The sequence below is a fragment of the Microbacterium sp. T2.11-28 genome, from assembly GCF_950097975.1.
Classification (GTDB): domain Bacteria; phylum Actinomycetota; class Actinomycetes; order Actinomycetales; family Microbacteriaceae; genus Microbacterium.
Genome location: NZ_CATNHF010000029.1, coordinates 1 through 55,777, shown reverse-complemented (window position 1 = coordinate 55,777; position 55,777 = coordinate 1). Strand labels below are relative to the sequence as shown.

The window sequence follows — 55,777 nt, the reverse complement described above, 5'->3', positions numbered from 1 at the left end:
GAAGTTCTGGTAGGTGCCGGCGTTGCCCGAGGGCCCGGTCTGGACCTCGACCTGGATGTCGGGGTTGGCCTCGTTCCAGATCTCGACGGCATCCTCGATGCCGGGGATCCAGGACGTGAACGTGAGCGTGACGTCGCCCCCGGACGGCTCGCAGGCGCCGGCGGCGTCGCCGGTGTCGCCTTCGCCGCCCGAGGAGCAGGCCGCGAGCGTGAGGGCCAGGGTGGCGGCAGCCGCCACACCGGCGGCTCTCTTCATGTGTCGCATGATCTCTCTTTCTTGGTGGGACGTGCAGGGTTTCCGGCTGGTACCGGCCGGGTCAGGACTTCAGCGCGCCGGCGCCCAGACCCGAGCGCCAGTACCGCTGAAGAAGCAGGAAGGTGATGATGAGCGGGACGATCGACAGCAGCGCGCCGATCAGCACGAAGGTGCGCAGCTCGGGGAACTGGTTGATGGTCGAGTTCCACGCGTAGAGCCCGTACGTCACCGGGAACAGCTCGTCGCTGCGCAGCATGATGAGCGGCAGGAAGAAGTTGTTCCAGATGCCGACGAACTGGAAGAGGAACACCGTGATGAGGGCGGGGACCATCAGGCGGATCGAGACGGTGAAGAAGGTGCGGATCTCGCCCGAGCCGTCGATCCGGCTCGCCTCGAGCAGCTCGTCCGGCACGCTGGCCTCGGCGAACACGCGGGCGAGGTAGACGCCGAAGGGACTCACGACGCTCGGGAGGAACACCGCCCAGAAGGTGTTGGTGAGCTGCACCTGGCTGAAGAGCAGGAACAGCGGGAGGGCCAGGGCGGTCGCCGGCACGAGCACGCCGCCGAGCACGACGTTGAAGATCAGCTCCCGGCCCGGGAAGCGGTACTTCGCCAGCGCGTAACCGCACATGCCGGCCAGGAGGGTGGCCACCAGCGCCCCGCCGCCGGCGTAGCCGAGGCTGTTGAGGATCCAGCGCAGGTAGACACCGTCGTCGTACGAGAGCAGCGCCGTCAGGTTCTCGCCGAAGGCGAGATCGGCGAACCACAGCGGATTGGTCGAGAACAGGTCTCCCCGGCTCTTGGTGGAGGCCACCAGGAGCCACCAGACGGGCACCAGGAAGTAGAGGGTGAAGACCCCCATGATGAGCATCGCGGCCGTGCGCGAGACCGGGTTCTCCTTCGGTCGGCGGGGGCGCGCGGCACGCGGGGCACGCCGTGCGGGGACGGTGAGTTCGGCTGTGCGGCTCATGCGTCTGCCTTCCGTCGGGTGATGCGCAGGAACGTGAACGACAGCGCGAAGGTCGCCAGGGCGAGCACGACCGAGAACGCCGCCGCGAGGCTGACGTTCGGGATCGCCGAGGTCGCGTAGATCGTCATGTTGGGCGTGTACGTGCTGGTGACGGCCGAGCTGAAGGAGCGGAAGACCTGCGGCTCGGCGAGGAGCTGGAGGGTCCCGATGATCGACAGGATGGCGGTGAGCACGAGCGAGGAGCGCACCATCGGGATCTTGATCGACCACGCGATCCGGAACTGACCGGCGCCGTCGAGCCGCGCGGCCTCGTACATGTCCGTGGGGATCGCCAGCAGCGCCGAGTAGATGATCAGCATGTTGTAGCCGACGAACACCCACGTGACGACGTTGGCGATCGCCCACAGCACGAGGTCGGCGGAGAGGAAGTCGACCGAGCCGGTGAGCACCGCGAACGGCGAGAGGTTCGGCGAGTACAGGAAGCCCCACATGATGGCCGCGATGACGCCGGGAACGGCGTAGGGGACGAAGAACGCCAGCCGGAAGAACCGCTTGCCGCGCAGGAGCGGGGAGTCCAGCAGCAGGGCGAACACCAGTGCGAGGCCCAGCATGACCGGCACCTGCACGATGCCGAAGAGCAGGACCCGGCCCACGGACGACCAGAAGGGCTCGCTCTGGAAGACGAGGGCGTACTGGGCGAGTCCGCCGAACACCTCGCGCGCCTCGCCGAAGGTGCCCTCGCGCTCGACGACCATCAGCGACTTGCCGATCGCGTAGCCGATCGGGATCAGGTAGAAGATCACGAACAGCGCCGCGAAGGGGACGACGAAGAACGCGATCGCGGACTTGTGGTGCACCCGCGCGCGTCGCGACGCCCGTCGCGTGCGCTCGGTCGTGAGCAGTGCCTCGGTGGCGGTCATCGCACGGCATCCTCTCGGATCACTCGGACGGCGCCGGCGGGAACGCGCAGCTCCCCCGTCGCCGCGGCGCCCGTGAGGAGTTCACGGCCGCGGACAGGGACCACCGCGTCGGCGGCGGTGTGGTTGATGATGAAGCGGTAGCTGCGGTCCCCGCCGACCCGCCGGATGACGTCGACGCCCGGTCGGGCACCGTCCAGCCGCGCGGCGCCGGCGCCGGCGAGGACCTCGTCGACGATGCGGGCCAGCCCGGACGCATCGGGGAAGGTCGCGAGGTACCAGGCATCGCCCGCGCCCGCGGCACCGGGGCGCCGGGTGAGGGCCGGCGCGCCGTCGGCGGGGCCGCCGTCGAACCGGTCGCGCACCTCGCAGTCGACCGCGACGACGCGCTCCGTCCACAGCGAGGCGAGCGCTCCCGACGCGAGGCGCACCGCGTCGCCGGGCAGGACCGGTGCGAACTCCTCGACGCGCAGACCGAGCAGGTCGCGCCAGACGCCCGGGTACCCGCCCGGACGGACGCGGTCCTGCTCGTCGACGATGCCGCTGTAGAAGGTGACGAGGACGTGGGAGCCCGCGCGGACCGCGTCGTCGACGAGAGCCGCGTGAGCGTCGCGCACCAGATGGAGGCCGGGCACGACGACGAGCCGGTATCCGTCGAGCGGCGTCCCCGGCGCGAGCACGTCGACCGTGGCGCCGGCCTCGCGGAGCGCCCGGTGCGTCGCCCACACCTGGTCGAGGTAGGCGACCGACTCGCTCGGGCGGTTCTCGGCGTCGAAGGCCCACCAGGCCTCCCAGCTGAACAGGAGCGCGACGTCGCCGCGCACGCGCGTTCCCGCGACCTCGCCCAGCCGGCCCAGAGCGTCGCCGAGCTCCTGCACCTCGCGCCAGAGACGGGAGTCGGTGCCGGCGTGCGGGACGAGCGCCGAGTGGAACTTCTCGGATCCCTGGAGCGAGGCGCGCCACTGGAAGAAGCACACCGAGTCGGCGCCGCGGGCCACGTGCGCCAGCGAGTCGCGGAGCATCTGGCCGGGGAGCTTCGCCAGGTTGTGGGGCTGCCAGTTGACGGAGCCGGTGGCGTGCTCCATCAGCATCCAGGGGTCGCCGCCGGCGAGACCGCGCGTGAGGTCGGCGGCGAAGGCGAGCTCGGAGGTCGGGTCGTCGAGGCGGTGATCGAGGTAGTGGTCGTTGGCGATCACGTCGACCTCGGGCGCCCACTGCCAGTAGTCGAGCTCGCGGATGTGCGCGGTGACCATGAAGTTCGTGGTCACCGGCACCTCGCTGTGCCGACGGATGATCTCGCGCTCGGCGACGAGGTGGGACCTCAGCTCGTCGGAGCTGAACCGCGAGAAGTCGAGCACCTGCGAGGGGTTGCGGGTGGAGAGGGTACGGCGGGGCGTGCCGATCTCGTCCCAGGCGGTGTAGCGCTGCGACCAGAAGCTCGTGCCCCAGGCCCGGTTCAGCTCGTCGATCGAGCCGTAGCGACGGCGCAGCCAGCCGCGGAACGCCGCAGCGCTCTCCTCGCAGTAGCAGTGCGCGTTGTGGCAGCCCAGTTCGTTCGACACGTGCCAGAGCGCGAGCGCCGGATGCCTGCCGTAGCGCTCGGCGACGGCGCGGGTGAGCTCCAGCGCGGCCGCGCGGAACACCGGCGAGCTCGGGCACCAGGCCTGCCTGCCGCCGGGGAAGCGCCGGGTGCCGTCGTCGGCCATGGGCAGGATCTCGGGGTGACGCGTCGTGAGCCACGGCGGCGGCGAGGCCGTGCCCGTCCCGAGGTTCACGCGGATGCCGTTCTCGTGGAGCAGCGTGATGATCTCGTCGAGGCGCGAGAAGTCGAAGGAGCCGTCGGGCCCCTGCAGATCCGACCAGCCGAAGACGTTGATCGCGACCAGCGAGATCCCGGTCTGCCGCATGAGGGCGACGTCCTCGCGCCAGACGGCGCTGTCCCACTGCTCGGGGTTGTAGTCGCAGCCGAAGTCGACCCCGCGGTGCTCGTAGCGCGGCTTCGACGAGGAGCGCTCGAGATCGACCACAGCGATGTTCACGACATTCCCCCATCGGCGTCTTCGGCGATATGTGCACGTGCACAGATTCGGAGAGCGAAGTTCGGCTCTGAGCTTCTGTGAACGTACACAGAATGACAGCGACGAACGGCCGTGTCAACCCCCGCGAGCGCTAAGGTGGGGGCGTGTCGGCCAACGGACCGCGACCGCGGCGAGCAACAGTCCACGACGTGGCTGTCGTCGCGGGCGTCTCGCGCGGCACGATCAGCCGCTACGTGAACGGCGACCCGTACGTCTCGGCGAGTGCGCGCGAAGCGATCGAGGCGGCGATCGCCCAGGTGGGCTACGTGCCGAACACCGCCGCCCGGCATCTCGTGATGCAGCGCACCGAGTCGATCGCCTTCATCGTCCACGAACCGCACTCCCTGTTCGTCGACGACCCCAACATCGGCGGCATCCTCCTGGGCGCCAACGCCGCGCTCTCCGACGCCGATCACCAGATGGCGGTGCTCATCGTCGACTCCGAGCGCGACACCGACCGCGTCGCGCGCTACCTGTCGGGCGGCGCGGTCGACGGCGCGATCATCGTGTCGGCACGCGCCAACGACCCCGTCGGACGCGTGGTGGAGCGGCTGAAGCTCCCGGCGGCGTTCGTCGGGCATCCCCCCGGCGCGACCTCGGCGGCCTTCGTCGTCATCGACAACCGCGGGTCGGCCCGCACGATCACCGAGCGGCTGCTGGCCACCGGGCGCCGGCGGGTGGGCATGATCGCCGCCGCCCTCGACCGCGACTCCGGGTCCGAGCGGCTGGCCGGGTTCACCGATGCCCTCGGCGCGCGCTTCGATCCCGATCTGGTCGAGCCCGTGCCGCTCTACTCCTACTCCTCCGGCCGCACGGCGATGGAAGCCCTCCTCCGCCGCCACCCCGAGATCGACGGCGTCTTCGCCGCCTCCGACGCGGTCGCCGCGGGGGCGATGGAAGCCCTGCGCGCGGCCGGCCGGAGCGTGCCGGGCGATGTCGGGGTGGTCGGCTTCGACGACAGCGCCTGGGCGGGACGCACCCTCCCCCCGCTGTCGACGGTGCGTCAGCCCGCCGAGGACCTCGGGCGTCACGCCGCGGCGCTCGTGCTCGGTCAGCTGCGCGGGGAGAGCCCTCCCCGCGAGGTGCTCCTCGAGTGCGAGGTCATCTGGCGCGAGTCGGCGTGAGGGCGCCCGTGCGCGCCTCGCCGAGGCCGGCGGGCCCCGCCTCGCGCAGTCGCCGGCGGTAGGCCCCCGGCGACTCGCCGCACATCCGCCCGAAGCGGTCGTAGAACTGGCTCAGCGAGCGGAACCCCGCGGCGAAGCCGACGTCGGGCACCGGGAGCTCGGTCGACAGCAGCAGCTGCTGCGCGTGCGCGACGCGGCACTGGGCCAGGTACTCGCCCACGGTGATGCCCACCGCGCGCCGGAAGAGGGTCATCGCGTACTGCGGATGCAGGTGGACGTGCGCCGCGACGTCGGCGACGGTGACGTCGTGGCGGGCGTGCTCCGAGAGGTAGGCGATCATCGCGCCGGCGTGACCGGTCGCCGGTCGGGGCGCGTCGCCGACCGCGTCGCCGTCCTCGCCGTCCACCGTCCAGGCCCACCGCGAGGCCGCCGCCTCGATCTCCATGAGGGCGACGCGCCGCGAGACCTCGGCGTGCGGACCGGCGTCGTGCAGCTCCCGCTGCCAGCGCCCCACGCGCTCGGCCCACTCCTCGGCGGCGCCGGCCGAGAGGGGGAGGTCGGTGCGCGTCGTGAGCACCTCTCCGTGCACGAGGCGCCGGACCACCTCGCCCGGCAGCCCCCACGCCAGAGCGCGGGCGAGCGGGATCGTCACCCACGCCTGCCGGCCGGCCCCCGACGACGCGTCCAGCCGGTGCGGCCGCGCCGCCCAGAACAGCGACACCGATCCGGCAGGGAGCACGTGCGTCCGCCCGTCGATGACGTAGGTGAGGTCCACGTCGGCGACGTTCACCTCGATGTCGTCGTGACGGTGCGCGCGGACCATCGGCTGGACGGCCCCGCGCCAGCAGTCGATCCCGAAGGTGTGCCGGTCGACGTCGTGCGCACTCATGATCCCGGAATTCTTGCACGTATGGGCGGAAGAATCACGGGATACGCGTCCGTAGCGTGAGAGGACACCCGCCATCCGACCTCTGGAGCATCATGGCCGCCTCGACCCTCACCGCACCCCCGACCCGCGACTACCACCTCACCGCCGCGCAGATCGAGCAGTTCGACCGCGACGGATACCTCGTCCTCAAGAACCGGATCCCCGCCGAGCTGCTCGCACGCCTGCAGGACGCCGCCGACGCGTGGATCCGCGACGGACGCGCGGTCGCCGCCGACGATCCCGCCCGCGCCGACTACCAGTTCGCGCACCGCGGCGGCGCCTCCCGCCTGTTCCGGGTCGACTACCTGCACGGCAAGGGGCAGCCCGCGTCGCTGGAACTGCTCGGGAGCCCGGCGGTGCTCGGCATCGCCGAGAGCCTCGCCGGCGCCGACGCGGTCCCCACGTATGAGTCACTCGTCTTCAAGGACGCCGGCGACGGGGCGCCGATCGACTGGCACCAGGACGCCGTGCACCCTCGCACGCGGCGGATCTTCAACGTCGACGTCTACCTCGACGCCTCGCGCATCGGCGAGGGCGCCCTGCGGGTCGCTCCCGGATCCCACCGGGCGCCGGTGGACGTCTGCCAGCTCCAGGACGAGTACGGCTGGGACGCGCCGGGGGTGGTGCAGGTCGAGCTCGACCCGGGCGACGTCCTCGTCCACGACGTGATGATCGTCCACGGGAGTGAAGCCGTCCAGGGCAACCGCCTGCGCCGCACGATCTACTACGAGTTCCGCTCGGCCGCGCAGATCCTCGCCGAGGGCCCGTGGGATGCGGAGTGGATCGATCGCCGGCTGCGCCTGATCCCGGTCGCCCTCCGCGAGCACGCCCGCCGCAACCCCGCTGCGGAGGCCTTCGCCTGGAACATCCCGGCCGACCTCGCTCCGCGCGCGGCGGGCGACGACGAGGCGGAGCTGCGGATCGCGCACGGCGTGCACTCCCCCGGCTCATACTGCAGCGCCGGCAGCGTCCCCTTCTCGTCCTGACGATCGGGGCCCGTCGAGGTCCTGGCGGCCCGGGGAATGAAACGTCCCGTCGCGCGTTGAGTAAGCTCGGAAGCAGAAGTGCTCCGGGGTCGGTGGGAATCCGAACCGGCGGTGACAGTCCGCGAGCCCGCGTTTCGGCGGGGGTTGATCCGGTGGAAATCCGGGACCGACGGTGATGCGACGGTGTTCTGAGAAGAGCATCTGCGCTAGTCCGGATGGGAGGAGGCACAGGCGGTGTCGCGCACGCGCGCATCCGCCCGGGCGTCGCCCGTCCCCGGAGTCCGAACGATGGACCCGACGAAGGACGCAGGATGGCCGCCACCGACCGCGAGATCGCCGCGATGCGGCGCGCTCTGGCGCTCGCGCTCCACGGTCCCCGCGGGCTGAACCCGCAGGTGGGCGCCGTCCTCCTCTCCCCCGACGGCGAGGTGATCGCCGAGGGCTGGCATCGCGGCGCCGGGACCCCCCACGCCGAGGTCGACGCCCTGTCGAAGCTCGCTCCGGGCGGAGCCCGCGGGGCGACCGCTGTCGTGACGCTCGAGCCCTGCAACCACACCGGACGCACCGGGCCGTGCTCCGAGGCCCTCATCGCGGCGGGCGTCGCGCGGGTCGTCTACGCGGTCGACGACCCGGGCGCGCACTCCTCGGGAGGCGGCCGGCGTCTGCGCGAGGCCGGCGTCGACGTCGAAGCGGGAGTGCTCGCCGCAGAGGGGCAGGCCCTGCTCGACAGCTGGCTCACCGTCCAGCGTCTGGGACGCCCGCTCGTCACGCTGAAGTGGGCGCAGTCCCTCGACGGCCGCGCCGCCGCCGACGACGGCACCAGCCAGTGGATCACGGGCCCCGAGGCGCGCGCCGACGTCCACCGCCGCCGCAGCGAGGCGGACGCCATCCTCGTGGGCACCGGCACGCTGCTGGCCGACGACCCCGCCCTCACGGCGCGCCGGCCCGACGGGTCGCTCTTCGACGCGCAGCCGCGTCCCGTGGTCGTCGGCACCCGCGCCGTGCCGCAGGACGCGCAGGTGCGGCGTCACCCGCGCCCGTTCATGCAGGACGAGGGGGACGATCTCCCCGACCTCCTGAGCCGCCTCCGCGAGCTCGGTGCGCACCGCGTGTTCGTCGAGGGAGGCCCGACGCTGGCCAGCGCCTTCCTCCGCGAGGGCCTCGTCGACGAGGTCCTCGTCTACCTCGCCCCGACGCTGATCGGCGGCAGCAGGCTCGCCGTCGGCGACATCGGCGTCGGCACGATCGACGCCCAGCGGCGACTGGACCTCTCATCCGTCGAACGGCTCGGCCGCGATCTCCTCATGATCGCGCGCCCTCTCACCACCTCCGAGGAGATCTCCTGATGTTCACCGGCATCATCGAAGAACGCGGCACGATCACCGCCGTCGAGCCGTCGGGCGACGGCGTGCGACTCACGGTCCACGCTCCGCTGGCGGTCTCCGACGCGCAGCGCGGCGACTCGATCTCGGTCAGCGGCGTGTGCCTGACGGTGACCGAGCAGGGCCCGGACTGGTTCACCGCCGACGTGATGAAGCAGACCCTCGACATGTCCTCGCTGGGCGGCTTCGCCGTCGGCACCGAGGTCAACCTCGAGCGCGCGCTGGCCGCTCACGCCCGTCTGGGCGGCCACATCGTCCAGGGCCACGTCGACGGCACGGGCGAGGTGCAGGAGGTGCGCCCGGGAGACCAGTGGCGGGTCATCCGCGTCTCGCTGCCCGCGGACCTCGCGCCGCTCGTCGTCGACAAGGGATCGATCAGCCTCGAGGGCGTCTCGCTCACCGTGTCGGCCGTGTCGTCCGCCGATGGCGCGGACACCGGGCACTGGTTCGAGGTGTCGCTGATCCCCGAGACGCTCGACAAGACCACGCTCGGCGCCCTCGCCCCCGGCGCGCGCGTGAACCTCGAGACCGACATCCTGGCGCGCCACGTGCAGCGCCTCCTCGCCTTCCACCCCGACCAGATCGAAGAAGGAGGCTCCCGATGAGCCTTGCCACCATCCCCGACGCGCTGGACGCCCTGCGCGCGGGACGCCCCGTCATCGTCGCCGACGATGAGAACCGCGAGAACGAGGGCGACATCATCCTGTCGGCCGAGCTGGCCACGCCCGAGTGGCTCGCGTGGACGATCCGCTGGTCCAGCGGCTTCCTCTGCGCCCCCATGCCGGCCGACTGGGCCGACCGCCTCGACCTCCCGCCGATGGTCGCGGTCAACGAGGACAGCCGCGGCACCGCCTACACGGTCAGCGTGGACGCGGCCGACCGCGTCTCGACGGGCATCAGCGCCGCCGACCGCTCGCACACCCTGAACGTGCTCGCCGATCCCGCATCGACGCCGGCATCGGTGATCCGCCCCGGGCACATCCTGCCGCTGCGCGCCGTCGACGGCGGCGTCCGCGAGCGCGCCGGACACACCGAGGCCGCGGTCGAGCTCATGAGGCTCGCCGGGCTGCAGCCGGTCGGCGCGATCGGCGAGGTCGTCGCCGAGGACGGCAGCATGATGCGTCTTCCCGGTCTTCTCGAGCTCGGCGAGCGCGAGGGCGTCCCGGTCATCACGATCGAGCAGCTCATCGCCCACCTCGACGGCACCAGCACCGCGGGGGCCGCGGCGGAGAAGGGCCCCCGTCGCCGCGTGAGCCTGCGCGCCGAGGCGAAGGTGCCCACCTCGCACGGCTCGTTCCGCTTCCTCGCCTACAAGGACCGCGTCACGGGGACCGACCACATCGCCGTCGTGTCGGGCGACCTGTCCGACGGCGCGGCGCTCGTGCGCGTGCACTCCGAGTGCCTGACGGGTGAGGCGTTCGGCTCGCTGAAGTGCGAGTGCGGACCGCAGCTGGACGCCGCGCTCGACGCGATCGAGCAGGACGGCGGCGTCGTCATCTACATGCGCGGCCACGAGGGCCGGGGCATCGGACTCATCAACAAGCTGCGCGCCTACAGCCTGCAGGAGCGCGGACTCGACACCGTCGACGCCAACCTGGCCCTCGGCCTGCCCGCCGACGCGCGCGACTACGCGGCCGCCGCCGGCATCCTCGCCGACCTCGGCATCGAGCGCGTGCGCCTGCTGACCAACAACACCGACAAGGTCAACCAGCTGCGCGGACTCGGGCTCGACATCGTCGAGCAGGTGCCGCTGCTGGTCGGCGTCGGCCCGAACAACCACCAGTACCTGGCCACGAAGGCCGAGCGCATGGGGCACATCATCGACGGCACCGCCCTCGACAACGCCCTGGCAGGATCCCAGGAGGAGCACGCATGAGCGGACACGGCGCACCCCGGGTCGACCGCATCGACGGCACGGGCCTGCGGGTCGTGGTCGTCGCCGGCACCTGGCACGACACGATCACCGACGGCCTCATCGCCGGCGCCGAGCGCGTGCTGGACGCCGCCGGGGCATCCTGGCGTCTCGTGCGGGTGCCCGGCTCGTTCGAGCTGCCGGTCGCGAGCAAGGTCGCGCTGGACGCCGGCGCCGATGCGGTCGTCGCGCTCGGCGTGATCATCCGCGGCGGTACGCCCCACTTCGAGTACGTCTCGTCGGCGGCGACCGACGGGCTGACGCGGGTCGCGCTCGAGACGGGCAAGCCCGTCGGCTTCGGGGTGCTCACCCTCGACGACGAGCAGCAGGGCCTGGATCGTGCAGGCCTGGCGGGCTCGAAGGAGGACAAGGGCGCCGAGGCGGCCGACGCCGCCCTGCGCACCGCGCTGCTGCTGCGGGAGCTGCGCGGCTGACGCCCGCCCGCCCGCGTGCGAAGCTCCGGCCTCAGCTCGCGGGACGCGCGGGGGGCTCCTCCCAGCCGCGCACGGCGTGGAAGACCGCCGACTTGGGATACCGCCCCGCGGGCGGCGCGACCTCGAACACGTCGAGCATCAGGAACAGCGGGTAGTCCGGCGCCTGCGGCACGACCCGCACCACGACCCCCTCGCAGCCGACGATCGTCTCGCCGTCGCCCCAGATGACGGTCCAGGTGTGCCTGCGGCCCGCGTCGACGGGCACGGAGACGGCGGCCATGTCCGTCGTGAGCCCGCTGTCGCCGTGCGCCTTGATCCCGACGCGGGCGCGCGTGCTCCCGACACGGTCGCCCGCGCCGATCGCCTCGGCGTCGATCTCGAAGACGCAGATCTCCCCCGCCTCGGCAGGCGTGCGGTGCTCGGTGCCGATGAGCCACGCCGCCGTCATGCACCCGAGGTCGCGGCTCGCGCTGACGTCGATCTCCACCCGCCCGGCCGACGGGGCGAACAGGAGCCGCGTCGGGACCGGCGTGCGCACCGTCACGCCGTCCGGGCGATGGCGGTGCGTGCCGACGTCCGAGCCGAGCGGGCCGGAGAACATGCCCGTCTGCAGGTTCGACACCCGCAGCGGCGCATCCTCGGGCCGCCAGTCCGGCTGATCCGCCTCGATGCGCAGCTCGATCCCCCGGGCCACCGCTCGGCAGCGCGCCGCCGAGCGCTCCGGAGTGGTCCACTGCGGCAGGTAGTGCGCGACCCACCGGTCCTCCGACAGCGGCCCCGCGAAGTCGTCGGCGAAGTCCGCCGCGCGGTCGGGCGGGGGCGGGAGCGGATCACCGGGAGCGAGCATCACCCCAGTGTGACGGCCCCGTCCGACATGTTCGCCGCAACCTTCAGTTAGACTGAGAGCATGGAGATCCTGCGCCACGCCGTCGTCCTCGTCCACCTCGTCGGATTCGCCGTGCTCTTCGGCGCCTGGGTGGTGGAGGCCGCCGGCCAGCGGCGCATCACCCGCCTGCAGCACCTCGGCCTCGCGATCGCCGCCGTCGCCGGGCTCGCGCTGGCCGCGCCGTGGGGCATCGAGTACGACCTCAACTACATCAAGATCGGCACCAAGCTCGTCGTGCTCCTCGTGATCGGCGCGCTCCTGGGCATCGGCGCGGGGCGTCAGCGCAAGGCGGGGAGCGTGCCCCCGGCGATCTTCTGGGGCATCGGCCTGCTGACGCTCCTCAACGCCGGCATCGCCGTGCTCTGGCGCTGACCGTCCGTCGCACAGACACCACCGCCCGTCGCATCAGCGGCGGGCGGTTCGTCGTGTGCGCCGCCGCGGGACGGGCACCCGCTTAGGCTGACCCGTTGTCCGTCGGCGATCCGCCGGCCGTCACCGACATCCCGAGCCGCCCCGCGCATCACCCCGCGCGCCGCGCGACCCGCCCCCGGCTCGTCCCACGAGGACCGCGCATCTCGTTCCGCGTCAGTTCAGGTTCCTCATGTCACACACCGCCTCCCCGACCGCTCCCGCCAACCCCCGCTCGCGCGTCATCACCGCGAGCCTCGTCGGCACCACGATCGAGTTCTACGACTTCTACGTCTACGCGACCGCGGCCGTCCTCGTCTTCCCGATCCTCTTCTTCCCGACCGGCGACGACACGACAGCCCTCCTCTCCTCCTTCGCCGTCTTCGGTGCGGCCATGGTCGCCCGACCGATCGGCGCGGTGGTCTTCGGCCACTTCGGCGACCGCTTCGGCCGCAAGGCGACGCTCGTGGCGTCGCTTCTCACCATGGGCATCGCCACCTTCCTCATCGGGTGCCTCCCCACCTACGACAACATCGGGTGGTGGGCGGCCCTGCTGCTGCTGATCCTGCGTCTCTTCCAGGGCTTCGCGCTCGGCGGCGAATGGTCCGGGGCCGCCCTCGTGGCCACCGAGAACGCTCCGAAGGGCAAGCGGGCCTGGTACGGCACCTTCCCGCAGCTCGGCGCACCGATCGGCTTCATCATCGCCAACACGGTCTTCCTCGTCATCAACTTCGCCCTGCCGCACCCCGACGGTCCGGCGCAGCGCTCCGAGGCGTTCCTGGAGTGGGGCTGGCGCGTGCCGTTCCTGTTCTCGGCGGTCATGGTGATCGTCGGCCTGTGGGTGCGCCTGAAGCTCGTCGAGTCCGAGACGTTCGCGCGGGCCGAGCAGAGCGGCGCGATCCGCAAGTTCCCGCTCGGCGAGGTCATCCGGGGCCACTGGCGCCAGCTCATCCTCGGCACGTTCATCATGCTCGCCACCTACGTGCTCTTCTACCTCATGACGAGCTTCACGCTGTCGTACGGCACGAAGGCGACCCTCGAGGGAGCCGAGGCCGCCGCCGAGGCGGCCGGCACGCCGTTCGACGCCGCGACCTACGTCGCCGGCCTCGGGTTCGGATACACCGACTTCGTGATCATGCAGATCATCGGCGTCGTGTTCTTCGGCATCTTCACGCTGCTGTCGGGCCCGGTCGCCGACGCGATCGGCCGCCGGAAGCTCCTTCTGTGGATCACCGCCGGCATCGGCGTCTTCGGCCTGCTCTTCAACGTCTTCCTGCTCCCGCAGCTCGACCCGAAGTTCAGCGGCGCGCTCGTGCAGGCGTTCCTCATCTTCGGCTTCATGCTCATGGGCGCGACCTTCGGCCCGATGGGCGCCATCCTCCCCGAGCTGTTCCCGACGAACGTCCGCTACACCGGCTCGGCGATCTCGTACAACGTCTCGTCGATCCTCGGCGCGGCGCTCGCGCCGATCGTCGCGGTGGCGCTGTGGGCGGCGGCCGACGGGCAGCCCTGGCTGGTGGGCGTCTACCTCTCGGGCTCCGCCGTGCTGACCTTCGTCGCCCTGTGGCTGTCGAAGGAGACGAAGGACGTCGAGTACGAGACCAACATCGGCCTCGGCGAGACCGCGTCGCTCTGACGACGCGCCTGCTGCGCGAAGAGCCCCGGGACCTCGCGGTTCCGGGGCTCTTCGCGATCCTCAGTCGAGGAAGAGGGCGCGCAGCCGCTTCGTCGTGAAGACGAGGCCGACCGCGATCATGACGACGTAGTAGAGCACGTGCCAGAGCATGCCCGCGCTCAGGATGCCGGTCGTGAGCCCGCGGATGAGCTCCACGCCGTGCCACAGCGGCAGGGCCATCACGATCTGCTGCACCCAGCCCGGATACACCGAGATGGGGTAGAACGTGGCCGAGAAGAGGAACATCGGCAGCAGCACGAAGTTGATCCAGTCCATGTGCTGGAAGGTCTTCATGTAGCTCGTGATCGCCATGCCGACGCTGGCGAAGCCGAAGGCGATGAGCAGCACCGTCGGCAGCGCCAGCACCGCCGTCCAGGCGAGGTTCAGCCCCATCACCTGCATGACGATCATGAACCCCGTCGCGTAGAGCAGGCCGCGCAGGAGCGCGTAGAGGATCTCTCCGAGGGCGACGTCGAGCGGGCCGAGCGAGGTCGAGAGCATGCCCTCGTAGAGCTTGCCGTAGTTGAGCTTGAAGAAGACGTTCCACGTCGAGTCGTAGATCGCGCCGTTCATCGCCGACACGGCCAGCAGCGCCGGGGCGATGAAGGCCGCGTACTCGACCGTGACGCCCTGCGAGGTCTGCACGTCGCCGATGAGAGCGCCGAGACCGATGCCCATCGACAGCAGGTAGAATACCGGCTCGAAGAAGCCCGACAGCACGATGATCCAGCTCGAGGACCGCGCGGCGATGAGCCCGCGCTGCACCACCGCGCCGGGGTTGCCCGCCCACAGGGCGCGGACCCCGCCGCGGCGGACGGAGGTGTCGACGACGGCCGTCATTTCGCGAGCCTCTCGATGAAGATGCGGCGACCCCAGAGGTACCCGAGGACCGTCAGCACGACCAGGTAGCCGACATGGAACACGACCTCGCCCGCGCCGACCGCCTCGCCGTAGGTCGCGATGCGGCCGAGCTCGGCGCCGTGCCACAGCGGCGAGATCCAGCCGATCCACTGGAGCCACACCGGCAGCGTGTCGAGCGGGTAGAACGTGCCCGAGAACAGGAACATCGGCATGAAGAGGAAGCGCTGCACCAGCGCGAACTGGCCCTTGTCGTCTTCGATCGACCCCGCGTAGGCCATGAGGGGCACGCCGAACGCGAGGCCCGCGGCGACGCCCGCGGGGATGGCGAGCCAGCCCGTGGCCGGGGAGGGCACCGTCTCCACGAAGAGGTCGAAGATCCACAGGAACAGGTAGTAGGCGCCCACGGCGACGAACATGCGCGCCGCAGCGCCGGCGATCACGCCGTGCGCGATCTGCGGGCTCGCCAGCGGCGAGGCGTTGAAGCCGTAGAAGTACCGCCGCCACTTGAACCCCGCCATGACCGGGTAGGTCATCTCCTCCGACGCCACGGCGATCGCCGCGGTCACCAGCAGCGCCGGGGCGACGAAGACGAGGTAGTCCACCTCGTGCCCGCGGTCGATGACCGGGACCTGGATGAGTGCCGCGAGCCCCACGGCCAGGCCGAGGAGGTACATGATCGGCTGCCCGAGGGCGCCGACGATGATCGTCCAGCCGTACGCGCGCATCGCGCGGACCATGTGCTCGGTGACGTACCAGCTGCCGAACCGCCGGGGCCTGCTGCCCCACTCCATCGCCTCGGCGCGCAGCTCGTCGAGGGTGGGATGCGTCGTGGTGCTCATTCGATCAGCGACCGTCCGGTGAGGCGCAGGAAGACGTCCTCCAGGCTGGAGCGGCGCACGAGGCTCGTGATCGGGTGGAGGCCGGCGGCGGTCACGCGCTCGAGCGCCGCCTCACCGTCGCCCGCGTAGATCAGCACCCGGTCGGGCAGCACCTCGACCCGGTCGCCGATCCCCTGCAGCTGCGCGGCGACCTGCTCGTTGCGGTCGGAGCCGAAGCGCACCTCGAGCACCTCGCGGCTGGAGTGCTCGCGGATGAGGGAGGACGGGGTTCCCTCCGCCATGATGCGGCCCTTGTCGACGACGATGAGACGATCGCACAGCTGCTCGGCCTCGTCCATGTAGTGCGTGGTCAGCACGAGCGTCGTGCCGCGCTCCTTGAGGCGGAAGAGGCGGTCCCACAGGACGTGCCGCGCCTGCGGGTCGAGACCGGTCGTCGGCTCGTCCAGGAGCAGGATGCGCGGGTCGTTGATGAGCCCGCGCGCGATCGTGAGCCGGCGCTTCATGCCGCCGGAGAGCTGGTCGACCTTGTTCTTGGCCTTGTCCTCGAGCTGGGCGAACGCCAGCAGCTCGTCGGCCTTCTGATGGCAGACCTTTCCGGGCAGTCCGAAGTAGCGACCGTAGATGTACAGGTTCTCGCGCGCGTTGAGCTCGCCGTCGAGGTTGTCCTGCTGCGGGACGACACCGAGCCGCGAGCGGATCTCGGGACCGTAGCGGTCGGGGTCCAGGCCCAGGATCTCGAGGTCGCCGGAGGTGCGGGTCGACACGGCGCCGATCATCTTCATGGTCGTGGACTTGCCGGCGCCGTTGGGCCCGAGGAGGCCGAACGACTCCCCCGGCGCCACCTCGAAGCTCAGTCCGTCGACGGCGAGGAAGTCGGGCTTGCCTTTGACCTTATAGGCCTTGACGAGGTTCTGGGCGGAGATCACGGGCTGGGGCACCGCACCACACTATCCGTCGCCTCGGACACCGCCGGACGTCGAGGATCCGCCGCAGTCCGTCAGCGTGTGTTGACGGCGGTCGGTTCGTCAACTATCGTTGACACCCCGCGCAGACGAGAGGCTTCCGCATGAGCAGCGACGACATCCGCACCCTGATCGGATCGGCGCCCGACCGCGAGCCCATCGCCGAGCTGCACCGCCTCGCCGAGGTGCGTCGCGAGGTCGCCCGCTCCGAGGAGGCGCAGGTGCGCCGGGCGCGCAACCTCGGCTACTCCTGGCAGGCGATCGCCGGCGCGCTCGGGGTGAGCAAGCAGGCCGCGCACCGCCGCTTCGGACGACGCTGACCCGCGCGGCGCGGACACCCGCCGAACGGAGGGAAGATAGAACACACGGGCAGCGTCGCCCCGGATCACCCGCATCTCCTCTGAGGACGCACCTCCATGTCATCTGCCACGCGTGGCCGCCGCCGCCCCTCCGCCGACGACGGCCCCCGGGCGAGCCTCCGCCAGCTCCTGCCCTTCCTCCTCGAGCACACGCGCGTCCTCGTCGTCGTCGCGGTGCTGAGCATCGTCGGCGCCGTCGTCACCCTGGCCCAGCCGCTGCTGGTGGGACAGGTCATCGAGCGCGTGCAGGCCGGCGAGACCCTCGGCATCCTGGTCTGGGTCATCGTCGCCCTCGTCGTCGTCGCCTCGGTCGTCGCCGGATACCAGCACTACCTGCTGCAGCGCACCGGCACCGCGGTCGTGTACTCCAGCCGCCGCAAGCTCATCTCCCGCATCCTGCACCTGCCGATCGGCGAGTTCGACGCCCGTCGCACCGGGGACCTCGTCTCGCGCGTGGGCACCGACACGACGCTCCTCTACGCCGTGCTGACGCAGGGACTCGCGGATGCGGTGGGGAACGCGCTCATCTTCGTCGGGGCCATCGTGGCGATGGCGCTCATCGACCCGGTGCTGCTCATCGCGATCGCGGTCGTCCTCGGGCTGGCGCTGACGGCCGTGGTCCTTCTGAGCGGACGCATCCGCTCCGCCACGCGCCAGCAGCAGGAGAAGGTCGGCGAGCTCGCCTCGGGCGTGGAGCGCGCGATCGGGTCGATCCGCACCGTGCGCGCCGCGGGCGCGACGGCCCGCGAGTCCGCCGACGTGACCGCCCGCGCCACCGAGGTGTACGGCATCGGCGTGCGCATCGCGAAGGTGTCGGCGCTCGTCGTGCCCGTGGCGGGGGTGGCGCTGCAGGCGTCGCTGCTGGTCGTGCTCGGCTTCGGGGGCTTCCGTGTCGCCGACGGGGCGATCACGATCGCGCAGCTGGTGACCTTCGTCATGTTCCTCTTCCTGCTGATCGGTCCCCTCGGCACCCTGTTCGGGGCGATCACGTCGGTGAACCAGGCGCTCGGAGCCTTGGGGCGCATCCAGGAGGTGCTCGACCTGCCGCGCGAGACCGACGACGACGAGCGCGTCGCGGCCGCCCTCACCGCCGACACCGGCGCGATCGGCGCCGGCGCCGACACCGACGCGGGAGCGGTGCCCGCGATCGAGTTCCGGGACGTGCGCTTCGCCTATCCCGCCGCGGTCGTCGCCGCGCGCCGGACGGCGGAGGACGCCGCGCGACGCGCCCTCACGGATGCCCACGTCGACCCGGCGACGGTGGAGGTCGCGCCGGTGGCCGAGGGTGAGGTGCTGCGCGGGGTGTCCTTCTCGGTGCCGCGCGGGGCCCGCGTCGCCCTCGTCGGACCCTCCGGCGCGGGGAAGTCCACGACGCTCGCGCTCATCGAGCGGTTCTACGACCCCACCGCCGGCGCGATCCTGCTCGACGGCGTGGACGTCCGCGCGATCGACCGCGACCGCCTGCGCGCCCAGCTCGGCTACGTCGAGCAGGACGCGCCCACGCTCGCCGGGACGATCGCCGACAATCTGCGGCTGGCCTCGCCGGGCGCGAGCGACGAGGACTGCGAGCGGGTGCTGCGCGCCGTGAACCTCGGCGGCGTGCTGGAGCGCGATCCGCTCGGACTGGACGCCCCGGTCGGCGAGGCCGGGGTGATGCTCTCCGGCGGCGAGCGTCAGCGCCTGGCGATCGCCCGGGCGCTGCTGGCCGCCCCTCCCATCCTTCTCCTCGACGAGTCCACGTCGTCGCTGGACGGACTCAACGAGCAGCGCATGCGCGAGGCGATCGACGCGGTCGCGAGCGGGCGGACGCTCGTCGTGATCGCGCACCGGGTGTCGACGGTGGTCGACAGCGACCTCATCGTCGTCCTCGACGGCGGCGAGGTGGTCGGGCAGGGCACCCACGCGGAGCTCGTGGCGACCGTGCCGCTGTACCGGGACCTGGCCGCCCACCAGCTGCTGACCTGACCGCCGCTCCCGCGCCCCATGCGCGAGCCGACACGATTCCGACGAGCCGACACGCTCTTGCACGCACGCCGCGTGTCGGCTCGTCGCAACCTTGTCGGCTCGGCGGAGGTGGAGGGGGACGCGCGGACGCGGCGCACCCGGGGGATGCGCCGCGTCCGGGCCGGTCACTTGCCGTCGAGCGCGTCCTTCGCGTCCTTCGCGGCGTCCTTGACGTCGGAGGCCGCGTCCTTCGCGTGGGCCTTGACCTGGTCGGCCTTGCCCTCGGCGACGAGCTTGTCGTTGTCGGTGGCCTTGCCGACCGCCTCCTTCGCCTTGCCGGCGAGGTTCTCAGCGGTGTTCTTGATGTCGTCTGCGAAGCCCATGAGGCTCTCCTTTCGTTGTGTTTCCCACATCCCGCGCGGTGGCGGGAGGTCTCAGTCGACGCGCCGGCCCCGCGCCAGCGCGGTCCGGATGCCGGTGGTCAGGTGGACGACGGCGGGGAGCGGGATCCCCAGCGCGGCGTCGAGATCGGCCAGGGCGCCGCGCACGCGCCCGGCCGCGTCGGCGAGGTCGGCACGCGGCCGCAGCTGCACCTTCAGACGCAGCAACCGCTGCCCGCGCCGGGCGTAGGTGGTCGCCTGGACCGCGAGGACGTCGGGGGCCGCGGCGAGCGAGGAGCGGACGATGCCCTCCACGACCGCGGTGTCGACGACGATGCCGTCGGCGTCCACGGCGCTCCGGCTGCGACCCCGGCGGGACCCGACCGCCCAGAGGACGGCGAGCAGCACGACGAGGGAGGCCACCGCGGCGAGGATCCACGCGACGGCGACGACGCCGAGACCTGTGGCCGTCACCGCGTCTGCGACGGTGTCGTCGACCGGGAGCGGCGCACCGCCGAGGGTCGGTGCGATCAGCGGCCAGATCGCGATCGCGGCGACCCCGAGGCCGACGATCCCGAGCGCGGCCAGGACCAGGCGGTTCGCCGTCCGGCGCCCTGCCCCGGTCACGACAGCGCCCCCTGCCCCGTGACGCGCGCGCGGGTGCGCACCCGCGGCGTGAGCTCCAGCGACGCGATCCCGGCGCTGCCGGCGCGGGCGACCTCGTCCGCCGCGACGGGGAAGCCGGAGGAGGGCGTGACCTCGATGTCCGCCCGACGGCGGGCGACATGCGTCCGCACCTGGTCGGGGGCGACGCCGGCGGTCCGCGCCGCGCTCCGCGAGAGCGAGCCGGCGAGCACGGCGTCGTCGACGACGAGCGGCGCGCGCTCGTCGCCCGACAGGCGTCGTCCGGCCCGGCCCGGGCTGACGGCGCCCCACAGGCAGACGACGCCGAACACGAGGGCCACGGCGCCGATCGCGACGCCGACGGGCGTGCCGCCGGCGACCGTGTCGATGATCGTCCGCGGGCCGGCGACCCATGCCGGGAGTCCGAGCGCGAACCGGACGGTCTCGAAGACCACGAACCCGGTGGCCACGGCGGCGACCAGCACGGCTGCCGCCGCCCAGACGCTGCGGGATCGCCGCAGCATACGACGCGCGGACCGCTGGGTGAGCGGGGTGGTCACGATGTCCTCCTGTCGTCGTCGATGTGATGTGTGAGATGGATCCGCACGTCCGAGACGGACGCGCCGGTGAGATCGGTCAGTCGCGCGGCGACGACCTCGCGCGTGCGCGCGGCGCGGGCGAGGATGGACTCGCCGCCGACCCGCGCACCCGCAGAGACCTCCGCCGCGATGCGGCCAGCGTCGTCCCGTACGCGCGCGGAGGCCGCGCGCCGCGGGACGCCCAGCGCCTCCGCCGAGACCGCGGCCGCGATCCGCTCGTAGGCACGGGAGGTCACGACCACCCGGCCGGGGATCTGCGCGCGGTCCACGGTCAGCCCGCCCGCCGTCCGCGGGCCGCCGCGACGGCGGCGCGGAGGTCGAGCGTCCCGGAGAGCGAGGCGCCGACGAGCCAGCCCACGAGGGCGAGCACCGCGACGAGCACCATGCCCCAGAAGCCGAAGGCGAGGGCGGCGAACGCCAGGACGGCGCCCGCCGCCGCGCCGAGGACCGAGGCCCCGTGTACCGTCGTCACTGCACCCGCTCCTCGACCGGGGCGTCGTCGCCCGGGATGTGGACGTCGACGACGGTCACGTTGATCTCGGCGACCTCCATGCCGGCGAGCTGCGTGATGGCGTCGGCGACGGCGTTGCGGACGTCGGTGGCGACGCGCTGCAGCTGCTCGGGGTACTCGGCGACGATGGAGATGTCGGCGGCCACCTGGGTCTCGCCGACCTCCACGCTCACGCCCTGGCTGAGGTCCTTCGCGCCGACGGCCTCACGGATGGTGCCGATCACGCGGGCGGCCCCGCCGCCGAGGGCGTGGACGCCCGGGACCGAGGACGCCGCGATGCCGGCGATCTTCGCGATCACCGGGTCGACGATCACGGTCTTGCCGGCGCCCGGGGTGGGGACGACGTTCGCGGTGCTGTTGCCGGTGGTGTTGGTGGCCATGCTGATTCCTTTCGTCCGGCCCCGATCGGGGGCCTCTGCGGGTGTGACGGGTGCCGCGGTGTATTCGTCACGATGTATTTCCTGGCAGTTGCCTGAGTGCCGCGGCGGACCATCCATCCGGGCGCTGACACGCGCGGGCAGGTGTGGCAGGGTCGAATCCGACGCGGCGGTGGCCGCACGGATCACGCCAGGGGGAACGTGGATCGACTGGTCTCCGTCGAGGACGGCATCCTCGCCCAGCGCGCCGCCGACGGCGACGAGCGCGCGTTCGGGGTGCTCGTGCGCCGGCACGGCCCGTTCCTCGTGGCATTCGCGACGAGGATCCTCCGCTCGCGGGCCGACGCCGACGACTGCGTGCAGGAGGCCCTGATCGTCGCATGGCGCCGGCTGCCGGAGCTGCGCGAGCCCGACCGGGTGCGGGCGTGGTTCTCGACGATCGTCGCGCGGAAGGCCACCGACCGCCTGCGGTCCCGCCGACCGTCGACCCCGATCGAGGACGCGGAGCCGCTGTCGACCCTTCCCAGCCCCGACGAGTCGGCGCTGACGTCGTCGCAGCTCGATGCGCTCCGCGCGGTCCTCGACGAGCTGCCCGCCGAGCAGCGCACCGCGTGGCTGCTGCGCGAGGTGAGCGGCTACAGCTACGACGAGATCGCTCGGGAACTGGGGATCTCGGCCACGGCCGTGCGGGGGCGTCTCGCCCGCGCACGTGCCACCGTGTTCGAACGCATGCAGGAGTGGAGGTGAACGGCATGGCCACGGAGACGATCGGAGAGTCGGGCTACACGCTCGAGGAGCTGTCGGAGTACCACGACCGCGGACGACTCCCCGCGATCGCCGCGATCGACGGCGACCCGCAGTGCCGAGCTGTCCTGGACTCGATGGACAGGCTCGGAGCACTCTCCCGCGAGCTCATCGAGAGCGACGCGGCGCAGGGCCTCGAGGAGTCGTGGTTCGAGCAGATCATCGGGGAGGTGGCCCGCGAGTCCCGCGCGGGGCGCGACCTCCCGCTCGAGACGGGCGACGACGTGACCCTCGTCGTGACCGAGGGCGCGGTGCGCGGCCTCGTCCGCGACGCCGGCGACGGCGTGGACGGCGTGCTCGTGGAGCGTGTCGACGTCACCGTCGAGGACGGACAAGTCGATGTCGCGCTGACGGTCAGCGTGCTGTACGGGCTTGCCCTGGCGGAGGTCGCCGCGCAGGTGCGCGCGGAGGTCCATGCGGCCATCGCCGGAAGCGCCGCGTGGGACGTCGGCGAGATCGACGTGACGATCGACTCGCTGCGGATGCGGGAGGAGCGGTCATGAGCGGGACGAGCGAACTGGCCCTGCGTGTGGACGCCGCCATCCGGGAGGTCCCCGGCGTCGCCGAGCTGTACTTCGCGGCGCCCCTGCCCGCCCGGCTGTGGCGGGTCGCCGTGGAGCGGACCGAGGCCTACTCGGTCGTCACGGAGCGCGACGGCGCCTACGAGGTCACCGCGAGCATCGGGGTGGAGCACGCGCGCGCCGACACCGTCGCCTCGGCGGTCGCCGCGCGGGTGCGCGACGCACTCGGCCAGCCCGAGGCGACGGTGACGGTGCGCGTGAGCCGCCTCAGTCCCGCGCGGCCAGAGTGAGCCGGTAGCGCAGCGCGGCCAGCTCGGCGTACAGCGCCGCCGGCACCCTGCCGCCGAACGTCGAGAAGAACTGCTCGGTGAGGTCGGCCTCCTGCAGCCACAGCGCGGGGTCGACCTCGAACAGCTCGTCGAGGTCGGCCTGCGGCACGTCGATCCCGTCCACGTCGATGTCGTCGGTGTGCGGGAGCCGGCCGATCGGGCTGTCCTCGGCGCCCACCGACCCGTCGATGCGGCGGATGATCCACTCGATCACGCGGGCGTTGTCGCCGAAGCCGGGCCAGAGGAAGCGTCCGTCTGCGCCCTTGCGGAACCAGTTCACCTGGAAGATGCGCGGAGCGCGGTCGAACCGCAGCGACTGGCCCACCTTCAGCCAGTGACCGAAGTAGTCGGCCATGTTGTAGCCGCAGAAGGGCAGCATCGCGAACGGGTCGCGCCGGAGCTCCCCCACGGTGCCCTCGGCGGCGGCGGTGCGCTCGGAGGAGATGTTCGCCCCGAGGAAGACCCCGTGCGTCCAGTCGGTCGCCTCGAGCACGAGCGGCACGTTGGTCGCCCGACGTCCGCCGAAGAGGATCGCGTCCAGGGGCACGCCCTCGGCGGCATCCCAGTCCGGCGCGATCTGCGGGCACTGGCCGGCGCTGACCGTGAAGCGGGAGTTGGGATGAGCGGCCGGGCGGCCCGACGCGGGCGTCCAGGGCTTCCCCTCCCAGTCGGTGAGCTCGGCGGGGACGTCGTCGGTGAGCCCCTCCCACCACACGTCGCCGTCGGGACGGAGGGCGACGTTGGTGAAGATCGTGTTGCCCCACAGGGTCTCGACGGCCGTCACGTTGGTGGATTGCCCGGTGCCCGGCGCGACTCCGAAGAATCCCGCCTCGGGGTTGATGGCCCAGAGCCGTCCGTCCTCGCCCGGGCGCAGCCAGGCGATGTCGTCGCCGAGCGTCTCCACGCGCCAGCCGGGGATGGTGGGGCGCAGCATGGCGAGGTTCGTCTTGCCGCACGCCGACGGGAACGCGGCGGCGAGGTGGTAGGCGCGACCCTCGGGACTGATGACGCGGATGAGCAGCATGTGCTCGGCGAGCCAGCCCTCGTCGCGCCCGATCACCGACGCGATGCGCAGCGCGAAGCACTTCTTCGCGAGGATCGCGTTGCCGCCGTAGCCGGATCCGAACGACCAGACCTCCAGCGTCTCGGGGAAGTGCACGATGTACTTCTCGTCGTTGCAGGGCCAGGCGGCGTCCTTCTCCCCCGGTGCCAGCGGCGCGCCGACCGAGTGGACCGTCTTGACCCACGGCTTGCCGGCGGCGATCTGGTCGAGGACCGACGTGCCGACCCGCGTCATGATGCCGATCGACGTCACGGCGTAGGCGGAGTCGGTGACCTGCACGCCGATGTGGGACAGGGGGCCGCCGACGGCGCCCATGGAGAACGGCACGACGTACATCGTGCGTCCGCGCATGGAGCCCGCGAACAGCGGCGTCAGGGTCGCGCGGATCTCGTCGGGCGCGATCCAGTTGTTGGTCGGACCGGCGTCCTCCTCGCGCTCGGAGGCGATGAAGGTGCGACCCTCGGTGCGTGCGACGTCGCTCGGGTGCGAGCGGGCGAGGTAGGAGCCCGGCCGCCACTCCGGGTTCAGCCGGATCAGCTTGCCCTCGTCGACCTGCTGGCGCAGCAGCGCGTCGTTCTCGGCGCGCGAGCCGTCGACCCAGTGGATGCGCGCCGGCTGGGTGAGCGCGGCGATCTCGTCGACCCAGGCGCGCAGCTCCGCCAGCCCGTCGCTGTCGGCCGGCGCGCGACCGAAGGCGGAGGCGTCGTAGCCTGCGGAGCGCGTGCCGCCCTCGATGCGCGCGTCGGTGCGGGGGGCGACGGGGCGGGTGAAGAGGTCCGCGAGGGCCATGTCGATCTCCTTCGATGAAGCGTCCTACGGCTGGGTCGTGCCCCCACTATCCCTCTGGTTCGAGCGCATTTTCCGATCCTGTTCGTGTCAAGAATGTCGATTCTTTCGATATGCTCAAGGAATGCCCACCGCGCTGGAACTGTCGACCCTCGGCCACCGCATCCGTCACCAGCGGGTCTCCCACGGCTACACCCTGGACGAGCTCGGCGCGCTCGTCGGCGTGGCCGGCAGCCAGCTGAGCCTCATCGAGAACGGCAAGCGCGAGCCCAAGCTCTCGCTGCTGCAGGCGATCGCCACCGCCACCGGGACCGACGTGACCGACCTGCTGTCGACCGAGCCGCCCAACCGGCGGGCGGCCCTGGAGCTGGAACTGGAGCGCGCGCAGACGAGCCCCGTGTTCCGCCGCCTGGGCATCCCGCCGCTGCGGGTCACCCGCACCATGACCGACGAGACGATCGAGTCCGTGCTCGCGCTGCACCGCGAGCTGCACCGTCGCGAGCGCGAGGCGATCGCGACGCCCGAGGAGGCGCGGCGGGCCAACACCGAGCTGAGGCTGAAGCTCCGCGAGCGCGACAACTACCTCGCCGACATCGAGCGGCTCGCCGAGAAGCAGCTGAAGGCGGCGGGGCACACCTCCGGCGCGCTCACCCACCGCACCGTCAGCATCATGGCCGAGCAGCTCGGTTTCGAGCTCATCTACGCCAACGACCTGCCGCACTCGGCGCGCTCGGTCACCGACCTCGAGAACGGCCGCATCTACCTGCCCCCGGCGTCGATCCCGGGCGGGCACGGGCTGCGCTCGATGGCGCTGCAGGCGATGGCGCACCGGCTGCTCGGGCACGCGCCGCCCACCGACTACGCCGACTTCCTGCAGCAGCGGCTCGAGATCAACTACTTCGCGGCGTGCTGCCTCATGCCCGAGACGGCGTCGGTCGCCTTCCTCGCGCAGGCCAAGAAGGATCGCAACCTCGCCGTCGAGGACTTCCGCGACGCGTTCGGCGTGACCCACGAGGCGGCAGGCATGCGGCTGACGAACCTCCTCACCCAGCACTTCGGCATCCGCCTGCACTTCCTGCGCGTCGACGGCTCGGGCGCCATCAGCCGCGTCTACGAGAACGACGAGCTCCCGCTGCCGATGGACGTCACCGGCTCCGTCGAGGGGCAGATCGTCTGCCGGAAGTTCGCGGCGCGGTCGTCCTTCGGGGAGCAGAACCGCACGACCGAGCAGTACCAGTACACCGACACCCCCGCGGGCACCTTCTGGTGCTCCAGCCAGACCGGGACGACCTCCGACGGGGAGTTCTCGATCACCGTCGGCGTGCCGTTCGACGATGCACGGTGGTTCCGCGGCCGCGAGACCCAGAAGCGAGCCGTCTCCACCTGCCCCGACGAGAGCTGCTGCCGCCGCCCCGACGCCGAGCTCACGCGGCGCTGGGAAGGCAAGGCCTGGCCGAGCGCGCGCGTGCACATGCAGATGTTCTCGCCGCTCCCCCGCGGCGCCTTCCCGGGCGTCGACGACGGCGAGGTGTACGCGTTCCTCGACCGTCACGCGCAGGGCTGACCCGCGCTCCGTGCCGCGGGCATGTCCCACTCCCGCGGGGCGTGTCCCACTTCCGGCGGGGCGTGTCCCACATTCGGTCGGTTCCGGGCTGCCGCTGCGACCGAAAGTGGGACATGCTCGCGTGCTCGCCGGACCCGACACCCCCCTTCCAGGGTTGGAAACGGCGACGGCGCGGGTGTACTCTCTCGCAAGTGAGGTTCGCCTAACCTAACGTCGCTCGCCGGACGGCGCTCGACCGAGGGCTGCAACGGGGCAGCGGCACCGGCCTCGCTTCCGCTCACCGAAACAGACCCCGTGCTCGCCACTTTCCTGATCGGCCTCCGCGAAGGCCTCGAAGCCGCCCTCGTCGTCGGCATCCTCGTCGCCTACCTCACGCGCATCGGCCGCCGCGACGTGCTCCCCCGGCTCTGGGCGGGGGTCGCCCTGGCGATCGCGCTGGCCCTCGGCATCGGCGCCGTGCTCACCTTCGGCTCCTATGCGCTCACCTTCGAGGCGCAGGAGCTCATCGGCGGGCTCCTGTCGCTGCTCGCGGTCGGCATGGTCACGTGGATGATCTTCTGGATGCAGCGCACCGCCCGCACCATGAAGGCCACGCTCGAAGGCGGGATCGATCGCGCCCTCGCGACCAGCGGCTTGTGGGGCATCGTCGTCATCGGATTCGTATCGGTCGCGCGAGAGGGCATCGAGACCACCCTGCTGCTGTGGTCGATGGTGCAGTCGTTCGGCGATGCGCCGACGGCGCTCCTCGGCGCCGTGCTCGGGCTCGCCGCCGCGGTGCTCCTGGGCTGGCTGCTCGCCCGCGGCATGGTGCGCCTGGACCTCCGCCGCTTCTTCGCGTGGACGGGCGCCTTCCTCGTCGTCGTCGCGGCCGGCGTGCTCGCCTACGCGATCCACGATCTGCAGGAGGCAGGCGTCCTGCCGGGCCCCTTCTCGGCGTCCGCTCCGCTCGACCCCGTCACCGGCGCGGTCGCCGTGGGGCCCGCCGGCTTCCCGTTCGGCTGGGCCTTCGACCTCAGCGCCACCATCGCCCCGGGCGGATGGGCGGCCGCCGTCCTCCAGGCCACGGTCGGCTTCATGCCGCAGATGACCTGGCTGCAGGTGATCGCCTGGGCCGTCTACATCGCCGCCGTCGGCTCATTCTTCGTCCGTGGTCTGCGCCCTCGCCCGACACCCGTCGCGGACGCCTCGGCGCCGGCGACCCCCTCCGTCCCTTCCGCCCCTTCCCGCGCACCTCAAGGAGCATCATGACCCGCACCCTTCCGCTGCAGACGACCGGCGCCGCGAGGAGCCTCGGCGCCCTCGCCGTCGTCGGAGTCGCCGCCCTGGCCCTGGCCGGCTGCGTCGCGAAGGCCGACGTGGCGGCCGCCGACACGCTGACCGTCACCTCGACCGACACCGCGTGCGAGGTCTCGACCGGAGCCGCGACCAGCGGCACCCTGACCTTCGACGTCGCCAACGACAGCTCGCAGGTGACGGAGTTCTATCTGCTCGCGGAGGACGGCCTGCGGATCGTCGGCGAAGTGGAGAACATCGCCCCGGGCGCCTCCCGCACCCTCACCGTCGTGGCCCAGCCCGGCGAGTACTTCACGCTGTGCAAGCCCGGCATGGTCGGCGAGGGCGTCGGCCGCGCCGGGTTCTCGGTCTCCGGCGACGCGGTCGCCGCGACCGGCGACGATGCCGAGCAGAAGCAGCAGGCGGTCGACCTCTACGCGGCGTTCGTGAAGGATCAGGTCGAGCAGCTCGTGCCCGCCGTCGACGACTTCGTCGCGGCGTACGAAACCGGCGACGACGAGGCGGCCCGCGCGCAGTTCCCGCAGGTGCGCGCCTTCTACGAGCGCATCGAGCCGGTGGCCGAGTCGCTCGGCGACCTCGACCCGCGCATCGACTACCGCGAGGTCGACGCCGTCGCCGAGGGCCTGGACTGGACCGGGTTCCACCGCATCGAGAAGGACCTCTGGGTGCCCGCCCGCGACGCGCTGAACGCCGACGGCGAGACGCCCGCCTGGCAGGACTGGGCGCCGTCGACCGACGCCGAGCGCGCCGCGTTCGGCGACCAGCTCATCGCCGATGTGGCAGAGCTCAACGACTACGTGCACTCCGCCGACTTCCAGACGGCGCTCGACGCGCAGGGCGTCGCCGGCATCTCCAACGGCGCGATCTCGCTGCTGGACGAAGTCGCGACCGGCAAGATCACCGGCGAGGAGGACTGGTGGTCGGGCACCGACCTCTGGGACTTCGCCGCCAACGTCGAGGGCTCGAAGATGGCGTTCTCGCTCGCCCGCGACTTCGCCGTCGCGAAGGGCGACCAGGGCGCGGCGCTCGCCGAGCAGATCGATGAGGGCTATGCGGCCCTCGACGCGGCGCTCTCCGCGCACGGCTCGCTCGCCGAGGGATTCGTCGCGTACGGCGAACTGACCGACGACGACAAGCGCGAGCTCACCGACCTGCTGAACGCCCTGGCCGAGCCGCTGTCGCAGCTCACGTCGACCGTCCTGGCGTGAGCGCGGACGTGGAGGCCGGCGCCGACGGCGGTGCCGCGGAGCGGTCCGGATCGCCCTCCGGCCTGAGCCGCCGCGGCCTGTTCGGACTCGCCGCCGGTGTCGGGGCGGCCGGGCTCGCCCTCGGGGCCGGCGCGGGATCGGCGGCCGGCGTCGCCGTCGGCCGGGCGCGTGAGCAGGGCGGGGCGTCGCCCGTCCACGACTTCTTCGGCGCGCACCAGGCGGGGATCACGACGCCCGTGCAGGACCACCTGCACTTCGCGTCCTTCGACATGATGGCCCGCACCGATCGGGCCGACCTCGTCTCGCTCCTGCAGGACTGGAGCTACGCCGCCGCGCGGATGACGCAGGGCCTCGACGTCAGTGCGACCGGCGCGATCGGCGGCTCGCCGGAGGCCCCGCCGGATGACACCGGCGAGGCGCTGGGGCTGCCGGCATCGGGTCTCACGATCACCTTCGGGTTCGGTCCCACCCTGTTCGAGACCGCCGAGGGAGACGACCGGTACGGGCTGGCGGCGCGGCGGCCGGCGCTGCTGGAGAGGCTGCCGGCGTTCCTCGGCGACGACCTCGACCCCGCCAGATCCCACGGCGACCTGTGCATCCAGGCGTGCGCCGACGACCCGCAGGTCGCCGTCCATGCGGTGCGCAACCTCAGCCGCATCGCGTTCGGCCGGGCGCGGCTGCGGTGGTCGCAGCTCGGCTTCGGCAAGACGTCGCGGACGACGTCCGCGCAGGCCACGCCCCGGAACCTCTTCGGCTTCAAGGACGGCACCGCGAACATCCTCGCCGACGACCACGAGGCCCTGGCCGAGCACGTGTGGGTGGGCGAGGGCGACGAACCGGCCTGGCTGGCGGGAGGCTCGTACCTCGTGGCACGGCGGATCGCGATGCTCATCGAGACCTGGGACCGGGTGCGCCTGTCGGAGCAGCAGCGGATCATCGGGCGCGACAAGGGCGAGGGCGCCCCCCTCTCGGGCGGCCGCGAGGGCTCCGCCCCCGACTTCGCGGCGGCGGACGCCACCGGCGCTCCCGCGATCGACGCCGCCTCGCACGTGCGCCTGGCCCACCCCGAGACCAACGGGGGCATCCGGATCCTGCGGCGCGGCTACAACTTCGTCGACGGCAACACCGAGCTCGGCCGCCTCGATGCGGGCCTGTTCTTCCTGTCGTACCAGCGCTCCCCCGCGCAGTTCGTCGCGCTCCAGCGCTCGCTGTCGACAGACCTCATGAACGAGTATCTGCGGCACGTCGGCTCCGGGATCTGGGCGATCCCGCGCGGCGCGGCGCCCGGGTCGTACGTCGGCGCCGAGCTGTTCGCCTGACGGCGGCCGGCTCCGCATCCGCACCGCGGGCAGGCCTCAGCCGGTGATGAATCGCGCGAAGCGACCGAGCGCCGCCTCGACGGCAACGGCGTCCGCATCGCCGAACAGCTCCGGCACGGGGGCGAGGTGGTGCTTTCCGACGGCCACCGAATGCGACCACACGCCGACGATCTCGCCGTCCGCGACGAGGACGGGCTGGACGATCCCGTTCATGCTCGGCCCGATCCGCCGGGTGAACTCCGGTGCGCAGGGCGTCGTGCGGTCGACGTACGACAGGTAGTACTCCTCGAAAGGCGGCAGCGCCTGCACCTGGTCGACGCGGGCTCGGCGCGGCGCCGGTCCAGCGGCGACGAACAGCCCCTCCTCGACCTCGACGACCCGGTCGCCCGCACCGTCCCGCGCCTGTTGCGACAGTCCCTTCGGCAGGCCCGCCCACCATCCGAAGTCGCCGATTCCGGCGGGACCGTGGCTGCGGATGTACCGCACGAACAGCTCCGCGAGCGGGTCCGCCGGCTCGGCGGTCTCAGGGATCCAGTCCTCGGGCGCGACGACGTACTGGTCGCGCGTCGGACCGCTCTCGCGGGGCACGACGGGTCCGAGCACGACGACCAGCCGCAGCGCCAGCGCCGAGAAGATGTGGTTGCCGCGCATCCCGGACGGGTCGATGCCGACGCCCGACAGGACGGCGGCGAACTCCGGGCGGGTGATCCGGTTGCCGTTCGCGAGCACCGGGCGCACCGCCGCGTCGGCGCGCGCCAGCATGTCCGCGTCGATGCCGAGGCTCCGGTGGATCCCGGCGTACTGCTTGGTCTGCCGCTCGGCGGTGACCCGGAGGATCCAGGGGAGGTCCCGCGCCGGCAGGATGTGCAGCGTCCCCCGCTGGGTCCACGAGCGGACGAGCCCATCCGGTTCCGCGAACGCGGCGTCGACGTCGCTGAGCGTCGGGGCGCCGCGGGTACGGGCGGCGAGCGCCCACCGTCCGCCCCAGAACTCCTGCCCCTGGGTCGCCGTCATGTGGGTCGCCGCCTCGGTGACGGATGCGGCGGGAGCGCTCAGCCGGTGGTGGCGCAGCCGCTCGCTGCGCAGCCGGTCGAGTTCCATGCGCTCATCCTGCCGTGGATGTCCCACTTTCGGTCACGCATGTCCCGCTTTCGGTCGCCCGAGGGCGCTCGATCCAGCCGAATCAGGGACATGCGGCCCGGCGGCAGCCCTCACCGGATCGTATACACTCGCACTGTCCGGCGGCCACGGCCGCCGGTGCTCGGAAAAGGGGCACGCAGCCGCGCGACGTCGATGTCCGCGAGCGAGACACATACGGCCTCGCATCCGTCCCGTCTTCGCTGGAGCTCCCATGCCCACGGTTTCCGCGCACGTCGCGCACACCCTCGCCCACCACATCGACCACGTGTTCGGGGTGATGGGCAACGGCAACGCGTACTTCCTCGACGCCCTGGAGCGCTCGACGGCGGTGTCCTTCACCGCCGTCCGGCACGAAGCGGGCGGCGTCGTGGCCGCCGACGCGTATCACCGCGCCGGCGGCGGGCTGGCGGCGGCCACCGCCACCTACGGCGCCGGCTTCACGAACACTCTCACCGCCCTCGCCGAGGCGGTGCAGGCGCACGTGCCGCTGATCCTGGTGGTCGGCGACGAGCCGACGTCGGGCCCCCGCCCGTGGGACGTGGACCAGATCGCCCTCGCCTCGGCCGTCGGCGCGCGCACCTATACCGTCGGGCGAGCGGATGCCGCCGCCACCACCGTCATCGCGATCGAGCACGCCCTGTCGTACCGCGTGCCGACGGTGCTCGCGATCCCGTACGACGTCGCGCGGCTCGACGCCGGGCCGGTGCCCGACGCACCCTCGCCGTCGCTTCCGGCGCCCCTCGCGCCGTCGCCCTTCGCCCGCGCCGCGATCGCCGACCTCGCCGGCGCGCTCGCCCGGGCGCAGCGGCCGCTCCTCCTCGCCGGACGCGGAGCCTGGGTCGCCGGCGCCAGGGAATCGCTCGGTCGGCTCGCGGACGCCACCGGCGCCCTCACCGCGACGACAGCGCTCGGCCGCGGCATCTTCCCCCGCCCCGAGTTCGACCTCGGCGTGACCGGAGGATTCGGCGCCGACGGCGCGATGGAGCTCGTCCGCACCGCCGACGTGGCGGTCGTGTTCGGCGCGGGGCTCAACCAGTTCACGATGCGGTTCGGCGAGCTGTTCGCGCCCGGCACGCGGGTGGTGCAGGTCGACGTCGCACCCGCGGCGACGCATCCGCACGTCGGCGGGTTCCTCCGCGGCGACGCGGCGGTCGTGGCCTCCGCGCTCGTCGAGGCGCTGGAGGGCGCGCCATCGTCCGGCTGGCGGGAATCCGTCGACCTCGCACCGCTGCGCGCCCGCGAGCCCGGCGACGCCCTCGCCGCCGGCGGCCGCCTCGACCCCCGCTCCGTCGCCGCGCGCATCGGCGAGCTGCTCGAGGCGCACCCGTCCACGCGCGACCGCGTCGTCGTCTCGGACGGCGGCCACTTCATCGGGTGGGCGAACATGTACTGGCCGGTCGCGTCGCCCGACCGCATGCTCATGGTGGGCACCGCGTACCAGTCGATCGGACTGGGCTTCCCCTCGGTGCCCGGCGCGGCACTCGCGAAACCGGAAGCCACGGTGGTGCTCACGACCGGCGACGGCGGCGGCCTCATGGCGCTCGCCGATCTGGAGTCCGCCGTGCGCGTCGCCGCCGGCCGCGGCCTCGCCGTCGTCTGGAACGACGCCGCCTACGGCGCGGAGGTGAACCTGTACGGGCTCCAGGGCCTCGCCCGGGAGCCGATGCTGATCCCCGAGGTCGACTTCGCCGGCCTGGCCCGCTCGGTCGGGGCCCACGGCGTCGTGGTGCGGGAGCTCGCCGACCTGGAGGTGCTCGACGAATGGGCCGCCCGTCCGGCATCCGACCGGCCGTTCCTCCTGCTCGACTGCCGCATCTCCGGCGACGTCATCGCGCCGTACCAGCAGGAGATCATCCGCGTGAACCGCTGAGCGCGTCCCCTTCCACGACCCCGGGGGGCAAAAGCAGGCCTCACCGCAGCATCCGCCGGGCAAAGTCGGCCGAACCGGCTATCCGTCCTGCTTTTCGCACCGCCGCGCCCGGCCACGGTCGCCGAAAGCGGGACATGCTCTACTCCGGCGGGAGCAGCACCCCGTCGAAGAAGGCGGCGAGCTCGGCGGTCACGGTCAGCGGCAGGACGGCCGCGACGTACTGGTCGGGCCTCACGACGACCACGACCCCGTCGCGCGACAGCCCGCGCTCGGCGAAGATGTCGACGTCGTTCCAGGCCGACGGACCCGCCGCGAACACCTTCTCCCAATCGGTGAGCCCGAGGGGGCCGCTCTGCGGGCGGAACACGGCGGGCACCGCCGCCACGTCGACCGCCTCGAAGCCCTCCGGGTAGACGACCTTCACATCGAACAGGGCATCGGCATCCTCGTCGCCCCGTCGGAATCGGATCAGCGGCGACTCCGCCGAGGACCCCAGCCACTCCGCCCACGCATCGAGCGCGGGATGCGCTCCGGACGCCGCGGGGTCGGCGAAGGCGTACAGCCGCCAGCGGCCGTCGGCTCTCGCATGGTGGCCGAGATGGACGACGTTGCCGTCGGCGACGAGGGTGACCGGCGCACTCTGGAACCGCTTGCCGATCGGGAAGCCCGCCGCAAGCGCCTGGTGCTCGCCGGATCCGACGATCGCCGACGGCCCGTACTGCGTCATGAAGCCGGAGGGGAACTCCGCCGTCGCGAGGTAGTACGTCGCGAGATCCTCGGGGTCGGAGATCTCCTCGGGCTTGCGCGCCATGAGCGAGGACCACTCTCGGTCGAAGTCGATGAGCTGCTGCGCCACGGGTCGCCGCTCGGCGCCGTAGGTCGCGAGCAGCGACGCGGGGCTGCGCCCGGTGAGCACCGAGCCGAGCTTCCAGCCGAGGTTGAAGCCGTCCTGCATGGACACGTTCATGCCCTGCCCCGCCTTGGCGCTGTGGGTGTGGCACGCGTCGCCCGTGAGGAAGACGCGCGGGTCGCGGTCATCGTCCAGCGCGTCGTCGAAGCCGTCGGTGACACGGTGCCCGACCTCGTACACGCTGTGCCAGGCGACCTGCTTCACGTCGATGGAGTAGGGGTGGAGGATCTCGTTCGCCCGCCGGATGATCTCCTCGATCGGCGTCTGTCGCACCCGGTGGTCGTCGTCGGCGGCGACGGCGCCGAGGTCGATGTACATGCGGCTGAGGTAGCCCCCCTCGCGCGGGATGTGGAGGATGTTCCCCGCCTCGGCGTTGATCGCGCACTTGATCCGCCAGTCGGGGAAATCGGTCTCGACGAGCACGTCCATGACGCCCCAGGCGTGCTGCGAGATGTCGCCGACGTGCCGGCGGCCGATCGCCTCGCGCACGCCGCTGCGGGCCCCGTCGCATCCGGCGACGTACTTGGCATGCACCGTGCGCTCCTCGCCGGCACGCTCGCCCGCGACGTGGCGGAGCCGCACCTCGACGGGATACTCGCCCGCGCCCTGCACCGTGAGCCCGAGGAACTCGATGCCGTAGTCGGGCACGATCCGGCCCGGACCGTGCGCGGCGGCCTCGGCGAAGTAGTCGAGCACGCGCGCCTGGTTCACGATCAGGTGGGGGAACTCGCTGATCTGGTACGCGTAGTCCGCCGTCCGCGACCGACGCACGATCCGGCGCGGATCGTCCGGGTCGGGCCCCCAGAAGTTCATCCAGCCGATGTTGTACGCCTCGGCGGTGATCCGCTCGGCGAAGCCGAAGGCCTGGAACGTCTCGACGCTCCGCGGCTGGATGCCGTCGGCCTGCCCGAGGACGAGCCGCCCGTCCCGCCGTTCGACCAGGCGGGTCACCACCGTCGGGTACTGCGACAGCTGCGCGGCCAGCAGCATGCCCGCCGGCCCCGAGCCGACGATCAGCACGTCGATCTCGTCGGGGAGCTCGGCCGGGCGGTCGACGCCGGTGCCGGCGGAGGGCTGGACGCGAGGGTCGCCGGAGACGTACCCGTGGTGGTGGAACTGCATCGTCTTCGATCCTTCCCCGACGTCTCGGTCGGGCTGCTGCCATCTTCTCGCGGATTCGGCCGGAACGGATTCGGAGCCGGCGCCCGGATTCGGAGCCGTCAGCGATGAGGCTCCGAATCCGGTGCGACCCTCCGAGTCCGAGGCCGGCGGGACGGCCCGCTCAGGCCCGTGCGAGCCCGCGGATGGGGCTCACGGCCTGCTCGGCCTCGTGGTCGGGGCCGAGGGGGATGCCGCTGCGGTCGCGCAGCAGCAGCGTCGCGATCAGCCCCAGGACGGTCATGCCGGCGAGGTACCACGTGACGGCGTCGGTCGAGCCGGTGCGCTGGACGAGCCAGGTGGCGATCGACGGCGCGAAGGCGCCACCGAGGATCGCGCCGATCGCGTACGAGATCGAGACGCCCGAGAAGCGGATCGACGCCGGGAACAGCTCCGCGTAGAGCGCCGCCTGCGGCCCGTAGGTGAATCCGAGGCCCACGGTGAGGATCACCAGACCAGCCGTCAGAAGCGCGATCTCGCCGGTGTTGACGAGCGGGAACAGCAGGAGCACGCCCACGAGCTGCAGCACCCAGCCGATGATGTAGGTGGTGCGTCGGCCGAGCCGGTCCGACAGCCAGCCCGCGATCCACGTGAAGACGAGCCACGAGACGGCCGAGAGGGTGACCGCCCACAGCACGTCCGACGTGGCCAGGCCGAGCGGACCCTTCGGGTCGGTCGCGTACCGCTGGATGTATCCGCCGGTCGTCATGTAGCCGACGGCGTTGTTGCCGGCGAAGACCAGCGCGGCGACCACGACCAGGAGCGCGTGCGTGCGGAACAGCTGCACGATCGGCATGCGCGTCTCCTCCTTGCGCTCGGCGAGCTCGAGGAAGACCGGGCTCTCCTCGACACGGCGACGCACGTAGTAGCCGATGAGGATGAGCACGACGCTCAGCAGGAAGGGGATGCGCCAGCCCCACGTGAGGAAGAACTCCTCACCCGGGAGGGCGACGATCGCGAGCACGGCGGAGGCCAGCAGGAGCCCGAGGGGCACACCGATCTGGGGCGAGGCGCCGAAGAGCCCGCGCTTGGCCTTCGGCGCGTGCTCGACGGCCATCAGCACGGCGCCGCCCCACTCGCCGCCGGCGGAGATCCCCTGCAGGATCCGCAGGACGACCAGGAGGATCGGGGCGATGATGCCGATCTGGGCATACGTCGGCAGCAGCCCGACGAGGGTGGTCGCGACGCCCATCAGCACCAGGGTCAGCATCAGCACGAGGCGTCGGCCGTACTTGTCGCCGAGGTGACCGGCGAGGAAGGCGCCGAACGGGCGGAAGAGGAAGCTGATCCCCACGGTGAGGAACGAGATGATCTGGGCGAGCTGCTCGCCGGCGGGGGCGAAGAACAGCTGGCCGAACACGAGTCCGGCGGCGGAGGCGTAGATGAAGAAGTCGTACCACTCGACGGTGGTGCCGACCACCGTGGCGAAGACGACGCGGCGCCGGTCGGCGGCGGTGGATATCGTGCCCGTGGGGGTGAAACCCGGGTGGGGAGCGGGCGAGGCTGTGCTCATGGTGACTCCTGTGTCGGTGACGTCGCTGTCGGGGCGGGCTGTGCTTGCCCGGTGACTCAGGATCATATACGATTTCAGATACGACGCAAGAGCGAGGGAGCTCATGACCATCGACGACACCACCGATCCGCGGTTCGCGGGGCTTCCCGGCCGTCCCGGGAAGATCATCGCGGTGCACCTCAGCTACGCCTCGCGCGCCACCCAGCGCGGCCGCCGGCCCAGCGCCCCGTCGTACTTCCTCAAGCCGTCGAGCTCGGTGGCCTCCTCCCCCTCGACGATCGCCCGCCCCGCCGGCACCGAGCTGCTGGCGTTCGAGGGCGAGATCGCCCTGGTGATCGGTGCGGAGGCCCGGCAGGTGGACCTCGCCGAAGCCTGGGATCACGTCGGATGGGTCACGGCAGCCAACGACCTCGGGCTCTACGATCTGCGCGCGGCCGACAAGGGCTCCAACGTCCGCTCCAAGGGGGGCGACGGGTTCACCCCGATCGGTCCGCGGCTGATCGACGCCCGCACGGTCGATCCTGCGCAGCTGCGGGTGCGCACGTGGGTCAACGGCGACCTCGCGCAGGACGACACGACCGCCGGGCTGATCTTCCCGCTCGCGCAGTTCGTCGCCGACCTCAGCCAGCACCTCACCCTCGAGCCGGGCGACGTGATCCTCACCGGCACGCCGGCGGGCTCGTCCGTCATCGCGCCGGGTGACGTCGTCGAGGTGGAGGTCGACTCCCCCGCCACCGGCGCCTCCTCGGGACGGCTCGTGACGACCGTCGTCGAGGGCGACGGCCCCGGCTACGACGGCAGCCTCGGGTCCCTCCCCGCCGTCGACGACACGCAGCGCGCCGAGGCCTGGGGAGCGGCGCCCGAGCGCCCGGCGCTCGACCCATCCCTGCGCGAGAAGCTGGAACGCGTTACGGTGGCCGCGCTCTCGCAGCAGCTGCGCCAGCGCGGGCTGGACAACGTCACGATCGACGGCGTGCGCCCCCTGCAGCCGGGCGCGAAGCTCGTGGGCACGGCCCGCACACTGCGGTTCGTCCCGAACCGCGAAGACCTCTTCGAGAGCCACGGCGGCGGCTACAACGCGCAGAAGCGCGTGTTCGACGCCGTGGGCGCGGGCGAGGTCGTGGTCATCGAAGCCCGCGGCGAAGCGGGCTCGGGCACGCTGGGCGACATCCTGGCGATCCGCGCCCGCGCCCGGGGCGCCGCGGGGATCGTCACCGACGGCGGCGTGCGCGATGCCGAGGCCGTCGCCGCCGTGGGGCTCCCCGTCTACGCCGCCGGGGCCCACCCCGCCGTCCTCGGCCGCAAGCACGTGCCGTGGGACCACGACCTCACCATCGCGTGCGGCGGGACCACGGTGCAGCCGGGCGACGTCATCGTCGGCGACGCCGACGGCGTGATCGTCATCCCCCCGGGCCTGGCCGAAGAGGTGGTCGACGCCGCGCTCGCCCGCGAGGACGAGGACGCGTGGATCGCCGCCCGCGTCGCCGAGGGGCACCCCGTCGACGGCCTGTTCCCGATGAACGCCGCCTGGCGTGAACGCTACGAGGCCGAGAGGACCACCCCGTGACCGAGATCGCGAGCCAGAGCAAGTCCCAGACGGCCTACCACTGGATCAAGGAGCGCATCGCCGGTCAGGTGTTCACCCCGGGCTATCGCCTGGTGCTCGGCACCATCGCGCACGAGCTCGACATGAGCGTCGTGCCCGTGCGCGAGGCGATCCGCCAGCTGGAGGCCGAGGGCCTCGTGACCTTCGAGCGCAACGTCGGCGCCCGCGTCTCGATGGTCGACGACACCCAGTACCGCCACAGCATGCAGGCCCTCAGCATCCTCGAGGGCACCGCGACGGCGCTCGCGGCCCGGCGGCTGACCGTCGACGATCTCCATGCCGCACGGCGCGTCAACGAGCTGATGATCGAGACGCTCGAGCACTTCGACCCGCACGCCTTCACGCGCCTGAACCAGGAGTTCCACGCGGCGCTGTTCGGCAAATGCCCCAATCCGCGGCTGCTCGAGCTCGTCGAGGCCGAGTGGGGCCGGCTGGGCAATCTCCGCGACTCGACGTTCAGCTTCGTCCCCGGCCGCGCGCAGGAGTCGGTGCACGAGCACGAGAACATCGTCCGCCTCATCGAGCACGGCGCGCCGTTGGGCGAGATCGAGAAGGCGGCCCGCCGCCACCGGTCGGCCACCCTCGACGCCTACATGATCCACGAGCACCCCGACGAAGCGCTGGGTCTTCCCGCCTTCTGAGCCCCGGCCTTCCGACCCGCCTCCCGTCACCACAAGGAGCACCATGACCACTCCCTCCCTCGACACCCGCCACGTGCCGGCCGACCTGCCGAGCCGCATCCGGCACTACATCGACGGGGAGTTCGTCGACTCGCTCGACGGCGACACCTTCGACGTGCTCGAGCCCGTCTCCAACGAGACCTACGTGCAGGCCGCGGCCGGCAAGAAGGACGACATCGACAGGGCCGTCGCCGCCGCGCGCCGGGCGTTCACCGACGGCCCGTGGCCGCGCATGCTTCCCCGCGAGCGCTCGCGGGTGCTCCACCGGATCGCCGACATCGTCGAATCGCGCGACGCCCGCCTCGCCGAGCTGGAGTCCTTCGACTCCGGACTGCCGATCACGCAGGCCCTCGGCCAGGCCCGCCGCGCAGCCGAGAACTTCCGCTTCTTCGCCGACCTGATCGTCGCCCAGTCCGACGACACGTTCAAGGTGCCCGGACGCCAGCTCAACTACGTCAACCGCAAGCCGATCGGGGTCGCGGGGCTCATCACGCCCTGGAACACGCCGTTCATGCTCGAGTCGTGGAAGCTCGGCCCCGCGCTGGCCACCGGCAACACGGTCGTGCTCAAGCCCGCGGAGTTCACGCCGCTGTCGGCGTCGCTGTGGGCGGGGATCTTCGAGGAGGCGGGGCTGCCGCCCGGGGTCTTCAACCTCGTCAACGGACTGGGCGAGGAGGCCGGCGACGCCCTCGTGAAGCACCCCGACGTTCCGCTCATCTCGTTCACGGGCGAGAGCCGCACGGGGCAGCTCATCTTCGCCAACGCGGCGCCCCACCTCAAAGGCCTGTCGATGGAGCTCGGCGGCAAGTCGCCCGCGATCGTCTTCGCCGACGCCGACCTCGACGCGGCCGTCGACGCGACCATCTTCGGCGTGTTCTCGCTCAACGGCGAGCGCTGCACCGCCGGCAGCCGCATCCTCGTGCAGCGGGAGGTCTACGACGAGTTCGTCGAGCGCTATGCCGCGCAGGCGAAGCGCGTGAAAGTCGGCTACCCGCACGACCCGGCGACCGAGGTGGGGGCGCTCGTGCACCCCGAGCACTTCGAGAAGGTGATGGGCTACATCGAGATCGGCAAGGGCGAGGGGCGCCTCGTCGCCGGCGGCGGGCAGCCGGAGGGCTTCGCCTTCGGCAACTTCGTGGCCCCGACCGTGTTCGTCGACGTGGCCCCGGGGGCCCGGATCTTCCAGGAGGAGATCTTCGGCCCGGTCGTGGCGATCACCCCGTTCGACACCGACGAAGAGGCCCTGGCCCTCGCGAACGACACGAAGTACGGCCTCGCCGCCTACGTGTGGACGAACGATCTGACGCGCGCCCACACCTTCGCGCAGTCCGTCGAGGCAGGCATGGTGTGGCTGAACTCGAACAACGTGCGAGACCTCCGCACCCCGTTCGGCGGGGTGAAGGCCTCGGGACTGGGACACGAAGGCGGCTACCGCTCCATCGACTTCTACACCGACCAGCAGGCCGTGCACATCACGCTCGGCGAGGTCCACAACCCCACTTTCGGCAAGTAAGCAAGGACGCTGACATGACCCACCGCGATGAGATGACGCTCACCTCCTCGGGCTTCTTCGTGAGCCAGGAGGCGCCGATCCGCTCCGACGACCCCATCCCGACGCCGACGGCTCCGGCGCCCGACATCCTGCGCTGCGCCTACATGGAGCTGGTCGTCACCGACCTCGCGGCGTCGCGCGCGTTCTACGTCGACGTCCTCGGACTGTACGTGACGGAGGAGGACGACGAGACGATCTACCTCCGCTCCACGGAGGAGTTCATCCACCACAACCTCGTGCTGCGGCAGGGACCGGTCGCGGCCGTCGCCGCGTTCTCGTACCGCGTGCGCTCGTCCGAGGACCTCGACAAGGCGGTGGCCTTCTACGAGGAGCTCGGCTGCCGCGTGGAGCGCCGGGCGGAAGGGTTCGTCCGCGGCATCGGCGACGCGGTCCGCGTGACCGACCCGCTCGGCTTCCCCTACGAGTTCTTCTTCCAGACCGAGCACGTCGAGCGCCTGTCGTGGCGATACGACCTCCACACGCCGGGCGAGCTCGTGCGACTCGATCACTTCAACCAGGTGACCCCCGACGTGCCGCGCGCGGTGAACTTCATGCAGTCGCTCGGCTTCCGCGTCACCGAGGACATCCAGGACGAGGAGGGCACCGTGTACGCCGCGTGGATGCGCCGCAAGCCCACTGTCCACGACACCGCGATGACGGGCGGCGACGGCCCGCGCATGCACCACGTGGCGTTCGCGACCCACGAGAAGCACAACATCCTCGCGATCTGCGACAAGCTGGGCGCGCTCCGGCGGTCCGACGCGATCGAGCGCGGACCGGGCCGCCACGGCGTCTCCAACGCGTTCTACCTGTACCTGCGCGATCCCGACGGCCATCGCGTGGAGATCTACACGCAGGACTACTACACGGGCGACCCCGACAACCCGGTCGTCACCTGGGACGTCCACGACAACCAGCGCCGCGACTGGTGGGGGAACCCCGTGGTCCCCTCTTGGTACACCGAGGCCTCCCTCGTGCTCGACCTCGACGGCAACCCGCAGCCGGTGGTCGCCCGCACCGACTCGTCGGAGATGGCCGTGACGATCGGCGCCGACGGCTTCTCCTACACCCGCCCGGGCGAGGACGAGCTGCCGGAGTACAAGCAGGGCGAGTACAAGCTGGGTCACCAGCTGTGATCCGTCGACAGGCTCAGGGACCCGACCGACAGGCCCGGGGAGCGGGGGCGGACGATGCTCGATGACGCCACCATCGCGGCGCTGGCGGCCGAGCTCGCGGAGGCGGACCGCACGCACGGCGTCATCCCGCGGATCACGGCACGGCACCCCGAGGCCACCGTCGAGGACTCGTACGCGATCCAGCGGGTGTGGCGCGATCGCATGACGGCGGCGGGCCGCCGGCTCGTCGGCCGCAAGATCGGGCTCACCTCGCGCGCCATGCAGCAGGCGACCGGCATCGCCGAGCCCGACTACGGCGTGATGTTCGACGACACCGTGTTCCGCAGCGGCGACGGCGTCCCCGTCGACCACTTCTCCAACGTCCGCGTCGAAGTCGAGCTGGCCTTCGTGCTGAAGGAGCCGCTCGCGGGGCCGGACGCCACCCTGGCCGACGCGCTGCGCGCGACGGACTACGTCGTGCCGGCGCTGGAGATCCTCAACTCCCACATCGAGCTCGAGGGCCGGACGATCGTCGACACGATCAGCGACAACGCCGCCTACGGCGCGATGGTGCTCGGCGAGACCCGTCGCCGCCCCGACGAGGTCGACCTGCCTTGGGTGCCGGCGGTGCTCCGCAAGAACGGCGAGGTGGAGGAGACCGGGGTGGCTGCGGGCGTCCTCGGTCATCCGGCGACCGGCGTGGCGTGGCTCGCGAACAAGATCCATCCGCACGGTGACAGACTCGAGGCGGGCGAGATCATCCTCGCCGGATCGTTCACCCGACCCGTGTGGGTCGCGCGCGGCGACGAGGTGCTGTGCGACTACGGACCGATGGGGAGCATCTCATGCCGCTTCATCTGACGGACACCTTCCGGGACCGCCTCGCCGCCGCCGGCTCCCGGCCGCTCGCCGGCCTCTGGGCCTGCGCCGGCTCGCCGCTGGTGACGGAGATCCTGGCGGGATCGGGCATCGACTGGCTGCTGATCGACATGGAGCACTCGCCCAACGGCCTGGAGTCGACGCTTGCTCAGCTGCAGGCGGTCGCCGCATACCCGGCGACGCCGGTCGTCCGCGTGCCGATCGGGGATGTCGTGACCATCAAGCAGGTCCTCGACCTCGGGGCGCAGAACATCCTCGTGCCCATGGTGTCGTCGGCCGACGAGGCGCGCGCCGCCGTGGCGGCCGTCCGCTACCCGCCGCGCGGGCAGCGAGGGGTCGGCTCGGCGCTGTCCCGATCGGCCCGCTGGAACCGCGTCGAGGGGTATCTGCAGGACGCCGACCGCCACACGTCGCTGTTCGTGCAGATCGAGACGGCCGAGGGCGTCGCCGCCGCGGCCGAGATCGCCGCGGTGGACGGCGTGGACGGCGTCTTCGTGGGCCCTTCCGACCTCGCCGCCTCGATGGGGCTGCTCGGTCAGCAGACCCACCCCGACGTCGTGGCCGCGGTCCGCCGCACGTTCGACGCGGTCCGTGCGACCGGCACCCCCGTGGGCGTCAACGCCTTCGACCCGGCGGTCGCGCGCGACTACGTCGATGCGGGCGCCGCCTTCGTGCTCGTCGGCGCGGACGTGTCGATCCTCGCCCGCGCCTCCGAGGGCTTCGCGGCCGACTGGGCCTGAGCGTGCTGCGCCCGATGTCCCACTCTCTTCGCACCGTGTCCCCATTTCGGCGGATTCCGTGACCCGCAAGCGACCGGAAGTGGGACATCCGCCCCTGGGGTGACAGGCTGGGCGCATGAAGAGGGATGTCACGAGCCGCATCGTCCTGCAGGTCACCGAGACCGCCGACCTCGTGTTCGCGATCGCCGTGGCCTCCGCCTACTCCGCGACGGAGTCGCTGACGGCGAGTCTCGACGGCGCGCCGGTGGAGGTGCGCGAGCTCTCCGACGTCCACGGCGGACGTCTGCACCGCCTCACCGCGGAGCCCGGCGAGCTCGTCGTCGAGTACCGCGCGAGCGTGAGCGACCCCGCGACCGCGCTCGAGACGACGGAGACCGACCTGCTCGTCTACGGCCGTCCGAGCCGCTACGCCGACTCCGACACCCTCGCCGCGACCGCCGCCGCGCAGTTCGGCGGCATCCCCGAGGGCAGGGACCTGCTGACGGCCGTGTCGTCGTGGGTGGGCACGCAGCTCTCCTACGTGCCGGGCTCGTCGCTCCCGACCGACGGTGCGACCCAGACGCTCCTGGCCCGCCGTGGCGTGTGCCGCGACTACGCCCACCTGTGCGTGGCGCTGCTGCGCGCCCGCGGCGTGCCGGCGCGCCTGGTCGCGGTGTACGCGCCCGGACTGCACCCCATGGACTTCCACGCCGTGGCAGAGGCGTGGATCGAGGGCGCGTGGCGGGTCGTCGACGCGACGACCCTGGCGCCGCGTTCCAGCCTGGTGCGAATCGCCACCGGCCGCGACGCCGCGGACACCGCCTTCCTCAACGTGATGAGCGGCCGAGCCGACCTGGTCGACGTCGAGGTCTCCGCCGTGGCCGACGTGCTCCCGGACGACGACCTCGACGAACTGGTGACCATCGGCTGACACTCCGCGAGTAAACCTGTTGACATCTCTCATGTCAACTGGTTGACTCGCGCCATGGCCGCGCGTATCACCGTCACCCTCCACGAGCTCGTGGCCGAGCTCGACATCTACGCGGATGCCGTGCTGCGCGAACGCCACGGCGTCTCGTACAACCTGTTCGAGTTCCTCGCGACCCTCGCCGAGCTCGGCCCCATCGACATCACCGGGCTCGCCCGATGCCTGCGCGTCACGAAGGCCGCCGTCAGCAAGCGCGTGCCGGCGCTCGTGGCGGACGGGTGGATCACCACCGAGTCCGGCGGCGGGCGACGGATCGTCCTGTCGCTGACGCCGAGGGGTGCCGACCTGGTCGAGTCCGCCGGCGGCGAGCTGGAGACCGAGTTCACCGACATGCTCGCCGACCCGCGGCTCGATCCCGCCGTCTCCCCCGCCGCGATCGACCGCGAGCGCCTGAACCGACATCTGGCCACCCTCACCGCCATCGTCATCGAGAAGGGACACCCCGCATGAACCGTCGCATCCTCGTCGTGGTGGGAACGCCGCTGCCCGACACGCTCACCCACGCGCTCGCGGGCGCCTACCTCGAGGGGGTGCGCGGGGCGGGGGCAGAGGTGCGCGTCATCGATCTGGCCCGCGACCCCATCCCGGACCACCCGCGCGTGCGCGACCAGCTGCGCGTCCCGCGCACCGACGCGGATCTCGCCCTCGACCCCGACGTCGCGCGCTACCTCGACGACGTGCTGTGGGCCGACCACCTCGTCGTCCTCCATCCGCAGTGGTGGGGCACGGTCCCGGCGGCGCTCAAGGCGTTCATCGATCGCGTCTTCCTCTCCGGCGGCACGTTCCGCTACCGGGAGCGATCGGCGGTGTCGGACCGTCTCCTGTCCGGACGGACGGCGCGCGTCGTCATGACGATGGACTCGCCGCGCTTCTGGAACCGCCTCGTCTATCGGAACGCCGCGGAGACCTCGCTCACCCGCGCCACCCTCGGCTACTGCGGAGTGAAGACCATCGGCGTCACGCGGTTCTCGCCGGTCCGCTTCAGCGACGACGCCGCGCGCGCAGACTGGATCGCCCGCGTCCGTGCGCTCGGCGTGAAGGATGCCGGCGCCTCAGCCCGCAGGCGCCGGGTCGCCTTCCCGCCTGCGGCGGAGCGTGCCACTGTAGGAGCATGAAGTCCTGGGTCGTGAGGTTCGCCTCGCTGTACGTGTTCAACGTCGTCGTGCTGCTCCTGATCGGGCTGCTCCTCCCGAGCGTGAGCGTGGGATGGGCGTCGCTGTGGGCCGGCGTCATCCTCACGGCGGCCACCATCTGGCTGAAGCCGTTCGTCACCCGCCTCTTCACGGGCGCCGCGAAGAAGTCCGCCTCGCGTCGCACGTTCGTCGGCGAGAAGCTCGTGCAGTACGGGATCGTCTTCGTGGTCGAGCTGATCGTATGGATCCTCGTGGTCGTCTTCTCGGGCGTCGACGTGCGCGGCTGGTTCTGGGGCTACGTGATCCCCCCGATCCTGCTCCTGCTCGCGTGGGTGGTGTACGACCTCGTCGACGACCGCGTCGAATCGCGTACGGGCGCGATCTACGACCGCGCGACCGGACGCCGGGTCGCGCCGGGCGCCTCCGCGGCTGCGACGCCGTCGGCGGACGCAGCGGAGACCCGCGACGGCCTCACCCCCGAGCAGCGCCGCATGCTCGACGAGCTCGGCTCATGAAGTTGCTGTAACAAAGCGACGCCCGAGCGCCCTCCGTGCGCGGCGAGGCGGGAGAATGGATGCCACGGCGCTGCCGCACAGCACGCGGGCGGCGCCGCGTCCCGATCCACCCGATCGCACCTGATCACGGAGAACTCACATGTCTCGTCCTTCCCTGCGCACCGTCCTCGTCGCCTCGCTCGCGGCATCCGTCCTGCTCGCCACCGGGTGCGCGTCGGGCACCACGCCCTCCTCCTCGGAGTCGCCTGCCGCCGACGAGGGATACGTGACCCCCGGCAAGCTCACCATCGCGACGGGCGAGACCGCCTACTTCCCGTACGTCATCGACGACGACCCGGCCAGCGGCGAGGGCTTCGAGGCGGCTGTCGCGTATGCCGTGGCCGACGAGCTCGGCTTCGCGCACGATGACGTCGAGTGGGTGCGGACGAGCTTCGAGTCGGCCATCGCGCCGGGCCCCAAGAGCTTCGACTTCAACATCCAGCAGTACACGATCACCGACGAGCGCAAGCAGGCCGTCGACTTCTCGTCGCCGTACTACTCCGCGAGCCAGGCCGTGGTCGCAATCGAGGGCGGCGCCGCCGACGGGGTCACCGACCTCGCGGGCCTGAAGGACCTCACCCTCGGCGCCATGACCGGCTCCACGAGCGCCACGACGCTCGAGGAGGCCGTGCAGCCGACGACCGCCCCGCAGCTCTACGCGTCGAACGAGGACGCCGTCGCCGCGCTGAAGGCGAACCAGATCGACGCGATCGTGCTCGACCTGCCGACCGCGTACTACGCGACCGGCGTCTACATCGAGAACTCCTTCATCGTCGGGGAGCTCCCTGCTGCGGGCGTGCCCGACGAGTGGGGCCTTCTGCTGGCGAAGGACTCGCCGCTGACCGAGCGGGTCACCGCCGCGGTCGACGCGCTCCGCGAGGACGGCACGCTCGCCGAGATCACCGACGAGTGGCTGGGTTCCGGCCAGGGCGTGACGCTCCTGCAGTGACGTCGCGCTAGCGTCGTTCTGTGACATCGCATCAGCCGAGCGCGCTCGAGCTCGACCGGCGCGCCTTCCGACGGGGGCGTGAGCGCCGGTCGGTGCTCGTCGCGATCGCGTCGACCCTCGTCTTCGCGGCGATCGTCTGGGCGACGGTCATCAACACGCCCGGCTGGGCATCGGTCCAGCAGAGCTTCTTCGCTCCCGACGTCGCCCTGCAGGCGCTTCCCAAGGTCTGGGACGGCTTCCTCATCAACCTGCAGGTGCTCGGCCTGTCGGTGATCACGGTCGCGCTCGTCGCGCTGCTGGTGGCGGTGCTGCGCACCCTCCGCGGGCCCGTGTTCTTCCCGGTGCGGGTGATCGCCGCCGGCTACACCGACCTGTTCCGCGGCTTCCCGTTCATCATCGTGCTGTACCTCGTGGGCTTCGGCCTGCCGACGATCACCGACACGCGCATGCCGGTGGTGCTGCTCGGCGTCATCGCGGTGACGCTCACCTACTCCGCGTACGTCGCCGAGGTGATCCGGGCGGGCATCGAGGCGGTGCACCCCTCGCAGCGGCTCGCCGCCCGCGCCCTCGGGCTCGGGTACGTCCAGACGCTCCGCCGCGTCGTGCTGCCCCAGGCGCTGCGCAAGATGACGCCGCCGCTCATGAACGACTTCATCTCGATGCAGAAGGACGTGGGGCTGATCTCGATCCTCGGCGCGATGGATGCGATCGCCGGCGCGCGCTCGGTCGCCTCGCTCACCTACAACTTCACGCCCTATGTGGTGGCCGGCATCCTCTTCGTGCTGCTCGCGATCCCCACGATCCGCCTGGCCGACTGGTACACCGCGCGGCTGCGCGAACGCGAGCAGGCGGGAGCGATCCTGTGACCGTGCCGGCCCCCGCTCCCCTGCTGCGCGCGAGCGGTCTGTGGAAGGCGTTCGGCGAGCGCGAGGTGCTGCGCGGCATCGACCTGGAGCTCGCCCGGCACGAGGTCGTCGCCGTCATCGGTGCCAGCGGCTCGGGCAAGTCGACGCTCCTGCGCTGCCTGAACCTGCTGGAGCCCATCGACGACGGGCAGATCTTCCTCGCCGACGTCGACATCTCCGATCCCCGCGCCGACGCCAACGCCATCCGCGCGCGGTTCGGCGCGGTCTTCCAGAGCTACAACCTGTTCCCGCACCTGTCGGTGCTCGACAACGTCACCCTCGCCTCGCGCGTGGTGCACCGGATGCCGCGGCGCGACGCCGAGGAGCGCGCACGGACACTGCTGGCGCGGGTGGGCCTCGTGGACAAGGCGAAGGAGCACCCCGACAGACTGTCGGGCGGCCAGCAGCAGCGCGCGGCGATCGTCCGCGCCATCGCGACCGACCCCGAGGTGCTCCTGCTCGACGAGATCACCTCGGCCCTCGACCCGGAGCTCGTCGGCGAGGTGCTCGAGCTCGTCCGCGAGCTCGTCGTCGACGGCGCGACCATCCTCATGGCCACGCACGAGATGGGCTTCGCGCGCGACGTGGCCGACCGGGTCGTGTTCCTGGACGACGGTGTCATCGTCGAGCAGGGACCGCCCGCGCAGCTGTTCACCGCACCGCAGCACGCGCGCACCCGGGAGTTCCTGGCGCGCTTCACCGCCTGACGCGGGTCGGCGCTCCGGACGTCGAGCGAGCGCGGCGAGACGACAGCGCCGCTCCGACACGACGCCGTTTCGTCTCGTCGCTGCGCTCCTCGCTCAACGACCGGGGGCCGGGCAGCTCCGTTCCGTCTCGTCGCTGCGCTCCTCGCTCAACGACCGAGGGCCGGGCAGCTCCGTTCCGTCTCGTCGCTGCGCTCCTCGCTCAACGACCGGGAAGCGCGCTCCGGACGTTGAGCGAGCGCAGCGAGACGAAACGCCGCTCCGACAGGGCGCCGTCAGCCGGCGAGGCGCGCCGCGGTCTCCACGACATTCGCGACGAGCATCGCCCGAGTCATCGGCCCCACGCCTCCGGGGTTGGGCGAGAGCCAGCCGGCGACCTCGGCGACGGCGGGGTCGACATCGCCCGCGAGCTTGGCCCTCCCCGACTCGGTCGTGCCGACGCGGGTCACGCCCACATCGAGCACGGCGGCGCCGGGCTTGATCCACTCGGCCTTGACCAGATGCGGCTGCCCGACCGCCGCGACGACGATGTCGGCGCGGGCGACCTCCGCGGCCAGGTCGGGGGTACGCGAATGCGTCAGCGTCACCGTGGCATCGGTGCCCTTGCGGGTCAGCAGCAGACCGAGCGGCCGTCCGACGGTGATGCCGCGGCCGATGACCGTCACGTGCCTGCCCGCGATGGCGACCCCGTGGCGCTCGAGGAGCTCGACGATGCCGGCGGGGGTGCACGGCAGGGGCGCCGCGATCGCGTTCGCGGGGTCGACGCCCAGGACCAGCCGTCCGAGGTTGGTCGGGTGGAGCCCGTCGGCGTCCTTCGCCGGGTCGATGAGCTCGAGGATGGCGTTCTCGTCGATCCCCTTCGGCAGCGGCAGCTGCACGATGAACCCGGTGACGGCGGGGTCCTCGTTGAGGGCGCGGACGGCGTCGGCGATCTCGTCCTGCGTCGCGGTCGCGGGCAGCTCGACCGAGATCGAGGCCACACCGACCTCGGCGCAGTCGCGGTGCTTGCCGGTCACGTAGGAGCGCGATCCCGGGTCGTCGCCGACGAGCAGCGTGCCCAGGCCCGGGACGATGCCCCGTTCGGCGAGCGCGGCGACCGTCTGGGCGAGTTCGGCCTTGATGGCGGCCGCGGTGGCGACCCCGTCGAGCTTCTGCGCCGTCACTGCTGGAGGCCCGGGTAGAGGGGGAACGCCTCGGTCAGCACCGCGACGCGGGCGCGCAGCGCCTCGACGTCGGCGCCGGGAAGCAGCGCGAGCGCGATGATGTCGGCGACCTCGGCGAACTCGGCGTCGCCGAACCCGCGGGTGGCGAGCGCGGGAGTGCCGATGCGCAGCCCCGACGTCACCATCGGCGGGCGCGGGTCGTTCGGCACCGCGTTGCGGTTCACCGTGATGTGGATGTCGTGGAGGAGGTCCTCGGCCTGCTTGCCGTCGATCTCCGCGTCGCGCAGGTCGACGAGCACGAGGTGCACGTCGGTGCCGCCGGAGCGCACCGAGATGCCGGCGTCCTTCACGTCCTGCTGCGAGAGGCGCTCGGCGATGATGTGCGCGCCGCGCAGCACGCGCTCCTGCCGCTCGACGAACTCCGGCGTCTTGGCCAGCTTGAAGGCGGTCGCCTTGGCGGCGATCACGTGCATGAGCGGCCCGCCCTGCTGGCCGGGGAAGACGGCCGTGTTGATCTTCTTGGCGAGGTCGGCGTCGTTGGTGAGGATGAAGCCCGAGCGGGGGCCGCCGATGGTCTTGTGCACGGTCGACGAGACGACGTGGGCGTGGGGCACGGGCGAGGGGTGCAGGCCCGCGGCGACGAGACCGGCGAAGTGCGCCATGTCGACCCACAGGAGCGCGCCGACCTCGTCGGCGATCTCGCGGAACTTCGCGAAGTCCAGCTGGCGCGGGTAGGCCGACCAGCCGGCGATGATCACCTTCGGGCGGTGCTCGAGCGCGAGCCGGCGGACCTCCTCCATGTCGATGATCGAGGTCTCCGGGTCGACGCCGTACGCGACGATGTCGTAGAGCCGGCCCGAGAAGTTGATCTTCATGCCGTGGGTGAGGTGGCCGCCCTGGTCGAGCGAGAGACCGAGCAGCGTGTCGCCCGGACGCGCGATGGCGTGGAGCACGGCGGCGTTGGCGGTGGCGCCCGAGTGCGGCTGCACGTTGGCGAACTCGGCGCCGAACAGGTCCTTGGCGCGCTGGATGGCGAGCTCCTCGGCGACGTCGACCTCTTCGCACCCCCCGTAGTAGCGACGCCCGGGGTAGCCCTCGGCGTACTTGTTCGTCAGGACCGATCCCTGCGACTGGAGCACCGAGACCGGCACGAAGTTCTCGGAGGCGATCATCTCGAGGTAGCCGCGCTGGCGCTGGAGCTCGCGGTCGAGCACCTCGGCGATCTCGGGGTCGACCTCGGCGAGCGGGGCGTTGAAGACGGAATCGGTCATGACGATCTCCTGACGACGGCTTTCGGATTCTGTGTGCTGAGCAACAGCGACGGGTGTCGAGGTGCTCGCATCGGCCCAGGCGTGCGGTCGAATGCCGTGTCGGTCGCTCCCCGGTGGTGTCCCACCTCAACGCCAGTCGCGACCCCCCGAGCATACCGGATGCGGCGCTGATAGGCTGGCCCGGACGGTTTTGTTAGGAACCTTTACATGCCTCCGCCGGAGTCGCCGGCGGGCAGAATGAGAGCCATGGTGACTCCACCCCCGGTCGTCCCCCTCCCCTCGTCGGCCGAGCGCTCCCCCGGTGCGGCCTTCCGCCTCTCGGACGCCGCCGCACTCTCGGGCGACCCGAGCGCCGCCGCCGCCCTGCGCAGGATCCTGCGGGCCGTCGGAGCCCCGATCGGCCATGACGCCGACGGCACGACGGGCGACATCGACCTCGTCGTGGACGGCTCCGGCGCACCCGAGTCCTACCGGCTCGTCGCCGACGCGGACGGGGTGCGCATCGCGGGCGCCGACGCGGCGGGGCTCTTCTACGGCGTCCAGACGCTCGGGCAGCTTCTCACCCGCGACGACGACGGGGCGTGGCGGATCCCCGCCGTCCGCGTGGGCGACGCACCGCGCTTCGCCTACCGCGGGGTCATGCTCGACGTGGCACGCCACTTCCATCCCGTCGCGACCGTCGAGGCCTACATCGACCGCGCCGCCGCGCTGAAGTTCAACGTGCTGCACCTGCACCTCAGCGACGACCAGGGCTGGCGGCTGGAGATCCCGTCGCGCCCGCTGCTGACCGAGCGCGCGTCCGGCTCGTCGGTGGGCGGTGACGGCGGCGGCTTCTTCACCCAGGACGACTACCGGCGGATCGTCGCCTACGCCGCGGCACGGCACATGACCGTGGTCCCCGAGATCGACCTCCCGGGGCACACGCACGCGGTCTCGCTCGCCTATCCCGAGCTGGCCGAGCAGCCCGTTCTCAGCGATCACGTCCGCGACACGGTCCGTGTCTTCGGCGGCGGCCTGCCGCAGCACGGCGAGCCCTACGAGGGGATGGCGGTGGGCTTCTCGTCGCTGCGCATCCGCGAGGAGGAGACGTACGCCTTCCTCGAGGACGTGCTCTCCGACGTGGCCTCCCTCACCCCCGGCCCCTACCTGCACGTCGGCGGCGACGAGGCCCTCGGCACGTCGGCGGAGGACTTCTCCTACGCCATGGCGCGGGCGACCGAGATCGTGACCGGACTCGGCAAGACACCGGTGACCTGGCACGAGGCCGGCGCAGCGCCAGGGCTCGCAGCGGGCACGATCGGCCAGTACTGGGGCTTCGTGACCCCGACCGACGGCATGGACGACAAGACGCGAGCGTTCGTCGCCCGTGGCGGCCGCGTGGTCCTCTCACCCGCCGACGCGATCTACCTGGACATGAAGCCGAGCGAAGACTTCCCGATCGGGCTCACCTGGGCGCGCGGGGCGACCTCCCTGGAGCGCGCGTACTCGTGGGAGCCGGCGGAGGTCGTGGGCGGCGTCGGCGAGGAGAACATCCTCGGCGTCGAGGCCCCGCTGTGGACCGAGACGGTGCGGGACCTCGCCGACATCGACGCCCTCGCGTTCCCCCGCATCGCCGCCGCGGCCGAGGCCGCGTGGTCGCCGCGCACCGGCTCGCATCCGGACCGCACGTGGGACTCGTTCCGGGATCGCGCGGCCGCCCTGGTCCCGCTGTGGCGCAGCCAGGGCGTCACCACCGCGGCCGCAGAAGCAGGCGGGTCGCGATGACCACCGTCGTGCACTCCGTGCGTCTGGTCGACGACGGCCGGATCACCGACGACGCGTGGGCGGCGTTCGGCGACGGCGTGGTGATCGCCACCGGGACCGGCGACGGCTGGCGCGCGCTTCCCGCCTCCGACGCGCTCGACGGCGACGGCGGGATCCTCACCCCCGGCTTCATCGACCTGCACGGGCACGGCGGCGGCGGATGCGCGTTCGACGACGGTCCGGAGGCGATCCGCACCGCCCGCGCCGTCCACCTCGCGCGGGGGACGACGCGGGCCGTCCTCTCCCTCGTGACCGCGTCCGTCAACGACCTCGCGGAGCGAGTGCGCACGATCGCGCGCCTCGCGGGCGACGACGCCACGATCCTCGGAAGCCACCTGGAAGGCCCCTTCCTCGACCCGGCGCACAAGGGCGCGCACACCGAGGGCCTGCTGCGCCCGCCGGATGCGGCGACGGTCGACCGCCTGCTCACCGCGGGCGCGGGGACCGTGCGACAGGTGACGCTCGCTCCGGAGCTTCCCGGCGCGCTGGACGCCGTCCGCCGGTTCGTGGCCGGCGGCGCCCGGGTCGCCGTCGGCCACACCGGCGCCACCGCCGCGCAGGCAGCGGCGGCGTTCGACGCCGGCGCCACCCTGCTCACACACGCCTTCAACGCCATGCCGGGCATCCACCACCGCGCGCCCGGACCGATCGTGGCGGCGCTCGGCGACGACCGCGTCACGCTCGAGGTGATCGCCGACGGCATCCACGTCGACCCCTCCGTCGTGGCCCTCGCCTTCACCGGCGCGCCGGGGCGCGTCGCGCTCATCACGGACGCGATGGCCGCCGCCGGCGTGGGGGACGGCCACTACGAGCTCGGCGGACTCGCGGTCACGGTCGCCGGCGGCACGGCTCGCCTCGACGACGGCGGTGCGATCGCCGGCTCCACCCTCACGCAGGACGCCGCGCTGAGGGTCGCGGTGGGCGCCGGTGTCGACCTGGCCTCGGCGGTGTCCGCCCTCACCTCCGTGCCGGCGCGCGCCATCGGCGAGGAGGGGCGCTACGGCTCCCTCCGCGCGGGCGCCGCGGCCGATGCGGTGCTGCTCGACGACGCGCTCTCGGTGCGCGCGGTGTGGGTCGACGGCGTCCGCGCGGCCCGCGCCTGACGGCATCCGACCCGGCGGAGATGCGGGGCGGGTGCGCCCCCCAGCGCACTCCGCCCCGCCTGTCCCCGCGGGCGCCGCGCCTTCCCCCAGGCGCGCGACCTCGTCCGCGGTCTGAGCCCCAGGACCGCGGCACGCGATGTCGTCCCGCTCCGCGGCAGAGCCGCCGGGCGTCGGGTAGACGACCTCAGATGGTGAGACCGGGGTGGCCCCGGTCTATTACGCGACTTCGCAGAAAACCCCCGCTCGGATCCCCGGACGGCATTTTCCGAGAATCGCGTCATAGCATGCACGCTGACGCGTCTCTTGGGTGGGCCCCGAACCCGACGCCGCCCTCCTCACCCACGGAAGCCTCTCGACGACTGCGATGACCACGACCGACGACACGCGCGACGACGCGCCCGACCTCGCCGACGCCGACCTCGTGCTGCGCACACGGTCGGGCGACGCCGGGGCATTCGGCGAGCTCTGGCGCCGCCACTACCGTTCCGGGCTCTCGGTGGCGCAGTCGATCACGTCGAGCATCGATCCCGACGACCTCGTGCAGGAGGCCTACACGAGGATCTTCCGCTCGATCCAGAACGGCGGCGGGCCCACCGGGTCGTTCCGCGCCTACCTGTTCACGAGCATCCGCAACACCGCCGCGGGGTGGGGCCGCGCACGCCGAGAGACGACCATCGACGAGCTCGAGGCCGTCGAGGATCCCGACGCGAGCGCGCACGCCACCGACGAGGCCCTCGACCGCAGCCTCACGCACCAGGCCTTCCGCAGCCTGCCCACGCGCTGGCAGGAGGTGCTCTGGTACACGGAGATCGAGCAGATGAAGCCGGCCGAGATCGCCCCCCTGCTGGGGATGAAGCCGACCGCGGTCGCGCAGCTGGCGTTCCGCGCACGCGAAGGGCTCCGCGAGGCGTGGATCCAGGCGCACCTGCGGTCGGTGGCCGAGGACTCCGCGTGCCACTGGACCATCGATCGGCTCGGCGCCTACGCCCGCGGCAATCTCGGCAAACGCGACCGCGCGAAGGTCGAGGCACATCTCGCCGACTGCGCACGATGCACGATCGTGGCGTCGGAGGCACGGGAGGTCTCGCATCGACTGGCGATGATCCTCCTGCCGCTCACGGTCGGCACCGGTGCCGCGACCGCGTACCTGGCGACCGTCCAGGGCGGCGGAGCGCCACTGGTCGCGATGGCCGCGGGCGCCTCGACGGCGGCGCCCGGTGCCGTCCTGGTCGGCGGCGGGAGCACCGCCGGTTCGTCGGGGTCCGGGCTCGGGGCCTCCTCGGTCGGGAGCGCGGGCGCCGCCGCCGGCGCGGGCGGGAGCGGCGTCCTGGCCGGTGCCGGCAGCCTCGCGGCGCTCGTCACCCTCGTCGTCGCGGGCGTCGCCGTCGGCGCCGCCGTCGCCATCCCGCAGCTCGTGTCGACACACGTGGCCGCGCCGGGCGACGGTGTGCCGGAGAAGCCGCTGCCGCCCGCGGGGGACGACGATCCGATCGCCCTGCCGGCCCCCGGCCCTTCGCCCACACAGGTGCCCGAAGCCACCCCGACCACCAGCCCCACCGCCGAGCCCGCACCGGCGCCGACGCCGACGTTCGACCCGACCCCGAGCGCGAGCCCGACGGCGACGCCCACTCCGGCGCCGACGCCCTCGCCGACGCGCACCGCGACGCCCAGTCCGACTCCGGCTCCGACGCCGACACCCACGCCCACCCCGACCCCGACCCCGACACCCACGCCCACCCCGACGCCGACGCCGACGCCCACATC

At 72.1% G+C, this 55,777-nt stretch carries 55 protein-coding genes and 1 riboswitch (1 of these 56 cut by a window edge); of the genes, 34 read left to right on the top strand and 21 right to left on the bottom strand.

All coding sequences use genetic code 11. From position 1 onward, the window contains the following. The 4 genes in view from QQZ13_RS12905 to QQZ13_RS12890 are tightly spaced (at most 52 nt apart) and all read right to left on the bottom strand, a layout consistent with a single transcriptional unit that may run on beyond the window. On the bottom strand, window positions 1-264 hold the start of the coding sequence (locus QQZ13_RS12905; RefSeq protein ID WP_284529687.1) for an ABC transporter substrate-binding protein. Its footprint begins 1,068 nt before the window's first position; 264 of the gene's 1,332 nt are visible here — the first part of the coding sequence; the start codon lies at window positions 262-264; its stop codon lies beyond the left edge, outside the window. A 52-nt stretch (window positions 265-316) separates the two neighbouring features. Beyond that, complete coding sequence (locus tag QQZ13_RS12900) at window positions 317-1,225, bottom strand: carbohydrate ABC transporter permease (RefSeq protein WP_284529686.1); 909 nt, start codon at window positions 1,223-1,225, stop codon at window positions 317-319. Beyond that, window positions 1,222-2,145 carry a carbohydrate ABC transporter permease gene (locus QQZ13_RS12895; protein WP_284529685.1) on the bottom strand — a complete coding sequence of 308 codons (924 nt, stop codon included), beginning with the start codon at window positions 2,143-2,145 and terminating at the stop codon, window positions 1,222-1,224. The genes QQZ13_RS12900 and QQZ13_RS12895 overlap by 4 nt, the downstream gene beginning before the upstream one ends. Then, a complete protein-coding gene (locus QQZ13_RS12890; protein ID WP_284529683.1) occupies window positions 2,142-4,181 on the bottom strand; it encodes a beta-galactosidase in 2,040 nt (679 codons plus the stop codon). Before QQZ13_RS12890 ends, QQZ13_RS12895 begins: the two co-directional genes overlap by 4 nt. Window positions 4,182-4,369: 188 nt before the next feature. Between QQZ13_RS12890 and QQZ13_RS12885 the strand changes: the two genes are divergently transcribed. Next, a complete protein-coding gene (locus QQZ13_RS12885) occupies window positions 4,370-5,344 on the top strand; it encodes a LacI family DNA-binding transcriptional regulator (RefSeq protein WP_284529682.1) in 975 nt (324 codons plus the stop codon). Here the strand turns inward: QQZ13_RS12885 and QQZ13_RS12880 are convergent. Continuing rightward, window positions 5,322-6,233 (bottom strand): helix-turn-helix domain-containing protein, encoded by a 912-nt coding sequence (locus QQZ13_RS12880; RefSeq protein WP_284529681.1) that lies wholly within the window; start codon window positions 6,231-6,233, stop codon window positions 5,322-5,324. The two genes, QQZ13_RS12885 and QQZ13_RS12880, sit on opposite strands and share 23 nt — an antisense overlap. Window positions 6,234-6,325: 92 nt before the next feature. Between QQZ13_RS12880 and QQZ13_RS12875 the strand changes: the two genes are divergently transcribed. The 5 genes from QQZ13_RS12875 to ribH all read left to right on the top strand — a co-directional run bounded on the left by QQZ13_RS12875 (window position 6,326) and on the right by ribH (window position 10,986). Further along, window positions 6,326-7,258 carry a phytanoyl-CoA dioxygenase family protein gene (locus QQZ13_RS12875; protein ID WP_284529680.1) on the top strand — a complete coding sequence of 311 codons (933 nt, stop codon included), beginning with the start codon at window positions 6,326-6,328 and terminating at the stop codon, window positions 7,256-7,258. 311 nt (window positions 7,259-7,569) lie between these two features. Next, entirely contained in the window at window positions 7,570-8,604 is a 1,035-nt protein-coding gene (gene ribD, locus QQZ13_RS12870) for a bifunctional diaminohydroxyphosphoribosylaminopyrimidine deaminase/5-amino-6-(5-phosphoribosylamino)uracil reductase RibD (protein ID WP_284529679.1), read from the top strand. After that, window positions 8,604-9,245, top strand: a complete 642-nt coding sequence (locus QQZ13_RS12865) for a riboflavin synthase (RefSeq protein ID WP_284529677.1) — start codon at window positions 8,604-8,606, stop codon at window positions 9,243-9,245. The genes ribD and QQZ13_RS12865 overlap by 1 nt, the downstream gene beginning before the upstream one ends. Further along, entirely contained in the window at window positions 9,242-10,516 is a 1,275-nt protein-coding gene (gene ribA / locus QQZ13_RS12860; RefSeq protein ID WP_284529676.1) for a GTP cyclohydrolase II, read from the top strand. The genes QQZ13_RS12865 and ribA overlap by 4 nt, the downstream gene beginning before the upstream one ends. Then, window positions 10,513-10,986 (top strand): 6,7-dimethyl-8-ribityllumazine synthase, encoded by a 474-nt coding sequence (gene ribH / locus QQZ13_RS12855; protein ID WP_284529675.1) that lies wholly within the window; start codon window positions 10,513-10,515, stop codon window positions 10,984-10,986. Before ribA ends, ribH begins: the two co-directional genes overlap by 4 nt. Before the next feature lie 31 nt (window positions 10,987-11,017). Here ribH and QQZ13_RS12850 read toward each other — a convergent pair whose 3' ends face one another. After that, window positions 11,018-11,833: a hypothetical protein gene (locus tag QQZ13_RS12850; protein WP_284529674.1), complete on the bottom strand. Its 816-nt coding sequence runs from the start codon at window positions 11,831-11,833 to the stop codon at window positions 11,018-11,020. A 60-nt stretch (window positions 11,834-11,893) separates the two neighbouring features. On the opposite strand from QQZ13_RS12850, the gene QQZ13_RS12845 reads away from it, so the two are divergent. Both QQZ13_RS12845 and QQZ13_RS12840 read left to right on the top strand, forming a co-directional pair. Then, window positions 11,894-12,244 carry a Fe-S protein gene (locus QQZ13_RS12845; RefSeq protein WP_284529672.1) on the top strand — a complete coding sequence of 117 codons (351 nt, stop codon included), beginning with the start codon at window positions 11,894-11,896 and terminating at the stop codon, window positions 12,242-12,244. 229 nt (window positions 12,245-12,473) lie between these two features. Then, entirely contained in the window at window positions 12,474-13,916 is a 1,443-nt protein-coding gene (locus tag QQZ13_RS12840; protein WP_284529670.1) for an MFS transporter, read from the top strand. A gap of 60 nt (window positions 13,917-13,976) precedes the next feature. Here QQZ13_RS12840 and QQZ13_RS12835 read toward each other — a convergent pair whose 3' ends face one another. From QQZ13_RS12835 to QQZ13_RS12825, 3 genes are read right to left on the bottom strand one after another with little or no spacing between them, the layout of a single operon-like run. Further along, window positions 13,977-14,795 (bottom strand): ABC transporter permease, encoded by an 819-nt coding sequence (locus tag QQZ13_RS12835; protein WP_284529669.1) that lies wholly within the window; start codon window positions 14,793-14,795, stop codon window positions 13,977-13,979. Next, entirely contained in the window at window positions 14,792-15,655 is an 864-nt protein-coding gene (locus tag QQZ13_RS12830; protein ID WP_284529668.1) for an ABC transporter permease, read from the bottom strand. Before QQZ13_RS12830 ends, QQZ13_RS12835 begins: the two co-directional genes overlap by 4 nt. Beyond that, the gene (locus tag QQZ13_RS12825) at window positions 15,652-16,593 is read right to left on the bottom strand and encodes an ABC transporter ATP-binding protein (protein ID WP_284529667.1); all 942 of its coding nucleotides are present in this window, start codon (window positions 16,591-16,593) and stop codon (window positions 15,652-15,654) included. Before QQZ13_RS12825 ends, QQZ13_RS12830 begins: the two co-directional genes overlap by 4 nt. A gap of 128 nt (window positions 16,594-16,721) precedes the next feature. Between QQZ13_RS12825 and QQZ13_RS12820 the strand changes: the two genes are divergently transcribed. Together QQZ13_RS12820 and QQZ13_RS12815 are read left to right on the top strand one after the other, a co-directional pair. After that, on the top strand, window positions 16,722-16,937 hold the full coding sequence (locus tag QQZ13_RS12820; protein WP_284529666.1) for an AsnC family protein: 216 nt from the start codon (window positions 16,722-16,724) through the stop codon (window positions 16,935-16,937). 96 nt (window positions 16,938-17,033) lie between these two features. After that, window positions 17,034-18,941: an ABC transporter ATP-binding protein gene (locus QQZ13_RS12815; protein ID WP_284529665.1), complete on the top strand. Its 1,908-nt coding sequence runs from the start codon at window positions 17,034-17,036 to the stop codon at window positions 18,939-18,941. A 164-nt stretch (window positions 18,942-19,105) separates the two neighbouring features. On the opposite strand, the gene QQZ13_RS12810 is transcribed toward QQZ13_RS12815, so the two are convergent. Genes QQZ13_RS12810 through QQZ13_RS12785 form a run of 6 tightly spaced genes read right to left on the bottom strand, consistent with a single transcriptional unit; the run spans window position 19,106 to window position 21,414 of the window. Then, entirely contained in the window at window positions 19,106-19,303 is a 198-nt protein-coding gene (locus QQZ13_RS12810; RefSeq protein WP_284529664.1) for a CsbD family protein, read from the bottom strand. Between the two features lie 51 nt (window positions 19,304-19,354). Then, window positions 19,355-19,927: a hypothetical protein gene (locus QQZ13_RS12805; protein ID WP_284529662.1), complete on the bottom strand. Its 573-nt coding sequence runs from the start codon at window positions 19,925-19,927 to the stop codon at window positions 19,355-19,357. Then, window positions 19,924-20,484: a hypothetical protein gene (locus QQZ13_RS12800; RefSeq protein WP_284529660.1), complete on the bottom strand. Its 561-nt coding sequence runs from the start codon at window positions 20,482-20,484 to the stop codon at window positions 19,924-19,926. Before QQZ13_RS12800 ends, QQZ13_RS12805 begins: the two co-directional genes overlap by 4 nt. Beyond that, a complete protein-coding gene (locus tag QQZ13_RS12795; RefSeq protein WP_284529658.1) occupies window positions 20,481-20,792 on the bottom strand; it encodes a hypothetical protein in 312 nt (103 codons plus the stop codon). Before QQZ13_RS12795 ends, QQZ13_RS12800 begins: the two co-directional genes overlap by 4 nt. Before the next feature lie 2 nt (window positions 20,793-20,794). Then, complete coding sequence (locus QQZ13_RS12790) at window positions 20,795-20,995, bottom strand: DUF2273 domain-containing protein (RefSeq protein WP_284529656.1); 201 nt, start codon at window positions 20,993-20,995, stop codon at window positions 20,795-20,797. Then, window positions 20,992-21,414, bottom strand: a complete 423-nt coding sequence (locus tag QQZ13_RS12785) for an Asp23/Gls24 family envelope stress response protein (RefSeq protein WP_284529653.1) — start codon at window positions 21,412-21,414, stop codon at window positions 20,992-20,994. Before QQZ13_RS12785 ends, QQZ13_RS12790 begins: the two co-directional genes overlap by 4 nt. A 198-nt stretch (window positions 21,415-21,612) precedes the next feature. Between QQZ13_RS12785 and QQZ13_RS12780 the strand changes: the two genes are divergently transcribed. Genes QQZ13_RS12780 through QQZ13_RS12770 form a run of 3 tightly spaced genes read left to right on the top strand, consistent with a single transcriptional unit; the run spans window position 21,613 to window position 23,026 of the window. Further along, window positions 21,613-22,158, top strand: coding sequence for an RNA polymerase sigma factor (locus tag QQZ13_RS12780; RefSeq protein WP_284529651.1), 546 nt, complete (start codon window positions 21,613-21,615; stop codon window positions 22,156-22,158). Window positions 22,159-22,163: 5 nt separating this feature from the next. Next, window positions 22,164-22,718 carry an Asp23/Gls24 family envelope stress response protein gene (locus QQZ13_RS12775; protein WP_284529650.1) on the top strand — a complete coding sequence of 185 codons (555 nt, stop codon included), beginning with the start codon at window positions 22,164-22,166 and terminating at the stop codon, window positions 22,716-22,718. After that, window positions 22,715-23,026, top strand: coding sequence for a hypothetical protein (locus tag QQZ13_RS12770; RefSeq protein ID WP_284529648.1), 312 nt, complete (start codon window positions 22,715-22,717; stop codon window positions 23,024-23,026). Before QQZ13_RS12775 ends, QQZ13_RS12770 begins: the two co-directional genes overlap by 4 nt. On the opposite strand, the gene QQZ13_RS12765 is transcribed toward QQZ13_RS12770, so the two are convergent. Next, a complete protein-coding gene (locus QQZ13_RS12765) occupies window positions 23,004-24,917 on the bottom strand; it encodes a phosphoenolpyruvate carboxykinase (GTP) (RefSeq protein ID WP_284529647.1) in 1,914 nt (637 codons plus the stop codon). The genes QQZ13_RS12770 and QQZ13_RS12765 overlap by 23 nt on opposite strands. Before the next feature lie 121 nt (window positions 24,918-25,038). Here QQZ13_RS12765 and QQZ13_RS12760 point away from each other — a divergent pair, with 121 nt between their 5' ends. The 4 genes from QQZ13_RS12760 to efeB all read left to right on the top strand — a co-directional run bounded on the left by QQZ13_RS12760 (window position 25,039) and on the right by efeB (window position 30,298). Then, on the top strand, window positions 25,039-26,478 hold the full coding sequence (locus QQZ13_RS12760; RefSeq protein ID WP_284529646.1) for an XRE family transcriptional regulator: 1,440 nt from the start codon (window positions 25,039-25,041) through the stop codon (window positions 26,476-26,478). A gap of 294 nt (window positions 26,479-26,772) precedes the next feature. After that, a complete protein-coding gene (efeU, locus tag QQZ13_RS12755; RefSeq protein WP_284529645.1) occupies window positions 26,773-27,726 on the top strand; it encodes an iron uptake transporter permease EfeU in 954 nt (317 codons plus the stop codon). Then, window positions 27,723-28,979, top strand: coding sequence for an iron uptake system protein EfeO (gene efeO / locus QQZ13_RS12750; RefSeq protein WP_284529644.1), 1,257 nt, complete (start codon window positions 27,723-27,725; stop codon window positions 28,977-28,979). Before efeU ends, efeO begins: the two co-directional genes overlap by 4 nt. Continuing rightward, the gene (gene efeB / locus QQZ13_RS12745; protein ID WP_284529642.1) at window positions 28,976-30,298 is read left to right on the top strand and encodes an iron uptake transporter deferrochelatase/peroxidase subunit; all 1,323 of its coding nucleotides are present in this window, start codon (window positions 28,976-28,978) and stop codon (window positions 30,296-30,298) included. Before efeO ends, efeB begins: the two co-directional genes overlap by 4 nt. A 36-nt stretch (window positions 30,299-30,334) precedes the next feature. Here efeB and QQZ13_RS12740 read toward each other — a convergent pair whose 3' ends face one another. Beyond that, window positions 30,335-31,399 carry a winged helix DNA-binding domain-containing protein gene (locus QQZ13_RS12740; RefSeq protein WP_284529641.1) on the bottom strand — a complete coding sequence of 355 codons (1,065 nt, stop codon included), beginning with the start codon at window positions 31,397-31,399 and terminating at the stop codon, window positions 30,335-30,337. A gap of 250 nt (window positions 31,400-31,649) precedes the next feature. Between QQZ13_RS12740 and QQZ13_RS12735 the strand changes: the two genes are divergently transcribed. Further along, window positions 31,650-33,308 carry a thiamine pyrophosphate-binding protein gene (locus QQZ13_RS12735; RefSeq protein WP_284529640.1) on the top strand — a complete coding sequence of 553 codons (1,659 nt, stop codon included), beginning with the start codon at window positions 31,650-31,652 and terminating at the stop codon, window positions 33,306-33,308. A 139-nt stretch (window positions 33,309-33,447) separates the two neighbouring features. On the opposite strand, the gene QQZ13_RS12730 is transcribed toward QQZ13_RS12735, so the two are convergent. After that, complete coding sequence (locus tag QQZ13_RS12730; RefSeq protein ID WP_284529639.1) at window positions 33,448-35,340, bottom strand: FAD-dependent monooxygenase; 1,893 nt, start codon at window positions 35,338-35,340, stop codon at window positions 33,448-33,450. Between the two features lie 160 nt (window positions 35,341-35,500). Further along, complete coding sequence (locus tag QQZ13_RS12725) at window positions 35,501-36,889, bottom strand: MFS transporter (RefSeq protein ID WP_284529638.1); 1,389 nt, start codon at window positions 36,887-36,889, stop codon at window positions 35,501-35,503. Between the two features lie 103 nt (window positions 36,890-36,992). Here QQZ13_RS12725 and QQZ13_RS12720 point away from each other — a divergent pair, with 103 nt between their 5' ends. The 13 genes from QQZ13_RS12720 to QQZ13_RS12660 all read left to right on the top strand — a co-directional run bounded on the left by QQZ13_RS12720 (window position 36,993) and on the right by QQZ13_RS12660 (window position 48,676). After that, window positions 36,993-38,456: a fumarylacetoacetate hydrolase family protein gene (locus QQZ13_RS12720; RefSeq protein WP_284529636.1), complete on the top strand. Its 1,464-nt coding sequence runs from the start codon at window positions 36,993-36,995 to the stop codon at window positions 38,454-38,456. After that, complete coding sequence (locus tag QQZ13_RS12715; RefSeq protein WP_284529634.1) at window positions 38,453-39,136, top strand: GntR family transcriptional regulator; 684 nt, start codon at window positions 38,453-38,455, stop codon at window positions 39,134-39,136. The genes QQZ13_RS12720 and QQZ13_RS12715 overlap by 4 nt, the downstream gene beginning before the upstream one ends. Before the next feature lie 43 nt (window positions 39,137-39,179). Then, on the top strand, window positions 39,180-40,688 hold the full coding sequence (hpaE, locus tag QQZ13_RS12710; RefSeq protein ID WP_284529633.1) for a 5-carboxymethyl-2-hydroxymuconate semialdehyde dehydrogenase: 1,509 nt from the start codon (window positions 39,180-39,182) through the stop codon (window positions 40,686-40,688). Between the two features lie 14 nt (window positions 40,689-40,702). Next, window positions 40,703-41,863 carry a 3,4-dihydroxyphenylacetate 2,3-dioxygenase gene (hpaD, locus tag QQZ13_RS12705; protein WP_284529632.1) on the top strand — a complete coding sequence of 387 codons (1,161 nt, stop codon included), beginning with the start codon at window positions 40,703-40,705 and terminating at the stop codon, window positions 41,861-41,863. 54 nt (window positions 41,864-41,917) lie between these two features. Further along, on the top strand, window positions 41,918-42,703 hold the full coding sequence (locus QQZ13_RS12700) for a fumarylacetoacetate hydrolase family protein (protein WP_284529630.1): 786 nt from the start codon (window positions 41,918-41,920) through the stop codon (window positions 42,701-42,703). Next, window positions 42,688-43,461, top strand: a complete 774-nt coding sequence (locus QQZ13_RS12695; RefSeq protein ID WP_284529628.1) for an HpcH/HpaI aldolase/citrate lyase family protein — start codon at window positions 42,688-42,690, stop codon at window positions 43,459-43,461. The genes QQZ13_RS12700 and QQZ13_RS12695 overlap by 16 nt, the downstream gene beginning before the upstream one ends. A gap of 115 nt (window positions 43,462-43,576) precedes the next feature. Beyond that, complete coding sequence (locus tag QQZ13_RS12690; RefSeq protein ID WP_284529626.1) at window positions 43,577-44,371, top strand: transglutaminase family protein; 795 nt, start codon at window positions 43,577-43,579, stop codon at window positions 44,369-44,371. A 54-nt stretch (window positions 44,372-44,425) separates the two neighbouring features. Then, complete coding sequence (locus QQZ13_RS12685) at window positions 44,426-44,878, top strand: MarR family winged helix-turn-helix transcriptional regulator (protein ID WP_284529624.1); 453 nt, start codon at window positions 44,426-44,428, stop codon at window positions 44,876-44,878. Further along, window positions 44,875-45,543 (top strand): NAD(P)H-dependent oxidoreductase, encoded by a 669-nt coding sequence (locus QQZ13_RS12680; RefSeq protein ID WP_284529622.1) that lies wholly within the window; start codon window positions 44,875-44,877, stop codon window positions 45,541-45,543. The genes QQZ13_RS12685 and QQZ13_RS12680 overlap by 4 nt, the downstream gene beginning before the upstream one ends. Next, window positions 45,540-46,076, top strand: coding sequence for a hypothetical protein (locus QQZ13_RS12675; RefSeq protein ID WP_284529621.1), 537 nt, complete (start codon window positions 45,540-45,542; stop codon window positions 46,074-46,076). The genes QQZ13_RS12680 and QQZ13_RS12675 overlap by 4 nt, the downstream gene beginning before the upstream one ends. 139 nt (window positions 46,077-46,215) lie before the next feature. Continuing rightward, window positions 46,216-47,064, top strand: a complete 849-nt coding sequence (locus QQZ13_RS12670; RefSeq protein ID WP_284529619.1) for a transporter substrate-binding domain-containing protein — start codon at window positions 46,216-46,218, stop codon at window positions 47,062-47,064. Window positions 47,065-47,084: 20 nt separating this feature from the next. After that, window positions 47,085-47,930: an amino acid ABC transporter permease gene (locus QQZ13_RS12665; protein ID WP_284529618.1), complete on the top strand. Its 846-nt coding sequence runs from the start codon at window positions 47,085-47,087 to the stop codon at window positions 47,928-47,930. A 2-nt stretch (window positions 47,931-47,932) separates the two neighbouring features. Beyond that, the gene (locus tag QQZ13_RS12660) at window positions 47,933-48,676 is read left to right on the top strand and encodes an amino acid ABC transporter ATP-binding protein (protein ID WP_284529617.1); all 744 of its coding nucleotides are present in this window, start codon (window positions 47,933-47,935) and stop codon (window positions 48,674-48,676) included. Window positions 48,677-48,948: 272 nt separating this feature from the next. On the opposite strand, the gene QQZ13_RS12655 is transcribed toward QQZ13_RS12660, so the two are convergent. Together QQZ13_RS12655 and glyA are read right to left on the bottom strand one after the other, a co-directional pair. Beyond that, complete coding sequence (locus QQZ13_RS12655) at window positions 48,949-49,836, bottom strand: bifunctional methylenetetrahydrofolate dehydrogenase/methenyltetrahydrofolate cyclohydrolase (RefSeq protein ID WP_284529615.1); 888 nt, start codon at window positions 49,834-49,836, stop codon at window positions 48,949-48,951. Further along, window positions 49,833-51,107 (bottom strand): serine hydroxymethyltransferase, encoded by a 1,275-nt coding sequence (gene glyA / locus QQZ13_RS12650; RefSeq protein ID WP_284529614.1) that lies wholly within the window; start codon window positions 51,105-51,107, stop codon window positions 49,833-49,835. Before glyA ends, QQZ13_RS12655 begins: the two co-directional genes overlap by 4 nt. 66 nt (window positions 51,108-51,173) lie before the next feature. Then, window positions 51,174-51,257, bottom strand: a riboswitch (ZMP/ZTP riboswitch). A 96-nt stretch (window positions 51,258-51,353) separates the two neighbouring features. Here glyA and QQZ13_RS12645 point away from each other — a divergent pair. The 3 genes from QQZ13_RS12645 to QQZ13_RS12635 form a co-directional block, all read left to right on the top strand. Further along, entirely contained in the window at window positions 51,354-52,871 is a 1,518-nt protein-coding gene (locus QQZ13_RS12645; protein ID WP_284529613.1) for a family 20 glycosylhydrolase, read from the top strand. Next, entirely contained in the window at window positions 52,868-54,013 is a 1,146-nt protein-coding gene (gene nagA / locus QQZ13_RS12640; protein ID WP_284529611.1) for an N-acetylglucosamine-6-phosphate deacetylase, read from the top strand. The genes QQZ13_RS12645 and nagA overlap by 4 nt, the downstream gene beginning before the upstream one ends. 364 nt (window positions 54,014-54,377) lie before the next feature. After that, the coding region (locus QQZ13_RS12635; RefSeq protein ID WP_284529609.1) for a sigma-70 family RNA polymerase sigma factor at window positions 54,378-55,777 on the top strand (1,400 nt) is incomplete at its 3' end.

Coding starts and splice junctions, on each gene's coding strand:
- QQZ13_RS12900 (WP_284529686.1), bottom strand. CDS start 1,225: ATGAGCCGCACAGCCGAACTCACCGTCCCCGCACGGCGTGCCCCGCGT.
- QQZ13_RS12895 (WP_284529685.1), bottom strand. CDS start 2,145: ATGACCGCCACCGAGGCACTGCTCACGACCGAGCGCACGCGACGGGCG.
- QQZ13_RS12880 (WP_284529681.1), bottom strand. CDS start 6,233: ATGAGTGCGCACGACGTCGACCGGCACACCTTCGGGATCGACTGCTGG.
- QQZ13_RS12875 (WP_284529680.1), top strand. CDS start 6,326: ATGGCCGCCTCGACCCTCACCGCACCCCCGACCCGCGACTACCACCTC.
- ribD (WP_284529679.1), top strand. CDS start 7,570: ATGGCCGCCACCGACCGCGAGATCGCCGCGATGCGGCGCGCTCTGGCG.
- QQZ13_RS12865 (WP_284529677.1), top strand. CDS start 8,604: ATGTTCACCGGCATCATCGAAGAACGCGGCACGATCACCGCCGTCGAG.
- ribA (WP_284529676.1), top strand. CDS start 9,242: ATGAGCCTTGCCACCATCCCCGACGCGCTGGACGCCCTGCGCGCGGGA.
- ribH (WP_284529675.1), top strand. CDS start 10,513: ATGAGCGGACACGGCGCACCCCGGGTCGACCGCATCGACGGCACGGGC.
- QQZ13_RS12850 (WP_284529674.1), bottom strand. CDS start 11,833: ATGCTCGCTCCCGGTGATCCGCTCCCGCCCCCGCCCGACCGCGCGGCG.
- QQZ13_RS12845 (WP_284529672.1), top strand. CDS start 11,894: ATGGAGATCCTGCGCCACGCCGTCGTCCTCGTCCACCTCGTCGGATTC.
- QQZ13_RS12840 (WP_284529670.1), top strand. CDS start 12,474: ATGTCACACACCGCCTCCCCGACCGCTCCCGCCAACCCCCGCTCGCGC.
- QQZ13_RS12835 (WP_284529669.1), bottom strand. CDS start 14,795: ATGACGGCCGTCGTCGACACCTCCGTCCGCCGCGGCGGGGTCCGCGCC.
- QQZ13_RS12830 (WP_284529668.1), bottom strand. CDS start 15,655: ATGAGCACCACGACGCATCCCACCCTCGACGAGCTGCGCGCCGAGGCG.
- QQZ13_RS12820 (WP_284529666.1), top strand. CDS start 16,722: ATGAGCAGCGACGACATCCGCACCCTGATCGGATCGGCGCCCGACCGC.
- QQZ13_RS12815 (WP_284529665.1), top strand. CDS start 17,034: ATGTCATCTGCCACGCGTGGCCGCCGCCGCCCCTCCGCCGACGACGGC.
- QQZ13_RS12810 (WP_284529664.1), bottom strand. CDS start 19,303: ATGGGCTTCGCAGACGACATCAAGAACACCGCTGAGAACCTCGCCGGC.
- QQZ13_RS12785 (WP_284529653.1), bottom strand. CDS start 21,414: ATGGCCACCAACACCACCGGCAACAGCACCGCGAACGTCGTCCCCACC.
- QQZ13_RS12775 (WP_284529650.1), top strand. CDS start 22,164: ATGGCCACGGAGACGATCGGAGAGTCGGGCTACACGCTCGAGGAGCTG.
- QQZ13_RS12770 (WP_284529648.1), top strand. CDS start 22,715: ATGAGCGGGACGAGCGAACTGGCCCTGCGTGTGGACGCCGCCATCCGG.
- QQZ13_RS12765 (WP_284529647.1), bottom strand. CDS start 24,917: ATGGCCCTCGCGGACCTCTTCACCCGCCCCGTCGCCCCCCGCACCGAC.
- QQZ13_RS12760 (WP_284529646.1), top strand. CDS start 25,039: ATGCCCACCGCGCTGGAACTGTCGACCCTCGGCCACCGCATCCGTCAC.
- efeO (WP_284529644.1), top strand. CDS start 27,723: ATGACCCGCACCCTTCCGCTGCAGACGACCGGCGCCGCGAGGAGCCTC.
- QQZ13_RS12740 (WP_284529641.1), bottom strand. CDS start 31,399: ATGGAACTCGACCGGCTGCGCAGCGAGCGGCTGCGCCACCACCGGCTG.
- QQZ13_RS12735 (WP_284529640.1), top strand. CDS start 31,650: ATGCCCACGGTTTCCGCGCACGTCGCGCACACCCTCGCCCACCACATC.
- QQZ13_RS12730 (WP_284529639.1), bottom strand. CDS start 35,340: ATGCAGTTCCACCACCACGGGTACGTCTCCGGCGACCCTCGCGTCCAG.
- QQZ13_RS12725 (WP_284529638.1), bottom strand. CDS start 36,889: ATGAGCACAGCCTCGCCCGCTCCCCACCCGGGTTTCACCCCCACGGGC.
- QQZ13_RS12720 (WP_284529636.1), top strand. CDS start 36,993: ATGACCATCGACGACACCACCGATCCGCGGTTCGCGGGGCTTCCCGGC.
- hpaE (WP_284529633.1), top strand. CDS start 39,180: ATGACCACTCCCTCCCTCGACACCCGCCACGTGCCGGCCGACCTGCCG.
- hpaD (WP_284529632.1), top strand. CDS start 40,703: ATGACCCACCGCGATGAGATGACGCTCACCTCCTCGGGCTTCTTCGTG.
- QQZ13_RS12700 (WP_284529630.1), top strand. CDS start 41,918: ATGCTCGATGACGCCACCATCGCGGCGCTGGCGGCCGAGCTCGCGGAG.
- QQZ13_RS12695 (WP_284529628.1), top strand. CDS start 42,688: ATGCCGCTTCATCTGACGGACACCTTCCGGGACCGCCTCGCCGCCGCC.
- QQZ13_RS12690 (WP_284529626.1), top strand. CDS start 43,577: ATGAAGAGGGATGTCACGAGCCGCATCGTCCTGCAGGTCACCGAGACC.
- QQZ13_RS12685 (WP_284529624.1), top strand. CDS start 44,426: ATGGCCGCGCGTATCACCGTCACCCTCCACGAGCTCGTGGCCGAGCTC.
- QQZ13_RS12680 (WP_284529622.1), top strand. CDS start 44,875: ATGAACCGTCGCATCCTCGTCGTGGTGGGAACGCCGCTGCCCGACACG.
- QQZ13_RS12675 (WP_284529621.1), top strand. CDS start 45,540: ATGAAGTCCTGGGTCGTGAGGTTCGCCTCGCTGTACGTGTTCAACGTC.
- QQZ13_RS12670 (WP_284529619.1), top strand. CDS start 46,216: ATGTCTCGTCCTTCCCTGCGCACCGTCCTCGTCGCCTCGCTCGCGGCA.
- glyA (WP_284529614.1), bottom strand. CDS start 51,107: ATGACCGATTCCGTCTTCAACGCCCCGCTCGCCGAGGTCGACCCCGAG.
- QQZ13_RS12645 (WP_284529613.1), top strand. CDS start 51,354: ATGGTGACTCCACCCCCGGTCGTCCCCCTCCCCTCGTCGGCCGAGCGC.
- nagA (WP_284529611.1), top strand. CDS start 52,868: ATGACCACCGTCGTGCACTCCGTGCGTCTGGTCGACGACGGCCGGATC.